At 63.3% G+C, this 53,125-nt stretch carries 66 protein-coding genes and 2 pseudogenes (1 of these 68 cut by a window edge); 29 read left to right on the forward strand and 39 right to left on the reverse strand.

From position 1 onward, the window contains the following. Positions 1 to 34: 34 nt before the first annotated feature. On the reverse strand, positions 35 to 1,234 hold the full coding sequence (gene tyrS, locus H3221_RS11710; RefSeq protein ID WP_196474613.1) for a tyrosine--tRNA ligase: 1,200 nt from the start codon (positions 1,232 to 1,234) through the stop codon (positions 35 to 37). Positions 1,235 to 1,415: 181 nt separating this feature from the next. Between tyrS and H3221_RS11715 the strand changes: the two genes are divergently transcribed. Continuing rightward, the gene (locus H3221_RS11715) at positions 1,416 to 2,843 is read left to right on the forward strand and encodes a peptidoglycan DD-metalloendopeptidase family protein (protein ID WP_196474614.1); all 1,428 of its coding nucleotides are present in this window, start codon (positions 1,416 to 1,418) and stop codon (positions 2,841 to 2,843) included. Between the two features lie 3 nt (positions 2,844 to 2,846). Further along, on the forward strand, positions 2,847 to 3,938 hold the full coding sequence (locus H3221_RS11720; RefSeq protein ID WP_196474615.1) for an anhydro-N-acetylmuramic acid kinase: 1,092 nt from the start codon (positions 2,847 to 2,849) through the stop codon (positions 3,936 to 3,938). 50 nt (positions 3,939 to 3,988) lie between these two features. Here the strand turns inward: H3221_RS11720 and erpA are convergent, their stop codons facing one another. The 4 genes from erpA to argC all read right to left on the reverse strand — a co-directional run bounded on the left by erpA (position 3,989) and on the right by argC (position 6,586). After that, the gene (gene erpA, locus H3221_RS11725) at positions 3,989 to 4,339 is read right to left on the reverse strand and encodes an iron-sulfur cluster insertion protein ErpA (protein ID WP_160019897.1); all 351 of its coding nucleotides are present in this window, start codon (positions 4,337 to 4,339) and stop codon (positions 3,989 to 3,991) included. 72 nt (positions 4,340 to 4,411) lie between these two features. Next, positions 4,412 to 4,822: a bactofilin family protein gene (locus H3221_RS11730; protein ID WP_196474616.1), complete on the reverse strand. Its 411-nt coding sequence runs from the start codon at positions 4,820 to 4,822 to the stop codon at positions 4,412 to 4,414. After that, positions 4,812 to 5,555 (reverse strand): DUF6776 family protein, encoded by a 744-nt coding sequence (locus tag H3221_RS11735; protein ID WP_224490574.1) that lies wholly within the window; start codon positions 5,553 to 5,555, stop codon positions 4,812 to 4,814. Before H3221_RS11735 ends, H3221_RS11730 begins: the two co-directional genes overlap by 11 nt. Then, on the reverse strand, positions 5,552 to 6,586 hold the full coding sequence (gene argC / locus H3221_RS11740; protein WP_196474617.1) for an N-acetyl-gamma-glutamyl-phosphate reductase: 1,035 nt from the start codon (positions 6,584 to 6,586) through the stop codon (positions 5,552 to 5,554). Before argC ends, H3221_RS11735 begins: the two co-directional genes overlap by 4 nt. A gap of 135 nt (positions 6,587 to 6,721) precedes the next feature. Here argC and hemJ point away from each other — a divergent pair, with 135 nt between their 5' ends. The 5 genes from hemJ to H3221_RS11765 all read left to right on the forward strand — a co-directional run bounded on the left by hemJ (position 6,722) and on the right by H3221_RS11765 (position 11,268). Further along, the gene (gene hemJ, locus H3221_RS11745; protein WP_017675639.1) at positions 6,722 to 7,150 is read left to right on the forward strand and encodes a protoporphyrinogen oxidase HemJ; all 429 of its coding nucleotides are present in this window, start codon (positions 6,722 to 6,724) and stop codon (positions 7,148 to 7,150) included. Positions 7,151 to 7,160: 10 nt separating this feature from the next. Continuing rightward, entirely contained in the window at positions 7,161 to 8,123 is a 963-nt protein-coding gene (locus H3221_RS11750; protein ID WP_196474618.1) for an NAD(P)H-dependent flavin oxidoreductase, read from the forward strand. Beyond that, a complete protein-coding gene (locus H3221_RS11755) occupies positions 8,120 to 9,382 on the forward strand; it encodes an alanine racemase (RefSeq protein WP_196474619.1) in 1,263 nt (420 codons plus the stop codon). Before H3221_RS11750 ends, H3221_RS11755 begins: the two co-directional genes overlap by 4 nt. A gap of 125 nt (positions 9,383 to 9,507) precedes the next feature. Further along, positions 9,508 to 10,470 (forward strand): DUF805 domain-containing protein, encoded by a 963-nt coding sequence (locus H3221_RS11760; RefSeq protein ID WP_196474620.1) that lies wholly within the window; start codon positions 9,508 to 9,510, stop codon positions 10,468 to 10,470. A gap of 9 nt (positions 10,471 to 10,479) precedes the next feature. Further along, entirely contained in the window at positions 10,480 to 11,268 is a 789-nt protein-coding gene (locus H3221_RS11765) for an SDR family NAD(P)-dependent oxidoreductase (RefSeq protein ID WP_196474621.1), read from the forward strand. An 8-nt stretch (positions 11,269 to 11,276) separates the two neighbouring features. Here H3221_RS11765 and H3221_RS11770 read toward each other — a convergent pair. From H3221_RS11770 to H3221_RS11925, 33 genes and pseudogenes are all read right to left on the reverse strand, one after another. Then, positions 11,277 to 11,720 (reverse strand): annotated as a pseudogene (locus tag H3221_RS11770) (AAA family ATPase); the annotation flags it as partial. An 87-nt stretch (positions 11,721 to 11,807) separates the two neighbouring features. Next, a complete protein-coding gene (locus H3221_RS11775) occupies positions 11,808 to 14,597 on the reverse strand; it encodes a phage tail protein (RefSeq protein WP_196474622.1) in 2,790 nt (929 codons plus the stop codon). Beyond that, positions 14,587 to 14,826 (reverse strand): hypothetical protein, encoded by a 240-nt coding sequence (locus tag H3221_RS11780; protein ID WP_224490576.1) that lies wholly within the window; start codon positions 14,824 to 14,826, stop codon positions 14,587 to 14,589. Before H3221_RS11780 ends, H3221_RS11775 begins: the two co-directional genes overlap by 11 nt. After that, a complete protein-coding gene (locus H3221_RS11785) occupies positions 14,823 to 15,065 on the reverse strand; it encodes a hypothetical protein (protein ID WP_099481865.1) in 243 nt (80 codons plus the stop codon). The genes H3221_RS11780 and H3221_RS11785 overlap by 4 nt, the downstream gene beginning before the upstream one ends. Before the next feature lie 9 nt (positions 15,066 to 15,074). Then, positions 15,075 to 15,896, reverse strand: a complete 822-nt coding sequence (locus H3221_RS11790) for a phage BR0599 family protein (protein WP_196474623.1) — start codon at positions 15,894 to 15,896, stop codon at positions 15,075 to 15,077. Beyond that, entirely contained in the window at positions 15,886 to 17,592 is a 1,707-nt protein-coding gene (locus tag H3221_RS11795; protein WP_196474624.1) for a hypothetical protein, read from the reverse strand. The genes H3221_RS11790 and H3221_RS11795 overlap by 11 nt, the downstream gene beginning before the upstream one ends. A gap of 3 nt (positions 17,593 to 17,595) precedes the next feature. After that, positions 17,596 to 18,564: a hypothetical protein gene (locus H3221_RS11800; protein ID WP_196474625.1), complete on the reverse strand. Its 969-nt coding sequence runs from the start codon at positions 18,562 to 18,564 to the stop codon at positions 17,596 to 17,598. Then, complete coding sequence (locus H3221_RS11805) at positions 18,564 to 19,415, reverse strand: hypothetical protein (RefSeq protein WP_196474626.1); 852 nt, start codon at positions 19,413 to 19,415, stop codon at positions 18,564 to 18,566. The genes H3221_RS11800 and H3221_RS11805 overlap by 1 nt, the downstream gene beginning before the upstream one ends. Beyond that, a complete protein-coding gene (locus H3221_RS11810) occupies positions 19,415 to 23,074 on the reverse strand; it encodes a phage tail length tape measure family protein (protein ID WP_196474627.1) in 3,660 nt (1,219 codons plus the stop codon). Before H3221_RS11810 ends, H3221_RS11805 begins: the two co-directional genes overlap by 1 nt. A 160-nt stretch (positions 23,075 to 23,234) precedes the next feature. Next, positions 23,235 to 23,402 (reverse strand): hypothetical protein, encoded by a 168-nt coding sequence (locus H3221_RS11815; protein ID WP_196474628.1) that lies wholly within the window; start codon positions 23,400 to 23,402, stop codon positions 23,235 to 23,237. A 65-nt stretch (positions 23,403 to 23,467) separates the two neighbouring features. After that, positions 23,468 to 23,593, reverse strand: a complete 126-nt coding sequence (locus tag H3221_RS25615) for a hypothetical protein (protein WP_263482761.1) — start codon at positions 23,591 to 23,593, stop codon at positions 23,468 to 23,470. 32 nt (positions 23,594 to 23,625) lie between these two features. Continuing rightward, the gene (locus H3221_RS11820; protein ID WP_196474629.1) at positions 23,626 to 24,132 is read right to left on the reverse strand and encodes a DUF6631 family protein; all 507 of its coding nucleotides are present in this window, start codon (positions 24,130 to 24,132) and stop codon (positions 23,626 to 23,628) included. Between the two features lie 2 nt (positions 24,133 to 24,134). Next, positions 24,135 to 24,908: a phage tail tube protein gene (locus H3221_RS11825; protein WP_196474630.1), complete on the reverse strand. Its 774-nt coding sequence runs from the start codon at positions 24,906 to 24,908 to the stop codon at positions 24,135 to 24,137. Positions 24,909 to 24,919: 11 nt separating this feature from the next. Next, a complete protein-coding gene (locus H3221_RS11830) occupies positions 24,920 to 25,129 on the reverse strand; it encodes a DUF7210 family protein (RefSeq protein ID WP_196474631.1) in 210 nt (69 codons plus the stop codon). Next, entirely contained in the window at positions 25,126 to 25,566 is a 441-nt protein-coding gene (locus tag H3221_RS11835; protein ID WP_196474632.1) for a phage tail terminator protein, read from the reverse strand. The genes H3221_RS11830 and H3221_RS11835 overlap by 4 nt, the downstream gene beginning before the upstream one ends. Then, positions 25,566 to 26,081, reverse strand: coding sequence for a gp436 family protein (locus H3221_RS11840; protein WP_196474633.1), 516 nt, complete (start codon positions 26,079 to 26,081; stop codon positions 25,566 to 25,568). Before H3221_RS11840 ends, H3221_RS11835 begins: the two co-directional genes overlap by 1 nt. A 3-nt stretch (positions 26,082 to 26,084) precedes the next feature. Further along, complete coding sequence (locus H3221_RS11845; RefSeq protein WP_196474634.1) at positions 26,085 to 26,918, reverse strand: HI1506-related protein; 834 nt, start codon at positions 26,916 to 26,918, stop codon at positions 26,085 to 26,087. Between the two features lie 12 nt (positions 26,919 to 26,930). Next, positions 26,931 to 27,824, reverse strand: coding sequence for a Mu-like prophage major head subunit gpT family protein (locus tag H3221_RS11850; RefSeq protein ID WP_196474635.1), 894 nt, complete (start codon positions 27,822 to 27,824; stop codon positions 26,931 to 26,933). Between the two features lie 14 nt (positions 27,825 to 27,838). Continuing rightward, entirely contained in the window at positions 27,839 to 28,246 is a 408-nt protein-coding gene (locus tag H3221_RS11855; RefSeq protein ID WP_196474636.1) for a hypothetical protein, read from the reverse strand. Positions 28,247 to 28,249: 3 nt separating this feature from the next. Beyond that, positions 28,250 to 29,353, reverse strand: coding sequence for a phage protease (locus H3221_RS11860; protein WP_196474637.1), 1,104 nt, complete (start codon positions 29,351 to 29,353; stop codon positions 28,250 to 28,252). A 218-nt stretch (positions 29,354 to 29,571) separates the two neighbouring features. Then, positions 29,572 to 30,135 (reverse strand): phage virion morphogenesis protein, encoded by a 564-nt coding sequence (locus tag H3221_RS11865; RefSeq protein ID WP_196474638.1) that lies wholly within the window; start codon positions 30,133 to 30,135, stop codon positions 29,572 to 29,574. A 2-nt stretch (positions 30,136 to 30,137) separates the two neighbouring features. Next, the gene (locus H3221_RS11870) at positions 30,138 to 31,367 is read right to left on the reverse strand and encodes a PBECR2 nuclease fold domain-containing protein (RefSeq protein WP_196474639.1); all 1,230 of its coding nucleotides are present in this window, start codon (positions 31,365 to 31,367) and stop codon (positions 30,138 to 30,140) included. After that, the gene (locus H3221_RS11875) at positions 31,357 to 32,928 is read right to left on the reverse strand and encodes a DUF935 domain-containing protein (protein ID WP_196474640.1); all 1,572 of its coding nucleotides are present in this window, start codon (positions 32,926 to 32,928) and stop codon (positions 31,357 to 31,359) included. The genes H3221_RS11870 and H3221_RS11875 overlap by 11 nt, the downstream gene beginning before the upstream one ends. Then, the gene (locus H3221_RS11880) at positions 32,922 to 34,598 is read right to left on the reverse strand and encodes a hypothetical protein (protein WP_196474641.1); all 1,677 of its coding nucleotides are present in this window, start codon (positions 34,596 to 34,598) and stop codon (positions 32,922 to 32,924) included. Before H3221_RS11880 ends, H3221_RS11875 begins: the two co-directional genes overlap by 7 nt. Beyond that, positions 34,598 to 35,146 (reverse strand): phage protein Gp27 family protein, encoded by a 549-nt coding sequence (locus tag H3221_RS11885; protein ID WP_196474642.1) that lies wholly within the window; start codon positions 35,144 to 35,146, stop codon positions 34,598 to 34,600. Before H3221_RS11885 ends, H3221_RS11880 begins: the two co-directional genes overlap by 1 nt. Before the next feature lie 2 nt (positions 35,147 to 35,148). After that, positions 35,149 to 35,445 carry a VpaChn25_0724 family phage protein gene (locus H3221_RS11890; protein ID WP_196474643.1) on the reverse strand — a complete coding sequence of 99 codons (297 nt, stop codon included), beginning with the start codon at positions 35,443 to 35,445 and terminating at the stop codon, positions 35,149 to 35,151. Between the two features lie 7 nt (positions 35,446 to 35,452). After that, positions 35,453 to 35,788, reverse strand: a complete 336-nt coding sequence (locus tag H3221_RS11895; RefSeq protein ID WP_196474644.1) for a DUF2730 family protein — start codon at positions 35,786 to 35,788, stop codon at positions 35,453 to 35,455. Further along, positions 35,788 to 36,411 (reverse strand): lysis protein, encoded by a 624-nt coding sequence (locus H3221_RS11900; protein ID WP_196474645.1) that lies wholly within the window; start codon positions 36,409 to 36,411, stop codon positions 35,788 to 35,790. The genes H3221_RS11895 and H3221_RS11900 overlap by 1 nt, the downstream gene beginning before the upstream one ends. A gap of 9 nt (positions 36,412 to 36,420) precedes the next feature. After that, the gene (locus tag H3221_RS11905; protein WP_224490578.1) at positions 36,421 to 37,326 is read right to left on the reverse strand and encodes a transglycosylase SLT domain-containing protein; all 906 of its coding nucleotides are present in this window, start codon (positions 37,324 to 37,326) and stop codon (positions 36,421 to 36,423) included. A 2-nt stretch (positions 37,327 to 37,328) separates the two neighbouring features. Then, positions 37,329 to 37,634: a putative holin gene (locus H3221_RS11910; RefSeq protein ID WP_224490580.1), complete on the reverse strand. Its 306-nt coding sequence runs from the start codon at positions 37,632 to 37,634 to the stop codon at positions 37,329 to 37,331. A 395-nt stretch (positions 37,635 to 38,029) separates the two neighbouring features. Continuing rightward, positions 38,030 to 38,305, reverse strand: coding sequence for a hypothetical protein (locus H3221_RS11915; RefSeq protein ID WP_196474646.1), 276 nt, complete (start codon positions 38,303 to 38,305; stop codon positions 38,030 to 38,032). A 12-nt stretch (positions 38,306 to 38,317) separates the two neighbouring features. Further along, positions 38,318 to 38,764, reverse strand: coding sequence for a hypothetical protein (locus H3221_RS11920; protein ID WP_196474647.1), 447 nt, complete (start codon positions 38,762 to 38,764; stop codon positions 38,318 to 38,320). A gap of 188 nt (positions 38,765 to 38,952) precedes the next feature. Further along, positions 38,953 to 39,396 carry a helix-turn-helix domain-containing protein gene (locus H3221_RS11925; protein ID WP_196474648.1) on the reverse strand — a complete coding sequence of 148 codons (444 nt, stop codon included), beginning with the start codon at positions 39,394 to 39,396 and terminating at the stop codon, positions 38,953 to 38,955. An 89-nt stretch (positions 39,397 to 39,485) separates the two neighbouring features. Here H3221_RS11925 and H3221_RS11930 point away from each other — a divergent pair, with 89 nt between their 5' ends. The 21 genes from H3221_RS11930 (at position 39,486) to H3221_RS12030 (ending at position 51,281) form a co-directional block, all read left to right on the forward strand. Beyond that, positions 39,486 to 39,704 carry a DNA-binding protein gene (locus tag H3221_RS11930; protein WP_196474649.1) on the forward strand — a complete coding sequence of 73 codons (219 nt, stop codon included), beginning with the start codon at positions 39,486 to 39,488 and terminating at the stop codon, positions 39,702 to 39,704. A gap of 35 nt (positions 39,705 to 39,739) precedes the next feature. Continuing rightward, on the forward strand, positions 39,740 to 40,549 hold the full coding sequence (locus tag H3221_RS11935) for a hypothetical protein (RefSeq protein WP_196474650.1): 810 nt from the start codon (positions 39,740 to 39,742) through the stop codon (positions 40,547 to 40,549). A 119-nt stretch (positions 40,550 to 40,668) separates the two neighbouring features. Next, positions 40,669 to 41,157 carry a hypothetical protein gene (locus H3221_RS11940; protein WP_196474651.1) on the forward strand — a complete coding sequence of 163 codons (489 nt, stop codon included), beginning with the start codon at positions 40,669 to 40,671 and terminating at the stop codon, positions 41,155 to 41,157. Continuing rightward, on the forward strand, positions 41,150 to 41,410 hold the full coding sequence (locus H3221_RS11945) for a hypothetical protein (RefSeq protein WP_196474652.1): 261 nt from the start codon (positions 41,150 to 41,152) through the stop codon (positions 41,408 to 41,410). Before H3221_RS11940 ends, H3221_RS11945 begins: the two co-directional genes overlap by 8 nt. Beyond that, on the forward strand, positions 41,407 to 41,706 hold the full coding sequence (locus H3221_RS11950) for a helix-turn-helix domain-containing protein (protein ID WP_196474653.1): 300 nt from the start codon (positions 41,407 to 41,409) through the stop codon (positions 41,704 to 41,706). The genes H3221_RS11945 and H3221_RS11950 overlap by 4 nt, the downstream gene beginning before the upstream one ends. A gap of 15 nt (positions 41,707 to 41,721) precedes the next feature. Further along, positions 41,722 to 42,000 (forward strand): hypothetical protein, encoded by a 279-nt coding sequence (locus H3221_RS11955; RefSeq protein WP_196474654.1) that lies wholly within the window; start codon positions 41,722 to 41,724, stop codon positions 41,998 to 42,000. After that, complete coding sequence (locus tag H3221_RS11960) at positions 42,000 to 42,956, forward strand: hypothetical protein (protein WP_196474655.1); 957 nt, start codon at positions 42,000 to 42,002, stop codon at positions 42,954 to 42,956. The genes H3221_RS11955 and H3221_RS11960 overlap by 1 nt, the downstream gene beginning before the upstream one ends. Before the next feature lie 16 nt (positions 42,957 to 42,972). After that, a complete protein-coding gene (locus H3221_RS11965; RefSeq protein WP_318011452.1) occupies positions 42,973 to 44,730 on the forward strand; it encodes a DDE-type integrase/transposase/recombinase in 1,758 nt (585 codons plus the stop codon). After that, a complete protein-coding gene (locus H3221_RS11970) occupies positions 44,730 to 45,899 on the forward strand; it encodes an ExeA family protein (RefSeq protein WP_196474657.1) in 1,170 nt (389 codons plus the stop codon). The genes H3221_RS11965 and H3221_RS11970 overlap by 1 nt, the downstream gene beginning before the upstream one ends. Before the next feature lie 3 nt (positions 45,900 to 45,902). Then, positions 45,903 to 46,328 (forward strand): host nuclease inhibitor protein, encoded by a 426-nt coding sequence (locus H3221_RS11975; protein WP_196474658.1) that lies wholly within the window; start codon positions 45,903 to 45,905, stop codon positions 46,326 to 46,328. A 2-nt stretch (positions 46,329 to 46,330) separates the two neighbouring features. Next, on the forward strand, positions 46,331 to 46,681 hold the full coding sequence (locus H3221_RS11980; protein ID WP_196474659.1) for a hypothetical protein: 351 nt from the start codon (positions 46,331 to 46,333) through the stop codon (positions 46,679 to 46,681). Next, on the forward strand, positions 46,678 to 47,328 hold the full coding sequence (locus H3221_RS11985) for a hypothetical protein (RefSeq protein ID WP_196474660.1): 651 nt from the start codon (positions 46,678 to 46,680) through the stop codon (positions 47,326 to 47,328). Before H3221_RS11980 ends, H3221_RS11985 begins: the two co-directional genes overlap by 4 nt. Positions 47,329 to 47,336: 8 nt before the next feature. Next, the gene (locus H3221_RS11990) at positions 47,337 to 47,540 is read left to right on the forward strand and encodes a hypothetical protein (protein WP_196474661.1); all 204 of its coding nucleotides are present in this window, start codon (positions 47,337 to 47,339) and stop codon (positions 47,538 to 47,540) included. Continuing rightward, positions 47,533 to 48,153 (forward strand): DUF3164 family protein, encoded by a 621-nt coding sequence (locus H3221_RS11995; RefSeq protein ID WP_196474662.1) that lies wholly within the window; start codon positions 47,533 to 47,535, stop codon positions 48,151 to 48,153. Before H3221_RS11990 ends, H3221_RS11995 begins: the two co-directional genes overlap by 8 nt. A gap of 2 nt (positions 48,154 to 48,155) precedes the next feature. Continuing rightward, positions 48,156 to 48,845: a DUF2786 domain-containing protein gene (locus H3221_RS12000; protein WP_196474663.1), complete on the forward strand. Its 690-nt coding sequence runs from the start codon at positions 48,156 to 48,158 to the stop codon at positions 48,843 to 48,845. A 1-nt stretch (position 48,846) separates the two neighbouring features. Then, complete coding sequence (locus tag H3221_RS12005) at positions 48,847 to 49,080, forward strand: hypothetical protein (protein ID WP_196474664.1); 234 nt, start codon at positions 48,847 to 48,849, stop codon at positions 49,078 to 49,080. Then, positions 49,077 to 49,472, forward strand: a complete 396-nt coding sequence (locus tag H3221_RS12010) for a hypothetical protein (protein WP_196474665.1) — start codon at positions 49,077 to 49,079, stop codon at positions 49,470 to 49,472. Before H3221_RS12005 ends, H3221_RS12010 begins: the two co-directional genes overlap by 4 nt. Further along, on the forward strand, positions 49,469 to 50,035 hold the full coding sequence (locus H3221_RS12015) for a gp16 family protein (RefSeq protein ID WP_196461186.1): 567 nt from the start codon (positions 49,469 to 49,471) through the stop codon (positions 50,033 to 50,035). Before H3221_RS12010 ends, H3221_RS12015 begins: the two co-directional genes overlap by 4 nt. Then, positions 50,035 to 50,583: a hypothetical protein gene (locus H3221_RS12020; RefSeq protein WP_196474666.1), complete on the forward strand. Its 549-nt coding sequence runs from the start codon at positions 50,035 to 50,037 to the stop codon at positions 50,581 to 50,583. Before H3221_RS12015 ends, H3221_RS12020 begins: the two co-directional genes overlap by 1 nt. Next, on the forward strand, positions 50,580 to 50,942 hold the full coding sequence (locus H3221_RS12025; RefSeq protein ID WP_224490582.1) for a Mor transcription activator family protein: 363 nt from the start codon (positions 50,580 to 50,582) through the stop codon (positions 50,940 to 50,942). Before H3221_RS12020 ends, H3221_RS12025 begins: the two co-directional genes overlap by 4 nt. A gap of 21 nt (positions 50,943 to 50,963) precedes the next feature. Then, complete coding sequence (locus tag H3221_RS12030) at positions 50,964 to 51,281, forward strand: phage protein Gp27 family protein (protein ID WP_196474667.1); 318 nt, start codon at positions 50,964 to 50,966, stop codon at positions 51,279 to 51,281. A gap of 104 nt (positions 51,282 to 51,385) precedes the next feature. Here H3221_RS12030 and H3221_RS12035 read toward each other — a convergent pair. Beyond that, a pseudogene (locus tag H3221_RS12035) lies at positions 51,386 to 52,438 on the reverse strand (AAA family ATPase); the annotation flags it as partial. A 123-nt stretch (positions 52,439 to 52,561) separates the two neighbouring features. On the opposite strand from H3221_RS12035, the gene H3221_RS12040 reads away from it, so the two are divergent. After that, on the forward strand, positions 52,562 to 53,125 hold the 5' portion of the coding sequence (locus tag H3221_RS12040; protein WP_196474668.1) for a formylglycine-generating enzyme family protein. The gene runs 270 nt beyond the window's last position; only the first 564 of its 834 coding nucleotides appear in the window; it begins with the start codon at positions 52,562 to 52,564; the stop codon falls past the right edge of the window.

A 53,125-nucleotide genomic window follows, 5' to 3' on the forward strand; every position in this document is an offset into this window, starting at 1 on the left:
GCAGAATGCACGTCAAGCAGAAATTGCAGTTTTATTACTCGGACTTGAGGGCGATGCGCGCAAAGGCCTTTTTGCCTGCCTGGCAGACGTGAACCGCCCCCAGCTTGAACAGGAAGGTGCGATCAACCACCTCACCATCGACGCGCACACCGCCCGAACCCAACAGGTCACGAGCAACCGCGGCATTCTTCACCAGGCCTGCCTTATTAAGGACGGACGAGATCGGCATATCTTCAGTCGAGCGCAACTCGATCTCTGGCAGATCTTCCGGCAGTTCGCCATCCTTCATGCGGTTACCTGCGGAGCGATGCGCATTGGCAGCAGCTTCTGCACCATGGAAACGCGCAACGAGCTCTTCAGCCAGCTTGATCTTGATGTCACGCGGGTTCGCCCCCTGCTCGACATCACGCTTGAACTGCTCGATCTCCTCCATGGAGCGGAAGCTGAGCAGCTCGAAGTAACGCCACATCAGCGCATCGGGCATGGAGACGAGCTTGCTGTACATCACACCCGGCGCTTCCTGGATGCCGACGTAGTTGCCTAGCGACTTGGACATCTTCTTCACGCCATCGAGACCTTCCAGCAACGGCATGGTGACGATGCACTGCGATTCCTGACCATAGGCGCGCTGCAACTCGCGCCCCATCAGCAAGTTGAACTTCTGATCGGTACCGCCCAGCTCGACATCAGCCTTGAGCGCCACGGAGTCGTAGCCCTGAACCAGCGGGTAGAGAAACTCGTGAATGGCGATCGGCTGGTTGCTGCTATAACGCTTGTCGAAGTCATCACGCTCGAGCATGCGCGCTACGGTGTACTGCGACGTCAGACGAATGAAATCGGCAGGCCCCATCCGATCCATCCAGGTGGAGTTGAAGGCCACCTCGGTCTTGGCCGGGTCGAGAATTTTGAAAACCTGCTGTTTATAGGTCTCGGCGTTATCCAGAACCTGCTCACGTGTCAGCGGCGGACGGGTAGCGCTCTTGCCGCTGGGGTCACCGATCATTCCGGTGAAGTCGCCGATCAGGAAGATCACCTGATGACCGAGCTCCTGAAACTGACGCAGCTTATTAATAAGGACGGTGTGACCGAGATGCAGATCCGGCGCGGTAGGGTCAAAACCCGCCTTGACCCGCAGCGGCTGACCACGCTTGAGCTTTTCGACCAGCTCAGCCTCAACCAGAACCTCTTCTGCACCGCGCTTGATCAGCGCCAGCTGCTCTTCGACCGACTTCATGACAGAACCCGCAACCACTGGAAATTGAAAGGGAACCAACCATACAAGATCGCGGACTAATTACAAGTTTTGCCCAGGGTAAGCGCCCTGAGCGTCCGTTCGGCATGTCAAGGGTTGCCCCAAGCCGATTTTGGTTATATTTTATACAGTTAATGCATATTCCAAGAAAACGCCTCACGCCATGACGCAAAATATCCCCAAAGCCCCGCCCTACCCTAAAAGCCATATCCTGGCTGCTAGCGGTGTAGCTGCGCTGCTGAGCCTGGCTCTGCTGGTGTTTCCTTCGCGTGAAGTCGAAGCGCAGAAAACCTTTCTCGACCTAGACCTCGGTAACGATACCGAGCAGGTGCTGCAGGAAAAGGACGACCTCCGAGCGGGACAGCCAGTGCCTGGCGCCGCTTCGCCCTTCGCCAAGATCGAGCAAAGCGCGAACACCGTAGAGAACAGCGCAGAAGACGCTGACAAAGACCGCCTAGAAACAGCTGACACCACTCCTCCTTCCGACCCCAACCACCACAACATCACGGTCAGCAATGGCGATACGCTTTCTACTGTATTCGCCAAGGTTGGTCTGAACGCCAATGATCTGCACGAAGCCCTCAATAGCAGCAAGGACGCCAAGCAGTTCAGCCGTCTCAAAGTGGGCCAGGTGCTGGACTTCGAGCTGAACGAAGATGGCAAGCTGAAGAGTCTGCAGAGCAAGCTCAACGATCTGGAAACCATTCGCCTCAGCCGTACCGATAAAGGCTTCGACTTCGAGCGTGATCAGATCAAGCCTGAGGTGGTCACCGCATACAGCCGCGGCGTGATCAACAGCTCGCTGTTCCTCTCCGCCAAGCGTGCCGGCCTGTCGCACAGCCTGACCATGGACCTGGCCAACGTGTTTGGCTACGACATCGACTTCGCCATGGATATCCGCGAAGGTGACGAGTTCGAGGTGATTTACGAAGAGAAGGTGGTGAACGGCAAGCCCGTAGGCACCGGCAATATCCTTTCGGCGCGCTTCACCAATCGCGGCAAGACCTACACCGCCGTGCGTTACACCAGCAAACAAGGCACTACCAGCTACTACAACGCCAATGGCGAAAGCATGCGCAAGGCGTTCATCCGCACTCCGGTGGACTTCGCTCGCATCAGCTCGCGCTTCTCCACGGGTCGCAAGCATCCGATCCTGAACAAGATCCGTGCACACAAGGGCGTCGACTATGCCGCGCCACGAGGCACGCCAATCAAGGCTGCCGGTGACGGTCGCGTAGCACTGGCAGGCCGTAACGGTGGCTACGGCAATACCGTGATCATCCAGCACGGCCAGCGCTATCGCACCCTTTACGCACACATGCAGGGTTTTGCCAAAGGTGTTCGCAACGGTGCGAACGTCAAACAAGGCCAGATTATCGGCTATATCGGTACTACCGGCCTCTCCACCGGCCCTCACCTGCACTATGAGTTCCAGGTAAACGGTGTACACGTCGATCCACTCAGCCAGAAGCTGCCGATGGCAGACCCCATTGCAGCGAGCGAGAAACAGCGCTTCATGCAACTGAGCAAACCGCTGATGGCACGCATGGACCAGGAAAAGGCCACCATGCTAGCCGCCAACCAGCAGTAAGCCGTGCCCCTCTATATTGGCGTGATGTCCGGCACCAGCCTGGACGGACTGGACATCGCGCTGATCGATCAGGATCAGCGTCCTCACCTTCTCGCCACGCTCTACCGCCCCATGCCAGAACAACTGCGTAGCGACCTGCTGGCGCTGTGCACCTCTGGACATGATGAACTGGCACGCGCAGCCATTGCAGAACAACACTGGGTCGAACTGGCCGCTGCCGCTGTCAACGAACTCCTGCAGCAACAGAACCTGACCGCGCAGCAGATTCGCGCCATCGGCAGCCATGGCCAGACGGTGCGCCATGAACCGGCGCGCGGCTTCACCATCCAGATCGGCAACCCTGCGCTGCTGGCCGAGCTTACGGGCATTTGCGTGGTTGCAGACTTCCGCCGGCGCGATGTTGCCGCTGGCGGTCAAGGGGCTCCTCTGGTCCCAGCCTTCCACCATGACCTGTTCGGCAATAGCCAGCGGCAGGTTGCCGTGCTCAATGTCGGCGGTTTCAGCAATCTCAGCCTCCTTTCACCCGGCCAGGAGGTTCTGGGATTTGACAGCGGCCCTGGCAACGTTCTGCTCGATGCCTGGATTCAGCATTGCCAGGGCCTGGCCTATGACCGTGACGGTGCCTGGGCATCCAGCGGCAAGGTAGACAGCGCACTGCTGTCGCGACTACTGAGCGATCCCTTCTTCGCCACCCAGGGACCGAAGAGTACCGGTCGTGAACTGTTCAACCTCGACTGGCTGCTTGGCCATCTGCAAGCATCGTCGCGACTGGCCAGCGAAGACGTTCAGGCCACCCTGGTAGAACTCACCGCATGCAGTATCGTCAGCGCCCTACGCAACGCGCAGGCTCACACGGATGCTCTGCTGGTGTGTGGAGGTGGCGCGCACAACGCTTGTCTGATGAAGCGCCTGGACGAGATGCTGGCTGGAACCGAGGTGAGCAGCACCGCAACCGAGGGCGTAGATCCGGACTGGGTCGAAGCCATGGCCTTTGCCTGGCTGGCACATTGCGCACTTGAAGGCATTGCTGGTAATCGCCCGAGCGTGACCGGGGCCAAAGGCCTGCGCGTGCTCGGCGCCATCTACCCGGCCTGAAAACGAAAACGCCGCGCATCGAGCGCGGCGTCTGTCATCAGGCGATGCATTCAGATCGAGAAGGACGACCCACAACCACAGGTGGTGGTGGCATTGGGGTTCTTGATCACGAAACGCGAACCTTCCAGCCCTTCCTGATAGTCGACCTCGGAGCCAGCCAGATACTGGAAGCTCATGGCATCGACCACCAGGCTCACGCCTTCGCGCTCGACGATGGTGTCATCCTCGGCCACGTCCTCATCGAAGGTAAAACCGTACTGAAAGCCCGAGCAGCCACCGCCCGTGACGAACACGCGCAGCTTCAGGCGCGGATTACCCTCTTCATCGACCAGGTTCTTCACCTTGCTGGCCGCGCCTTGGGTAAAGTGCATGGGGGCAGGGGTGAAGGTTTCGACGCTCATTCTGGACTCCCGGCGCCATGCGCCATACTGCTTTGGGCGTGCATTATCCGCTTGCCCTACAAAATTGGTCAACTATTGCTCGATTTCCAGCATAGCGGGAAGCTCGAGTGGCCGCTCACCATCCTTGATATGACAGAGACGCCCCTCGATCTGCGCCCCCATGGCCATCTCCATCAGGCCGTAATGCAGGTTGCCGCGAACCCGAGAGCGTGAACCCAGCTCAAGATGGCCACTGGCAAACACATCACCATTCACCTCTCCGTCGATGACTATATGGGGTGCCCGTATCTCACCTTCAACCAGACCGCCTGCACTGACGCGCACCAGCCCTTCGGTAGCCAGTAGATTACCGGTGACCCGACCATCCACTTGCACCGCACCCTGAAAGCGCATGTCGCCTACCAGCTCGGCGCCAGCAGCAATCAGGCTGGTCTTGCCGCTGAAGCGCTGCAAGTCGGGTTTGGTCTTGTCTTTACTCCACATGGGTGGCTATCGCTCCTGATTCTATCCATTCAAATGTACGGCTCAGCGGCTTGTCGCCCTCAACCTCCGCCTGAACCTTGACCTGATGTGGCTCGAAGCCCTCAGGTAGCTGTAGCTCGCCGAAACGACCCGCTCCAGGGAAGGACTGGAAGTGCTTGAAGGAGAACGCAATGCTGTTCTCGCTCACTTCGTCGGACAGCGCCGCCAGCTCCAACGTGGCCGGCTTACCGTCCTGCAGCCCTTCGACAGTAATACGCAAATGCCCCTGCAAGGCCTTATCACTGGTACCGACTCGACTCAGCAGCAACTTGTAGCGGAATCGCTGCGACACGTCCGTGGCTTGCAGCTCAAAGGCGCGAATTCGAATACCTTCACGACGACTGGCAGGTGCCAGCACGCCTTTATAGAAGGCCAGATCCTGCTGCTGCTTGAAGATCTGCTCTTCCAGCAGCTTGATGGTGCGACGATTCTGCTCCATGGCCTGCTGCGTGACCTTGTCGCTACTGCCGACCACGGCCAGGCGCTGGCGCAGCAACTCCAGCTCCTGCTCCTGTTCGGCAAGGCGAGTCAGCAGCGCCTGCGTATCCGCGGGCGCCTGCTGAGGCTGTGCCTGCGGCCAGTACCATCCCAGGGCAAAAGCCGCTGGCAGGGCAAGCACCAGCAGCAGTTGCAGCCAACGACGCCTGCGCTCGCGACGGGGATCGCTGAGGCGGACCTCCCAGCCCGGTATCACGGCAGCAGGGCCGCATGCGACAAGCCGAGACGCTCGTCGAGACCGAAGAGGATATTCATGTTCTGCACCGCCTGGCCGGAGGCTCCCTTGACCAGGTTGTCGATCACCGACAGCACCACCACCAGGTCGCCGCCCTGCGGACGGTGCACGGCGATACGGCAAACGTTGCCTCCGCGCACGCTTCGGGTTTCCGGATGGCTACCAGCCGGCATCACATCGACGAAGGGCTCGCCGGCGTAACGCTTCTCGAACAGCGCCTGAAGATCGACCGAGGTATCGGCCACGCGTGCATAGAGGGTCGCGTGAATGCCACGAATCATCGGCGTCAGGTGTGGGACGAAGGTCAGGCCGATGTCACGGCCTGCAGCCTGACGCAGCCCCTGACGAATTTCCGGGAGGTGACGGTGGCCCTTGACCGAGTAGGCCTTCATGCTCTCGCCGGCCTCACAGAACAGCGAGCCGACGCTGGCGCCACGGCCGGCACCACTGACACCGCTCTTGCAGTCGGCGATCAGGCTACCGGTTTCAGCCAGTCCGGCTTCGAGCAGTGGAATCAGCCCCAGCTGGGTAGCGGTCGGGTAGCAGCCGGGTACGGCGATCAGGCGCGCATTCTTGATCGCCTCGCGATTGACCTCGGGCAGACCGTACACCGCCTCTTTCAGCAGCTCAGGGGCGCCGTGCGGCTGGCCGTACCACTTGGCCCACTCATCGGCGTCCTGCAAACGGAAGTCAGCGGAGAGGTCGATTACTCGCGTACCAGCAGCGAGCAACTCACCAGCCAGCGCATGTGCCACGCCGTGCGGGGTGGCGAAGAACACCACGTCACAGGCGCCCAGGGTGGCGACATCCGGCACACTGAACGCGAGTTCAGGGTAGTGGCCGCGCAGATTGGGGTACATCTCGTCGACACGAAGGCCGGCCTCGGAACGGGAAGTGATCACGGTCACCTCTGCCTGCGGGTGTTGCGCCAGCAGACGCAGCAGTTCGACACCGGTGTAGCCCGTGCCGCCGACGATACCGACCTTGATCATCACATGCCCCTTTGCAAAAGCCATTGGAAAGTTGCCGATGATAAAGCCGCATCGGCCAAGCTCCAACCGCAGAGGTGACGCAGACCGTCAGCTGCCTCTACTATCGAAGCCATTTTTTCAGCGCGGGAAGCGAAAATGCTCTATCTCTGGCTAAAAGCTCTGCACATCATCGCCATGGTCTGCTGGTTCGCCGGCCTGTTCTATCTGCCGCGTCTGTTCGTTTATCACGCCATGAGCAGCGACGCCGCCAGTCACGAACGTTTCTGCATCATGGAGCGCAAGCTGTATCGCGGCATCATGATCCCCTCGATGATCGCCACACTGGGCCTGGGCATCTGGTTGCTCAGCCTCAACTCGGCGTACTACTTCACGCAAGGCTGGATGCACGCCAAACTCACGCTGGTGGTGGCTCTGGTGATCTATCACCACCTCTGCGGCGCCCAGCTCAAGCGCTTTGCCCGCGGAGAGAACAGCCGCAGTCACGTGTTCTATCGTTGGTTCAATGAAGCGCCGGTTCTGGCCCTGCTGGGCATCGTCATTCTGGTCGTCGTCCGCCCCTTCTGAGGAGTTCGCCATGTCTCTGCCTGCCCTGCTCGAACAACGCCTGCGTCTGCCCCTGGTCGCTGCGCCGATGTTTCTGGTCTCCAACCCGGCGCTGGTCAGTGCCTGCTGCAACAGCGGCATCGTCGGCAGCTTTCCGGCGCTGAACCAGCGCGAGAGCGCCGGTTTCGCCGCCTGGCTCGACGAGATCGAAGCCAGCCTTGCAACTGACGCCGCACCCTTCGCCGTCAATTTGATCGTACACAACAGTAATCCGCGCCTGCAGGCGGATCTGGCCATCTGCGTCGAACGCCGCGTGCCCATCGTCATCACCAGCCTGGGCGCGGTGAAGGAAGTGGTCGATGCCGTGCACAGCTATGGCGGCCTGGTGTTCCATGACGTGACCACTCGCCGCCACGCCGAGAAAGCTGCCGAGGCTGGCGTGGATGGCCTGATCGCCGTGGCAGCCGGAGCTGGCGGCCATGCCGGTACCTGGAGTCCCTTCGCCCTGCTGGCCGAGATTCGTCAGTTCTTCGACAAGACCGTGCTGCTGTCCGGCTGCCTCAATCACGGCCATGAAATTCTCGCCGCGCAGCTGCTCGGCGCCGACCTGGCCTATATGGGCACCCGTTTCATCGCCACGACCGAGAACAACGCGTCGGCCGATTACAAAGCGATGATTCTCGGCGCACAGGCCGCCGACATCATTCACACGCCCGCTGTGTCCGGTGTGCCGGCCAGCTTCATGCGCCAGAGCCTGGAGCAGGCCGGCTACGACCTGAAACAGCTGCAGAACAAGGGCGATATCAACTACGGCGAGAAACTCAAGCCGATGGATGAAGAAGCCAAGGCCTGGAAAACCGTCTGGTCGGCCGGCCAGGGCGTTGGCGGCATCGACGACCTGCCTTCGGTGCAGGAGCTGGTAACGCGACTCGACCACGAATATCGCGCCGCACTGACACGGAGCCAACAGCTGGGGCAACGCTGGCCGCAATGAAACGTCGCCACCTGCTGGGGCTGGGCGCGCTCGGCCTGCTCGGCGGCTGGGCGCTGCGTCCGAACGATCACAGCCGCGAGCATGACGCCTACTTCGCCGAGCTCAACCGGCAACTGCAGCGCGATGGCGAGGGCATCCCCATCCTGCTGCTCGATCTCGATCGGCTCGACGCCAACGCCGACCTGCTGGCAGCACGGCTAGGTAGCCGCCTCCAGCTGCGCCTGGTCGCCAAGTCGTTGGCCAGCACCGGTCTGTTGGAATACCTGGCCAAGCGTCTGCAGACCCAGCGTTTCATGGTCTTTCATCAGCCGCAACTGAATCGCCTGGCCAGGAGCTTTCCCCAGGCCGACCTGCTGCTTGGCAAACCCATGCCGGTCGCCGCCGCGCTGAACTTCTATCGCCAGCTTGCGCACCACCTGGATTTCGACCCCGACCGCCAGGTGACCTGGCTGATCGACAGCGAGCAGCGCCTGATGGAGTACGCCGAACTGGCCAAGGCACTGGGGCGACCGCTGCGCATCGCACTGGAAATCGACGTCGGCCTGGAACGCGGCGGTTTCGCCACCCCGCAGGCGCTGGCTCAGGTACTGCAGCAGCTTCGCCAGCAGCCGACACTGCAACTACAGGGGCTGATGGGTTATGACGCGCATGTCGCGCACAGCCCGCCCTGGCAGAGTCAGCGGCGAGCATTCAGCGAGACCGATGCGCGTTATCGACAATTCATCAGCAACGCTGAGGGGTTCAGCGATCTTTGGCCAGCAAAGCCGCTGCTCAACGGTGCAGGCAGTCTGACCTACCTGCTGCACAGCCAGCAGGAGACTTCGCTCAATGAAGTCGCCGTCGGTTCCGCCCTGCTCAAACCCGCAGAGTTCGACACGCCACTGCTGGAGGAACATCAGCCAGCCTTGTGGATCGCCAGCCCCGTACTCAAGGTGGTCGACGGCGCCCTGCCCTACCTGCAACCGCTCCAGCCCCTGATCAGCGCCTGGAACCCCAACCGACGGAACGCCTACTACCTCTACGGCGGTCGTTGGCCGGCGCAGCCCGTCTCGCCGGCCGGGCTCGACTATGACGAATTCTATGGCCGTAGCGCCAATAAGGAGCGCCTGATCGGCGGTGAAGGCACACAACTGACGAGCAACGAGTGGGTATTTCTGCGCCCAGCGACCAGCGAAGGTGTGCTGGGCGATTTCAGCGAAATACGTCTACTACGCCGCGGCCAACTGGTCGGCCGCTGGAGCACAATAGGCAGCGCCTGAAAAATAGCCATGAGTGGCGCGTCAGGCCGCTTGTATATTGGCCTCGCGGCACTCTAGGCTTATGCCCGCCCGCTGCTCAACGGGCGTTTCGCTCACCTCTACTTCCCGCCGACAAGGAAGCTCGCATGAATCAACCGCGCTACAAGATCGTGTTCGACGGTCAACTGATGCCCGAGGCATCGTTGGAAATGGTCAAGACAAACCTGGCCCGCCTGTTCAAGAGCGACCTTGCTCGTATCGACAGTCTGTTCAGCGGAGCGCCGGTGGCGCTCAAGCGTGATCTGGGCGAAGGCGAGGCGGAGCAGTACCTCAACGCGCTGCAAAAGGCGGGCGCCAAGGTGCGCAAGGAGCTGGATCAGGCCGCCAGCCTTAGCCTGGTGCCGACCGAAGCCGAAACCGAGCAGGCTGTGGAGGCCGCTACATCGGACATGACCTGCCCCAAATGCGGCCATGAGCAAGCCAAGGCGAGCGAGTGCTCCGCCTGCGGCATCATCATCGACAAATACCTTGCCCGCCAGGCACAACTGGCCGAAGCCGCTCCTGCCCCAGCCCCCGTCGCAGTGACTGCATCGCCCTATGCACCGCCACAGGCAAATGTCGCCGAGCAATTGCCGCAGTACTCCGAGCTCAAGGTCCTCGGCGTCAGCGGCCGCATCGGCCGCGTGCGTTACCTGGGCTGGCTGATGGCAATGACGCTGTGTTTCATCCCGATCATGTTGGTCGGTACCGGCCTCGCCGCGATGTCGTCGACCCTGGCCATGTTGGCGCTGGGCATCGTCAGTATTGCCGCGGTCGTGATCGGCATCTTCATCGGCGTGCAGCGTCTGCATGACATCGGTTGGTCCGGATGGCTGCTGCTGGTGCACCTGATCCCGGTCGCCGGCAGCGTATTTGCCCTGCTGCTGCTGATCATCCCCGGCACCCAAGGCGTCAACCGCTACGGCCCACCACCGCCCCCCAACAGCACTGCAGTCAAGGTGCTGGCCTGGTTGTTCCTGCTGGTACCAGTGACCGGTATCGTCGCCGCCATCGCCATTCCCCAGTATCAGGGCTATGTCGAGCGTGCCGCCGAATATCAGGAGCAGTAATTCCCGACCATGCGCAGCTATGCATTGATCACCGGAGCGTCCAGCGGCATTGGCCTGGCCTTGGCCGAAGCGCTGGCACGCCGCGGGCGCAACCTGATTTTGGTAGCGCGCCGTCGTGATGCCCTGGAAAGCATCGCCTGCGAGTTGGCCCAGCGCTTCGGCGTCGACGTGCTGTTTCGTCTCTGCGACCTGAGCGAGCCGCTACAATTGTCCGGCCTGCTGCTGGAGCTGGAAGAAGGCCAGTGGCATGTCGATCTGCTGGTGAACAACGCCGGCCTCGGCTGCGCCGGTCCATTCCTGGAGCAGGACTGGAGTCGCGAGCTGGAGCAGTTGGAAGTCAACGTGCTGGCGCTGACCCGCCTGTGTCACACACTTGGTCAGCGCATGGCCGAGCACGGCAGCGGGCAGATTCTCAACGTCGCCTCGGTCGCGGCCTTCCAGCCCGGCCCCTGGATGAGCAGCTACTACGCCAGCAAGGCCTATGTGCTGAACTTTTCCGAGGGTTTGCGCGAAGAGCTGAGAAGCCGCGGCGTGCGTGTGTCAGTACTCTGCCCCGGCCCGACCCGCAGCGCCTTTTTCCGTGCAGCACAGATGGACGTCACGCGGATTGCCGGCAGCAAGCTGATGATGAGCGCCGAGGAAGTGGCGCTGATCACCGTTCGCGCACTGGAAAAGAACCGCGCCATCATCATTCCCGGCTGGCGCAACCGCCTGCTGGCCCTGAGTCCACGCCTCGCGCCGCGCTGGCTGGTACGCAAACTCAGTGGTCGCCTGACCCGCCCCTTCACCGGCGCCTGACCGGGTGCTCAGCCGGCATTGACCGTGCGCCCATCGGCCCACTCCCGCAACGCCGTCAAGCGCTCGGCCATTACCACCGACAGCGGCGCCGTGCTCTGCAGCGCACGCAGCAGCAACCCCTGATCGACCGCCTGCTGCTGCGCCTGACCTGCGTACAACGCGCTGACCACTGCCTGCTCGATCTCAGCGCCAGAGTAGCCCTCGCTGGCAGCAGCCAGTTGCGCAAGATCGAAGCCGCCTGGCTCCAGTTCACGGCGTTGCAGGTGGATACGGAAGATGTCGGCACGAACCTCGGCACTGGGCAGGTCGACGAAGAACAACTCGTCGAAGCGCCCCTTGCGTACCAGTTCCGGCGGCAGACGGTCGATGGCATTGGCCGTGGCCACCACAAACACCGGTGCCTTGCGCTCGGCCATCCAGGTCAGCAGGGTGCCGAGCACACGCTGGCTCACGCTGTAGCGCCGCGCGAAAAATCACCGCGATGTGCGCGATAAACCTAGATCAAGCCACGTTACCAATACGGCAAAGGAATTGCCAAATCACGCTGGCTTGATCGCAATGGTCGCCGCCACCCACTCCTCACTCGCCGCCATGGTGAACGTCGCCGGATCGATGTTCGCCACCCTCAACGCCAGAACACACGAAGCAGCCGAGCACGTGGTCGTGCCGGTACCGCTCGGCGTGTAGGTCTGCCCTTCAATCCATGGCCACCCTGTGGTCGCATCATCGTCATCCGCCCCATAGGCCGCGATCCAGTAGGTATCTGCCTCACCCCAGCTCGGCGCCAGGTTGGGCGGGTTCGGGGACACGCTCGCGCCGGTGGCCACAGCGATCGCGGGTGCGACTGCAGCATCGAAGGTACCGGCCTGAAAGCGATGAACCTGGGCCGCAGCGTGCTCTGCAGTACTGGTGACCATGTCAACGGTGGTTCCATCCTCGGTGCCGGCGGCCAACTTCCAGTACCAGCTAGAGCGCACCTGGGTGCCGCTGAGTGTGGTGTTGAGCAGCGTCCAGCCTGCGGGCGTGACCACTGTTGCGTTGCCATCGTTGACGAAGTGCATCAGCAGCAAGTCGCCAGGCTCTACCACTGCTGGCATGGCAACCAGGTGCGCGGTCGTATCAGCACCAAAGGCAGTTGGTGTGACGCTCAAGCGGATAGGCGGTGCAGTGACCAGGCCGAGGCGCGCGACAGTAATGTCGTGCGCCTGCAGGCTGTACACACCGCCCCGCACAGAATCAACGACCACGCGCAGCGGGTTGAAGGGGCCACCGTCACTGATCTCGGTACCCAGGAGATAGGTGTACGAAGTGCCGGGCTGCTGAACCGTGCGGCGCAGCGTAGTGCCGCTGTAGAAGCGGAACCGGTACTCAGTGCCAGCCTCCGGGCCGATATCGCCCTGCAGCGTGTCGATCAGCTGATCGGCCTGCAGGAGTCGGTCACGGTGCGAAACGCTGACGGTAACCTCGCCGGTGACCTCGGTCGGGTAGCTCGCGCCGTTAAGGCGAAGATTGCCGGGCGGATACGGCAAGGCCTGGCGGCCAACCAGGGCCAGCGTGTCGGTACCGGCCAACTCGGGAGCCAACGTGCCCGAGCTGGTGACGGTGCGTAGCCGGACCTGGACGCTCACCCCGGAGGAGTACTCGGTGGGGTCTTCACCCACGTAGTCCTCAAAGAACCATACCCGTGCCCCGGCGCTATGGGCAGCCGGTACGGTATCCACACAGCCACGGGCGATAGTCACGATGAGCGTTTCCAGATTGATCGCGTCGACCCGCACGATCTCATTGTCGAGCAGCGCCGCGCTGCCCACCTCAACCAAGTCCAGGTTGTCAGGGGCACTGAGCTGGATGCTTGTGGCCGTAGACGAGATGCCGGCGACCAGCAGCCCGGTTGGGCAAAAGTCCCCAGGGCCAACACGAACATACGCGGCCGAGCCCACTCGCGATTCGACCGCAAACCCCAGCGACAGGGATGTTGGCTTGATGGCCAGGGCGGCGATAAAGGCCGTGGTCTGGTCGACCAGGTTGAGGTTGGCCGCGTCGATGGTCTGCACCAGGTCGCGCCAGGTGACCTCTGTCAGCCTGCGAATTGCCACTGGTGCCGGGGCAGTATCTGGCGGTACCCAGCCGCCAGGCTGGGGCGGCGTCATGCTGGTGGCTGGCAGGCCGAACACGTCCTGCACGGCCGTGATAGTGATCTTGCCATCAGCCAGGGTGCCGTCCTCGAAGCGCCCGGCCCTGACCACCATCACCTCGATGCCCCGGCTCAGGCTGCGGATACGGAACGGCGCCCCGGGCTTGATGTTGCGCCCGCGCCTGTCTAGCTGGACCTTGAAGCGCTTCAGGCCGATCGACCGCGATCGGAGATCGCGCACCGCCACCCGGCCCGCCAGCTCAGCAGTGGGAATACCGGGGTACTCGATGGTGACAGACAGCTGCTGGCCGGCGGCCTGGATAGCAGCCAGGCTGCGCTCACGCTTCTGCCGGTTGGAGTTGTCGATCGGATTACGCCACTTGATGATGACTTCGTTGGCGGCGCCGGCCGTGGCCGAGTTGTCGTCTTCGGTAATCGAAAGCAGGCCGCTGTCCTCGTCGAACAGCGGCAGCGACTCGGGATCGTAGTCGTCACGCACCAGGGTCAGCTCAAACTCGCCGGTCTGGCGGCTGACGAACAGGTTGCCGCCGATGTGATCGAGCACGTGGCTGACGAACGTCGAGAGGCTGTCCTGACGCACCCAGCGCAGGCACAGGCCGAAGCCTTCAGCGTGCAGCACGTCGGCGGCCGCCCGAAACGACGCATCATTGAGGCGGCTGCGATCCATGGCGCCCCCCCAGTCACGGTTTGTCAGGCACTCATAGATGATGTGCGCCGGGTTCATCGCCTTGATCGCACCGGACGCCATCTCGATGATGCAGCGCTCGGGGTACCAGACCGCGCCGTCCCAGCCCTTCAATGCACGCCGAACGCGCATCTTCCAGGCCTTCGGGTACGGGTTCATGCTGGTGACCAGGCCGTCATAGAACAGCGTGCAAACGCCACGGAAAGCCGGTACCAGGCCACCAAGCATCGCAGCCAATGAGGCGTTAACCGGCTGATCCGCCGCGCCCATCATCACGTCAAGGGAGCCACTGATGCCGCCTTCACCATCGTCACCGCCGAACAGCTCGGGCGCGTTGATGCTGATGCGCTGGTTGCTGGTGACGCTGCCGGTCCAAGCGCGCTTGCCGCCAACCTCGATCGCAACCAGCTCGTCGATCGCCTTGCCGATACCCATGTGGATGCCGAACAAATAGCGATAGCCAACCTTGATGGGTTTCTTACTGCCCATTACCCACCTCCTGACGCGCGAACTCGACCAGGTGCAATGCCATGGCATCCCCGGTGGCAACCAACTTGCTGGCGGCAATGCCGCCATCGCGCACAATCTGCGCCCAGTCCAAGCCGTACTTGGCCGCCAGGGCGCGCCCGCCCTTATGACAGAAACCTGGCCGGCTGCCGTAACCCGGCACGCTGTGCATGTGCTCGAGCGTCACAAACAGCTCATCGTCGCTAATCACTTCTTACCACCCTTGGTCTTGATGGGCTGGGTGCGGTAGTTGCCAACGCCGAGCACCATCCAATCCGGTGTCCAGTTGTCGCCGAAGAACACGCACTGCGAAGTGCCCTCTTCGGCCTGCGGGAAGCTGAAGTCCTCGAACGCCACCGGCTTTGGGGCCGTAGTCTTGGGGCGGTTCTTGTACGAGACGTAGGCACTGATCGCCATGATGGCGATATACGCCCAGGTATACGGGTCCATGACTATCTCCTAGAAAACCGGGTCGCCATCGAACGGCGAACGGCCTGGTTGGTGCAGGAAGCCGCCATAGTTGAGGCGGTTGTCGTATCGCCCATTACAGATCGGCATGGTTTGGTCGCAACCGGGGTAAACCCGCAGCGTCTGGCCAGGCTGCAGGCCGGCTGTACCGCCCAGCAGCACCAGGTTGCTGCCGCTGTGCCGCTCGATGCTGCGCATGTCGTACTCGCCGGAGCCGACCGGCCACTCGACCCATCCGGCAGTGAAGTAGCCATCGGGATAGCCAGCGAAGGCGCCGTTGATGATCGCCGCACCGGTGATGCCCTGGATCAAGGCCGAGATGCGGTAGAGGTCACGATTGACGCCGCACGCCACGCTGTAGAGAGCGTGGTGACAGGGTCGCTCCCAGCCTTGCCGCAGCCCCTGCATCGTCATGCGTGCGGAGAGCGGCTGGCAGACCAGTTGTGCCTGGTCACGCTTGGGCCAAGAGACGCTCTGAATGCTGCCGACCCAACTCACTACCTGCTCGGATTCGCCTTCGTGCCGGTCGAAGATGGTCAGCGCAATCTCGCTGGAAGGCGGCACACCACGAAACAAGCTGGCGACCTCCAGATCGGCCGGCGCGGTGATCTTCAGCAGCTCGACGCTAGCCTCACCTGTCTGCCGGATGCCGTCATCCGCTATACCGCCACGCACGCTGCGGAAAATCTGAGTGCCAACGGCGCGGTCCCGATCGCTACTGGTGTACAGCCAGCGCAGCACGCCACGGGCAAACTGATAGTTGCGATACGGCGCGCCGTCATCCAGCGAGAACTCGCGGCTATCAAAACTCATCGTCACGCTCCTCGCGAAAAGCCGTTGCCCAGGCAGCAACGCCTTCGCTGTCTGTCATGTGCTCGATATTCTGGGTATCGCTCTCGAAGCGCATCAGGTTCATCCAGCTGATTCGAGCGACGTCTGCAGGCTGCAGATCGCTGCCCAGCGCAGCATCCAGCGCCAGGCGCTCGGTCTGGCCATCCAGCTCGGTGGCGCCGATGATCCGGCGCATCAGCACCGTGCCATCCCAGCGCTCAATGCGGATGTCGCGGCGCCCTGGCTTGCCGTTGCTGAAGCGCGTGTAACCGATGTTGGCGACGTCGATGGTGGTGGCCACCGCCGTGGCAGGCGCCAGCAGCGTCAGGTCATCCATATGGGTCGGTACCCACACCACCTTTTGCCGGCCGTCCATGCCGTAGATGAACGAGCGCACCAGGGCGCGGGCCTCCCGGCCGAGGTCAAGATGGCGCTGGCCGAGCACCTGCAGGGCGCGTCTGGCGGTATCGGTGATCAACGGCTGGGCAAAACCGCTGTCCAGCGTCGAGCGCAGGCGCTGCGCAGCATGGGTGAGATTCTCGCTATCGTCCGGCCGGCGATCCCAGACCGGGCGCCCTCTATATAAGGTGGCGGGCAACCACTTCGGCCAGTCGCAGACCTCGACCACCAGGAAACGAACCTCGGCCTCGAATAGCCGGTCGGTCAGCTTGTTGAGCGATGGCTCCTCGAGCAGCTGAGCCGAGCGAGCGGGATACAGGCGCGACCCGGCCGGCCAGGCCAGCTGGGTGTTGCGCTTGAGCTGCAGGCCTTCGGGAAGTACTTCGAGGATCTCCAGCGTCTCCGAAGTGAAGGCATCCTCGCCACGCAGCATAGCCAGGCCGCCGTTGCGGAAGTCGAGCCATTGGGTGCTGCAGGGGATGAAGTCGACCTCTGCGGCAATGCCGGCATCGAGCAGTTGGATGTCGGGCCAGATCGGAATCGACCAGATGCGATCGCTCCAGCCAAACAGCGCGAGATCGAGCAGCTGACGCTCACGACCCTCGGCATACATTGCGCCATTGAACTCACGACGCGGCGAGCCGCGCAGCTTGCGGCGCTGGCTGACACCGGACTCACTCTGCAGGATATCAGTGGCGGCCGTGAGCCCCTCGACGATGCCGTCGCCCCAGTCCGGCACGAAGGTCCACGCGATGATGCGGTTGGCGGTGATGCGTAGGCCAGCCTCGCGACCGTTGTCGAACTCCCAGGTAACGACGGTATCGAGCACCGGCTGGCCATCCGGGGTGACGGTGAGCTGCCAGGTCAGTTCCTTAAGAGCCGGAAACAGCAGTGGCGGGCTGGGCTGGCCACTGACCAGCACGCCTTCGTCCGTGCCGTCGATATCGACCAGTGTGCGGGGCTCCAGGAATGCATTCCACAGGAAAACGTCCTGAGTCTGTGCGGAGACGACGTTACCCAGGTCCAGCTGCTGTGGGCTGATATGGATGCGGTGATAGAAGTCAGCGCTATAGCAGTTGACGCTGATCGCACTGATGGCCTGCCTGTTGGCCTCTACCGGCCAACTGGTGATGAGCTGGGCCCGAGCGCAATCGGCCACTGCGGACTGCCCACCGGGCCAGCCGACAATTCCATCGAGCTGCTCCAGGTCAGCGCTCAACATCGGGTTGTGTGAGGGATTCAGCGGTGCCTGACTAGAAAACGCGCTAATGACAGCCATGACTTAGGGCCCGTCATAGCGGATGGCGATTCCAAACGTGCCCGAGTGCGCAATGCCGTATGTTGCCCCATCGCGCTCTTCACTGTTTTTCTGGGCGAATGGGTAAATCTTCCATTGATCAGGACCGATGCTGATTATTTGCTCAGGTTCATAGTTATCGATGCGCACGTACCGGGCATGCCCCAGATCCGCAACAAGCGAGCATTTATTTGAGGCGCGCCATATATGTGGCTGTATAGGGATCAGAATCGACTCACCATTCCACGGGCTTGGGGAATAGGTGATTAGATTAAAAACTGGGTAAATAGCATTGAATCCTTGGATTCCGCTCCCACCCCCAGTTTGGCCGGACCAGCCTTCGCCATCGATGTTAGCGTGGATACAATCCTGGCGAGCGGTAAAATTTGATGCCCGATCTGAGACCCAAAACAGCCCCGGCGAGCAGCGCGCGCTACTGGAGTTGTTGATACCGGTACCGCCACCTGAATCTGGACGAATACTGAAGCCACCCAAGTCGCCGCTGGACATGTAGCCACGGCGTGCACACGCCGCAAGCCAAAGACCAGTTCCTGGCAAGCCAGGCACACTCGATACACCAAACGCGAGCCAGCTAAAGCGATCAACGCTGTAGCGTATGAACAGATAAACCTCGTCTGGACTATCAAAGACGTGGATGCTGTAGGCCACAGGGAACGAAATATCGACCATCGCTGCCGTCGCTCCTGCACGACCTAAGCGAGGAATCACGCCTGACGCTCCAGTCAACGCACCACCACTCTTTCCCGTACCGCCTTGAATCAGTAGTCCAAGCCCCTCGGATGTGGTGTTCGCAGCGGACGTGTATGGCCTGATATAGGCCGCCCCCTTGCTGAGAATGCCATCAGCCCAAACCCAGCCCTCTGTTGCGCAAGCACTAGCCAACGCGGTGAGTAGGTCCTCAAAACTACTAGCTGAGCCGCTGTAGAAAGCCATCAGTCCATCCTCAATGCGTAGTAGTCGTTGAAGCCATTGCGGCTCACGTCTTGGAAAACAACCCAGTCCGAACCATCTATTACCAGGGTGTTCTCGACTGCATTGTTGAAGCCACTGATATGACGGATGCCCTCCAGCTCACCGTAGACGCCTTGGGTGTCACAAAGCACCACCGAGTTACCGGGATAGTAGGCACCGGTATCACGCTGCTGGGTCTGCACTCCAGAGCCAGTACCGGTTAGATAAATGTTGTTCCACGGCCAGCATTCCGGCTGCCGCCAGACGCCATCGTTGAAGCGCATACGCATGTTTGCACGGGCGCCCTTGTAGGGCATCGAATGCGTGGTATCGCTGAAACGCGTCGCAGGTGTTCCGATGAGCATGCCGGCGCCGATCACCGGGTACGGGTACTGGCTCGGCCTTGCATATGGCAAGAACTTGCCGACGTAGCAGCTCTCGTACACTGGCGTGCCCACTTTCATCGCCATCGCAATGCGCTGGGGGGTGAGAGTTAGCCAGTAGTCGATTCGATTGTTGTGTGCGGGCACGCCGGAAAGCATGGCGCCGGGCTGAGTATCGAAGCTATTGCCCGGCACGTATCCAGTGAAGGCGGCCGCAACTAGGTTGTAGTAGTCAGCGCTGGCGTCCTGGTACGTGCGAAAGCCGACGAAGATCTCCTCTTCGCCGGTGTAGCCCACGCCTTTGAGGATCAACTCGCGGTTGGCCGGGGCGGTGTCGTATCGCAGAACCGTCCAGCCGTTCGCCGAGGCGAAGTCGCGGATGGTCTCCAGCATCTTGTAGTGGGCGAGCACGCCGCCCGAGTTGTCGACGAAGCCGATTTGATGAGGCATCAGGGGTTCAGTCCTAGGATTTGGCGGTACTTGCCTGGCTCGCGGGAGATGGCCACCGCGATCGCCTCATTGCCGATCGGGCCGGACATCACGTCGCCGATCCGGTTCGGGTCGTCGACCAGGTAGAAGTTCTGCTTGTTGTTGAGGGTCGCGCCTGCAGCCTTCGCCGGCTCGGCCAAGCGGGTGTTTGCCAGCCCAGGGGATGGCAAAGCCGGTGCCGGCACGTTGGCCAGGCCGCCAGTTGAGTGACGCGCTGCGCCATGCCACACCAGGTCATCGATTGCCGCCCAGCCACGGGCATTGATGTCGCTGAGCAGATCGAGCATGCCCGGTTGCTGCACTACGGCGCCCCGAGTAATGAACTCGGTGTCGCTCACCCATATGGGGATGCTGTCGCTGGTTGGTGTTCCCGGCCCGCGTACCTGGCCGCCAGGCCAGCCACCCTCGGCGAAGCCAAACGCGCCGGTATAGGTGCTGGCTCCTGCCGCACTACCAGCACCGCCACCGAAGTACGCACTGCCCGCCGAAGCAAGGAGCCCCAACCAGCCGGAACCACCCGACGAGCCTGAGCCGGTGGCACCGCTGACGCCATTGGCGGCGGCAAGGCTGGCAGCAGCGGTCTGAATAGCAGCAGCACCAGTCATCAGCGTGGCGCCTGCAGCGCTGAGCGCGCCGGCCGAAGTCGTTACAGCTGCCGCCCCGGTGGTGAGGCCAGCTCCATCCTGACCACCACCGCCAAACAGCCCCATCACGCCACCGGTGATGGACTGCGCCAGGTTCTCGGCCGCCATGCGGGTAAGCGCATCGAGCACGCTCTGGCCGAGTGCGCTGACGGCCTCGCGCAGGGTCATGGTGCCGCGTGCCAGGCCTGTGAGGGCTTCGGTCAGGCCAGTGGTCAGGCCATCGCGCAGCGTCTCCTGCAGGAGCGTGGTGGTGGCCATCAGGCGCTGGGCTTGAGCGTCGAGTGCGTACAGGGCCTGGGAGGCCGCCTCGCCGACTGCACCAGGTTGCGCGGCGAGTTCGGCCAGCACCGGGCGGATCTGCTCCAGCTGGGCGTAGGTCTGGCGGTGAATTTCCAGGATGCGCTCGCGCGCCTGCAGCTCGGTTATCAGGCCGGCATCCTGCTGCACGTTGACCGACTGCTCCTGACGCTGCTGCTCGGCCAGGATGCGGTCCATCTCGCGCTGCACGTCATCGACGCGCACCTTGGCCTCGGCTACAGGGATCAGCTTGTCGAGCCAGGCTAGGCCGGCTTCGTTGCCGGCCTTCTCGAACTCGGTACGCATGCCGGCGAACTTGGCGCGGATCTCCAGCAGCGCAGCATCGGTCTCTCGCCCTGCAGCACGCAGGAACTCGGCCTCAAGGCCGACATTGGTGCGGGCGTTGGCGTCGGCTTGGCGCTGTGCCTCGGCGGCATCGATCAGAGCCAGGGCGGCATCGGCCCGCGCACGCATGGCGCCGGCCAGGCCTTTCTCGGCAAGCTCGTACTGGCGCACTTCGGCAGCGGTCAGGCCGATCTTGGCGGCCTGATCCTCCAGGCCCTGGACGTAACTGAGTTGCTGGCGAACGCTCTGCTCGGTTGCACGCAGCGCGGCCTGGGCGGCGCGTTCTTGCTCGCGCAGGGCGGCAGTGGCCTTGCGCTGCTCTTCGGTGGCCGCACGCTTGGCATCGGCTTCGGCCTGGTTGGCCTCGCGCTGCTTATCGGTGGCTTCAGCCGCCTCCAGCATGCGCTTGCCCAGTTCGCTGGTGGCCTCGATGTTCTGTTCCTGCATCACCCGCTGTGCGCGCTCTACGCTGGTCAGGTTCTGCAGGCTCTGTAGCTGGGCCTCGGCACTCTTGACGAATGCATCACCGGCCTTGGTGCGCTCCTTCGATGCTTCGATGGCTTCACGCTCAGCAGCGGCAGCCTCTCCCTTCTGCTTGGCCTGTTCGGCTTCAAGCGCTATTTGCCGGCGAATACCTTCTTCTTCTGCGGCCAGCCTGGCTTCGAGAGCAGGATCGATGCCAGCAGCCACTCGATCACCGCGCACACCAAACTGAGCGGCCTGACGCTGACGCTGAATAGCCGCTAGCTGGTCATCCAGAGTCTCTTCTCGCCCAATACCGAGCATGGCATCCCACGCAACAGCGGCGACGTTTGTAATCCCCTTCCAGGCGGACTCAATCAAACCCAGCTTTTCAGCAATCTCCTCTGATCGGCTTTGCATCGCCTCGGCCAGAGCTTCCATCGCCAACTGTGTGGCGCCGGCCTGATCGCCCTGGGCTTCCAGTGCGGCGATCTGCTCGTAGACCGCAAGGGTCAGGTAGTTGTACTGGACGTTGAGCTTGGCGGATGCCTCGGCTGGCTCCTCGGCCAGCTTCTTGAACTCGTCCACCGTGGCGCTGACAGCGCGGCCGATGCTGTTCTCCATCACCACAGCAGTCGTCGCGATGAGCTGGATCTGATCGGCAGTGAACTTGCCTGCAGCGGTTACTTCAGCCAGCGCGGCTGCAGCTTGGCGCTGGGTACCGGATACCGCATCAATCTGGCGGGCCATTGCCGCCAACTGGTCAGCCGAGACGCCCGCTGAGTTTCCCGTCAGGGCAATGGCCTTTTCATACTCGTAAGTCTCGGCCGCGCCCTGAACGGCCGCGATCACCGTCGCACCAATCGCAGCAGTGACGGCAGCAATAGCGAGCGTCAATGGGTTCAACCCCAGCCCCATGCTTGCCAGCGAGCTGCCTGCTGTGTGCGCCGCATCATTTAAGTTGTTAGCCGCCTCCGCTGTATCGCTCAGCGATTGCTGCGCCTCATCTGCGGCGCCCGATAGGCCGCTATCACCTCCAATTAGCTCAATGGCCTCGCCCATGCCAAATAACGACTGAAAACGCCTAGTCAGCAGGTCTATTGCATTCCCAACGCCACCGAAGCTATCCGCTATCTGCCCACCCTGCTGTATAGCCACCAGCCAGATGGGCATGCCGCTGGCCAGGCTGGTGGTGATGTCGGTGATCTGCATCGGCAGCTGACGCATGGCCTGCTGGTACTGCCCGGCGGTGATGCCGGCGACGCGCATCGCGTCCGTGGTACCGCCCAGGCGCTGACGCTGCTCCTGCAGCTTGGTATTGAAGTCGTCGAAGGTGTCGAGGTCGATCTGGCCGGAGGCGCGCGCGCGGCGCAGTTGCTGCTCCATGTTGTCCAGCTCGTCGAGCTTGCGGATAACCGGATCGATCTTGCCGAGCAGCTGCTGCAGCTCCTGGGCCTCTTTCTCGGTAGCCGCTGCGGCCTGAGCGGCGGCCTCGGCAGCACGCAGATCGGCCTGGGCCTTCTCCTGGGCGGCGCGCTCGGCAGCGTGGTAGGCACGCATCGACTCGTTCTGAGCCGCTGCGTTTTCCTGCCAGTTGGCGCCCGCCAGGCGCGTGGCATTGGCGCTTTCCATCATGCTCGCCGCAGCAGCGTCGGCGGCGACCTTTTGCTGTACCGCCGCCTCGGCAATACCACGCAGGCGAGCCGCCGCCTGGTCTGCGGTCTCGCCCAGGTGATTGAGTTCAGCGCTTGATGTTGCTGCGCCGGCACCGACGCCCTCAACGGTCTGAGCAAGCCCCTGCAGCTCGCGCTGGCCTTGTTCAAGCTCAGTGCGAAGCCGTAGGGCAAACTCGATATCACCGCGATTGTTCATCGGTCAGCATCCAGATGGGTGGGATGCCGACATGCTCGCGCGCGCGGGGCAGGATGTAATTTTGACGAGGCAAAAGCATGCACAGCCAGGCGCATCTAACGATATAGATGCACCTTGCTGTGTCGATGGCGGCTAGTTACCCGCCGCCAGGGTTCGGGTGTTACAGCTCGGGAGAGTCGCCTTTCAACTGCTCGATCGCCTCACGGCATTCCTGCGAGGTGGTGCGCTGCAGCTCGGCCTGGGCGGTATCGCCTTCAGCTTCGCTGTAGGGCTGGTTATGTTCGGCAATCTCTGCAGTACGTTGCAGCTCGGCAATGGCCTGTTTCATGGTGCCTCCTACAAGGCGGTTGGAATACGGCGGGCGGGGTCAGATCCCATGGTTTTCTCCTGGCTTCACTTCTGGAGCAGTCTGTAGTGCTCCTCGGCATCCTTCACACATGCACCGGCCCTGTTCAGGTCGATGAAGTTTTCGGCTCGCTCAAGGCGCCTGCGCCTTTTCTCAGCCTCGAACAGCAGCATGATCTGCCGCTCGGTGTATCGGCCTATTCGCTCTACGTCGCCGTAGCCGGCGCGGATGAGACAGGCATAGACGTCTGCCCAGCGCGCTGCTTTTCCGCCTCGGCCGCCCGGTAACGCTCGGCCAGAATCCGGCTTAGGGCGCGCCGATAGAAAAAAGGGCCGTTGGCTGTCCACCACTTGAAGAGCAGGGCATCGCCTTCGTCCTGGTTCTTCAGCGTGCGCAGCTCATCGACCTCGATGTCGGCCGAGGTGGCCACCGCCTGCAGGACGTCGCCCAGATGCGCAACGACCAGCTCCATGATCTTTTCCAGGGGCGGCACCGATTCGGCCTTGATCAGCTCGTACAGCCCCTCAAGGAACGGCTTGAGCTGCTGGCGAACCTGCAGGCCCTCGACGAAGCCGTACTCGCGCACGACGACGATGCGGCCGTTCAGCTTCGCCTCCAGGTTTGGGTGAAGTTTCTGCAGGTCATCCGCGCCCTCGGCCGCTGGGGCCTCGGGCGCGATAATGATGCCTTGCTTCTTCTTGCGCTGAGCCATGGTCAGGAAGCCATTTCAACGAAGCGGCCAAACTGACCAAGGTCGCCCGAGGCAGGCTTACTGGAATCCAGGAGCGTGGTGAAGGTAACCGGCGAGCCGGCCAACTGGTTGCCACTGGTGATCAGCGAGAGTTGCTGCAGCAGGCCGGCGCTGGTCTTGTACAGCTCGACCAGGACCGGCGCGCCGTTCTCGGCCAGGTTCTTGCCCTTGAATTTCAGGGCGTAGTTCTTGTCGGTGCCGGCCAGGAACGCGGCCTGCTTGGTTGCGCCATGGCTGTATGCGGCCAGCAGTGGAAAAGTCGGCGCGGGGCTGGTCGGCAGGGTGAGGATCTCGACATCACCAAAAATGTCGTAGTCGTAGTGAGTACCACGCACCAGCGTCGCCGGGGTCGGCGTGAGGCTGTCGGTGATCACCAGGTCGGTCACGTTCATGTAGTCGAGCGTGATCAGTTCACCATCCTCCACTGGGTTGGGCAGTTGCTCACCGGTCACGGTGCCGGCGATCTGCGCGCTCATGCGGGAGCGGGTGAAGCGGCCGACGTTGTCGGTGTCGAGCTGGTGCATGGTGGCGTTCCAGGTCATCCCAGCCTCTTTGCCAAAGTCACGCACCATTGCGTTAACGCCGCTGAACGACTCACGGTGTTGAACGCGGGTTTCGTTGCCCTGACCGGTCAGCTCGGACACATCACCCAACCATACCCAGTCGCCCAGGACACCGCCTGCGCCGATCTCAGCAATCCACAGCTTGCCTTGGCCGAAGTAGTAAGACTCAGACATTGTGCACCTCGTTATTCGGCAGCCGGAGCGGCGGCGTCGGTAGTTTCAGGGGTTGCGATCACACCCACGCGGATCAGAAAGTCGCGCTCGGGGGCGGTCACGTTGATGGTCGCGCCTTTGGGGTGATCCTCGCCGGCATGCTTGTGCGGCTTGGCCAGTTTCACCTTGTGCAGCTCGGGCTTGGCGGCCGGTTTGGCTGCGGTTTCGGTTTGCTTGCTCACGGGTTGCCTCCTAGTACGTGGGTGGTGGTGTAAATGTCGATCCAGAGCACACGGTCGCTGTCGCTATCGAGCACCTGGCCCTTGAGCCAGATGCAATCCTTCCAGCCGGCCGGGGCCCAGCCGATAAGTGCCTCTCGGGACTTTCCGACAAAAGTCATCACTTCATCCTTGGCCGCGTCCGCATGTAGGTCGCGGTAGTTCCTGGCGCAGATCACCACGCCGAACACAGCAGCGGCTGCAGCCTTGCGCCGAGGCTGGCCGCCATCAGCTGCCGGGTTGCTCTCGGCTGCCAGCACCACCCAGCAGTCGCCGGTGCGGAAGTCCTGCAGGCCCTTGAGCGTGTGATACGCGGCGGCGCCGTTGACCTCGCCGAAGTCCGTCACCTGGTCGCGCAGGCGGTTCTCGACGAGCGTGGTATCCAGGGGCGCGAAGTTCATCAGTACGCCCGCCTATCTTTGCGATTGAACACGCTCGGCGCGGACTCGAAGCGCACATCGAGCAGATCCGGGTTGCTGGCGATCGGGTCTTCAGCGCCCAGGTTGAACTTGCCCTCGGCGACCAGGCCCAGGAACTTCAGCGCATCCTTGTAGTTGCGCACGATCGGGTCAGAATCCTCTTTGCCGCCACGGTCCTTGTGCAGCAGGTAGCGGGCGATATCGCGCGCCCAGCCGGTGACCAGCTTCGGTACCGGGCTGAGCGGCAGCGGGTAGCTGCGCTTGGCCAGGTAGCCGTCGATCAGGCTTTCAGCTTCGGTGACGGCGTCCTGGATGCGCTGTAGGGCATCATCCGCAACGGCGACCAGGTCAGCCGCCCAGGCGCTGCGGTCAGCGCCGCGCAGGGTGGCCTCCATCAGATCGGTGGCCACCGCGCGCACGCCTTCCTTGGTGGCCACCTGGGCCAGCTCGCGTGCGCCTGGGCGTTCGGCCAGGTCGTCGAGGGTGATGTAGTTCATGGGTCAGTACACGCGCTCGCCGACACGGCCAGAGAAGATGCCGCGCTCAACCTTGAGGTTGGGCTCGTTCTCCAGCTGCTCGATCTGCTCTTCCGTCAGCGCATCCAGGGCGATGCCGAAACCCTCGCGGGTGAAGCGAAAGCCGCAGCGGCGGAAGCCCTGCTCGGGAATCGCCACCACCCACAGACCTTCGATATCGCCGTCATCGTCCAGGCCATCAACAGCATCAGTGGCACTGCCACCTGCAGGCGATGCCGCTGCCTGCGCCTCCGCACCTGGTTGAGACACCACGGCATCGCCCACAGACGCCTGGGGCGCGGCAGATGCCGTTTGGCTGGTTGCGGCCGCCGTATCAGGCGCGGCCGGGGCGGTATCAGGGTCGCCAGTGGACGGCGCAGGCGTAACCGCTGCTCCGATACCCACCTTGGCCTCGATCTGGATAGCCAGTTGCTCAGGCGGCAAATCAGAAAAACCCTCGATCTCGACGAACTGGCCGAGCAGGCGCAGATCCGCTTCGGTCAACTCGGAGAGCGGAAGCACTTCTGCGCCTCCCGCTTTCAAGGCCTCGACGTATTCACCAGCCCGGACGCCATCAAGAATCAGAAATGTCGGGGCTTCCTGCCCCTTGGTACCAGCCTCCAGACTGGGTGCATCGCTCGCGGGTTGTTCGGTGCTGGCCGGCTCGGTCAGCTGAGCCGGTGCAGCGTTCTCGGTAGATGCCGCCGGCTGGTTGTCCAGCTGTTCGGCGGCCGCAGGGGCAGCCGCTGGGGCTACCTTTGCTGCGCTCTTGGTAGGCGCCTTTGCAGGCGCCTTGGTGGTGGACCCTTTACCAGCCATGGATCACCTCCATCAGGCCAGCCACGGGGTGACGAGCACGTCGACCACGTCGCGGTTGATGTTGGTGGCGCCGGCCGCGTTGCGCTCGGCCTTGACCACTTCCAGGGCAGTAGCACGCATGCTTGGCGGCACTACCAGCAGCTTCGGACGGATACCCAGCGGGCGTGCGTTGTCGCCCTTGAGTTCCTGCATGGCGGCATAGGCCGCGTTGAAGCTGTCGGCATCCAGTGCTTCCTTGGAGGCGTAGGCCAGCTGCCACAGGCCATAACCGACGTTCAGGCGTGCATCCACGCCCCACACGAACTCCTTGCGGTCGAACACGTTGGAGTCGGTCTCGCCGGTCTTGGAAACGAACTGATAGTTCTTGCGCTTCTGCAGGATGATCGGCCGCATCATGCGAGTGACGTCCAGCAGGAACCACGGCGTACCGCTACCACCCTGGAAGTTGCTCACCGACGTTTCCTGGCCGTTGGCGCCGATCACCGGGTGGTCGGTGTCGAAGAAGAACTGGCTGTCGTAGCACTTGCCAGTGAAACCATTCTTCAGATGGGCATACACCAGCTCGGCCGGGTGCTCCTTGGCGTCCTGGCCCAGTTGCGCCATCAGGGTGTTGTAGGTGCCGTACTGATCGTCCTCGATCGCCTCGCGGGGCACGCCCACGGTGTTCTCGAAGGTCTTGTTCTTGATGCTGTAGTCATGCAGCGCCAGGTTCTGGATCACGCGGTCGCCCAGCCACTCACGGAAGCGGGTGGTAGCGCCCAGCCAGCCGTAGGTTTCGATGGCGGTGCCGGACTGCACTTCCATCACGATCTGGTCATAGTCGATCACTGCGCCCTGAAATGCGCCTTGAAACGACGCCTTATAGCCGGTGTGCAGGATGGAGAGGTTTTGCTTGTTGATGATCATCTGAGTCTTGCTCCTTAGATCTCGACCCAGACGCCATCGCTATCCACATCGCGGATAACGCCGGCAACCGAGCGGGTGTTGGTGGCGGAGGTCTTGGCGACCGTCTGGTCGTCGACGATGTAGGCCGTGGCGCCGATATCGGCGCGGGTGATCTCGTCGGCCGAGGCGCTGTTGACGAACGGGAACACGCCACGGCGGGTTTCCACGCGCAGATCACCGGCGGCACCGGCAGAGTTGTCGACGTACTCCTGTGCAACCCCACGGGCTTTCAGGGTGGCGGAGGTGCTGCCCGGTACGGCAAAACCCGAGGCGTTGATGCACACCAGAGCACCAGCGAAAACCTTGGTGCTGGCGGCTACCGGGTCGGAGTACTGCACGCCATCACGGCGCTTGGTGTTGCGGTCTTTGGTCAGCGCGGTCATGGCTTATTGCTCCTCGGCCTTGGCGGCCTTGAACTGTTCGGGTGTCAGGTTCATGCGCGAGCACACAGCCAGCTCTTCCTGAGTCAGCCCGGTTTTCTCGTCCGCCACCGGAGGCTCACCGCCGGTCTGGCTGCGGCTCAGCGCAGCAATCGGCTTCGCCTTGTCCAGGTAGGCAGTCAGCGCAGCGCGGTTGCTCTTGCCGAGGTCGCGTGCCCACTCTTCCATCGGTTTGGCCAGGCGGCCGTCTTCCAGGGCGGCGGTGATCTGGCTGTCGAGATCCTTGTCATCACGCTCACCCAGGCGAGCGGTCAGCGCGGCGATCTCGGCTTGCATGCCCTCGATAGCCGACACCGGTACGAACTTGGCGGGGTCAACAGAGGTAGCGGCCTTGGCCTTGAGGCCGGTGCAGGCTGCCAGCATGGCTTCGCCACCGGCCTTTTCATCCAGGCCCAGCAGCTTGCGCAGGTTGGTGGTGTGGGCGGAGAGCGCGGCGACTGCCTGCTCTTCGGTGGTGTTCTCGGCCAGGCCGAGGGCGGCGATCAGCGCCAGCAGCAATTGGTTCACGGGGTTTTCCTCTGGGGAGTCATCGAAACAGCCGAACGACGCGGCGGCGCGCAGGCTGAGTTCCTGCATGCCGTCGATTGCCGGGGCATTGGTGAGCGCGCCCATCTGCACGTCCAGGACGTCGCCGGTGGTCGGGTGGTAAAGGAACACGGGGGAGAAATACTGGTACTCGCCCTCGGCGATGTACTGCGCGGCGCGGGCAGTCAGTTGCACCTGGGCAAACAGGCCTTCGCCCTCACGCCACTCCAGGGCCTGGTACCAACCTGCAGCTGGAGCGGGCTGGCCGTTCTCTTCCTTGAGCAGGGTCTGGTGTTCGTAGTCGACCACACGCTTGTTCTTGCGAGCGTGGAAGCGCTCGATGACCTTGGTGGCCACTGCCTGGTTGATGTGCCAGGACGGCACCTTGATCTCGCGGCCATCTGCCGGCAGGAAATGGCCAGCCGGGGTCACCTGAACCCAGATGGTGTTGTCGGCAGCCGGCGCCCCCAGTACGAAACTGCAGGCGGCGAGTGCAACGGCGAGAGGGAGGCGTTTTGTCTTCATGCCGGCAGCTTGGCGCGGCAGGCCGGGCAAGTAATTTTGACGGGGCAAAAATCTTTCGGTGGGGTGTTTTGCGGCGGTAGGCGCAAAGGTGAGTCACTGCCACCCCGCCTACCGTGTTTATAAACGCCCAAACAGCCCCGGAAATGGCCAGAGGCAGCCCGACGCGTACAACGGCAGCCCCCAAACGCCTCCAGGGGCCTTCCTGGCGCGTTTTGGCGTTATGCGGAATTTGGCATCAGGTAACGGGTGGCGATGCCGGCAATCCCGTAGCCGTCATCGTCGCTGATACCCAGCCAAGGGCGCGCCGGGATCTGGATGGTGTAGGCACCGATGGTGACCCACTGGGCGAAGTTGCTCTTGCGCTTGCTGACGAACTGGTTGCCCACGTCGCCGGTCTTGCCGTCCTGGCGGAAGTAGGCCTGCTGGCTGCGGGCGGCGACGTCGATGCTGCCGCCGAAGTGCATCATCGCGCCATAGATGCGGTTGGTGCCGAACAGCAGCTCGTTGTTGTTCACCTGGTACCGCAGGGTGTTCTTCAGGAAACCATCGAGCACCAAGATCTTGTCGCGGTTCTTCTTCTTGCGCTTCAGGTAGGCCGGCGACAGCGCCTGCCAGGGCGTACCGTCTGGCGAGGCCTGGCTGGCGAAGCGCTGGTCGTGGGCGATCAGCAGGTACTCGCCGATATCACGCAGCATCGGTGCCGGGTCGGCCAGCGCGGCGGCGGCCTCATTGACAACCGCCAGTGCGGCAACCGCATCGAACTCAAGCGTAACGCCGGCCATGGTCAGTCCTCGCGCCGGTACAGGCGCACGCCCTGGCGCAGCAGCTCGGCCAGGCCTTCGCGGTCTGCCTCGATATCCCAGCTCCAGGCGTTGCCTGCCAGCTCGATGACCACCAGCTGCGTCAGCTGCTGGCCCAGGTTGAAGCGGCCGAGGTAGCGGCGCAGCACCTGCGATTTGCGCAGCGGTTCGGAGTACTCCAGCCGCGTCCAGATCTCGTCTGGCTGTAACAGCGTTTCCGCCAGCAGCGGCAGCAGCTCGCCCTGGCCCTGCACGGCCGGGGCGCCAGTTGGCTCCTGGAACATGCTCGGGCCAACGGCGATGCGCTCGCCCAGGACGTCGGTGAGCAGCTCGGCGGCATCTAGCTGGGCGCCGAAGGCATCGAGCGCGCGGCGGGCGTATTCGGCATCGCTCATGCCTGCAGGCGGCAAGGTCTCGGGGTCGATCGCGCGCGGTACCGGCAGCGCATCCGGCGCCGGGCGATTGGGCAGGCCAGGCGCGGCGGATGGGATCAGTTCCTCACCCAGGCGCGGTACCGGCACCTGGCTCTCCAGCCGCGACTGGCCAGGGATGTGCTCGAAGCCAGGGTCAATGCCCACCGGCACCGTCACCGTGCGCGGGCCTTGCGGGCTGCGCTGGCCGATGGTGCGTTGCTCGAAGACGATCGGCGGCGCCGTGTCCGGCCCGGTCTTGCCCATGCGTACCAGGTCGTCATAGCTCAGCGCCCGCACGCCGCACTGGCAGCCCCAGGCGTTGACCGGGAAGTGGTACTGCCACCACGGGTCATCCCAGCGCAGCACCATGCCGTTCCAGGCTTCGTGCTCCTCGCGCGGGTACTCGACCGCGTCGCTGTGCAGGTACTGCCAGTAAGGGCGCTCCTCGCGCACGGCCAGCAGCTGCTCATAGCGGCCGGCCATGTAGCTGCTGCGCATGTTGGTTTCGTAGATCACCCGCGAGCGCCAGTTGCGGCCGCCGTTGTAGCTCCAGCCGTACTTGGCAACGATACGGTCGAAGTCCTGGCGGAACGCCTCCAGGGTGGTGCCGCCCTCGATGGCGCGCTGTACCGCCTGGTGGAAGTCGGCCACCAGGTCGTTGCGGTTGGCACCGGCCACCACGAACGCATAGTCGTTCTCGCGGCCGTACACGTCCGTCCAGCCGTTGGTGGGCAGGTTCAGCTTGCGGCGCAGGAACTCGTTCTGCTCGCGGAACGGCAGCGACGTGGCGCTAACGGCCATTGGCGGCCTCCTGGACGATGTCCAGGCGCCCCTGCAGCGCAGCAGCGGCCAGCGCCTGCGCCATGGCCTCGGCGTACTGCTCCAGGGTCATGTCCGGCAGCAGCTCGGCCAGGCCGTCGCGGATCTGCTCCAGGCTCTCGGCCTGCTCGACGAGCTGGCGAATGCGCACGATCCACTGGCCGGTGATGGGCTGCAGGTCATCGTCCAGGCGCTGCGCGGCGGTGGTGGCCGGCTTCTGTTGTGCGGTGGCCACCGCAACGCCTGCAGGTTGCTCGGGCCCGGTCGGCGCCGATGGCTCGGCCTGCAGCTGCAGCACGTCCTCTTTCTCGGCCGGCTCGGGGATGCCCACTTTCTCCTGGGCCCACTGGCGGCTGATCCTGAAGCCCATCTTGACCAGCTGCGGCAGCGATTGAGCGTAGGCCTGCAGATCCTCCGGTTCATCGGTGGGGAACACCAGGCGCGGGCAGCGCTTCCAGTTGTCGGCCAGGCCGTTGAGTACGGCGATCGGGAACACCAGGTCACGGCTGATCGTAGCGGCCAGCTGCTTGGCGTCGGAGTCGCGCAGGTCCAGGCGTACCTCGTTGTGCACGTTGCCAAGGGCGTTGGTGTTGGTGCCATCGCCGGTACCGCTGGTGAGCGTGCCGCCCAGGATGGCCTTGCTCTGGGTGCGCTCGCACCAGTCGATCATCAGCTTGAACGCAGCCGGGTCACCTTCTGCGGCGTTGAGGAAGTCCATCTCCATGCCGATCGGAATGATGCCAGCGGCGCTGTGGCCGAGCTGGGCCAGGGCACGCAGCAGGGTCAGTTTCTCCTTCTCGGTGGCGCCGCCTGGGTACTTGCCCACGCGCATCGGGATGCCGTAGATCTCCAGGAACTCGGCCAGGTCACCCACGCTGTAGTTCTTGAACAGGTACGGCCACACCAGCACGCGGAACAGCGCACTGCGCTCCAGGTAGCCGCTCTTGGACTTATGCACGTGGGTGATCCAGCCGAACGGCTGCAGCGCCTCACCACCCATCGAGCCGCGCAGGCGGATCTCCTGGCGGCGCTCGCCACGGGTGAGCTGGAACCAGGTCTGCGGCCGGTGATCGATCGCGCGCGGCAGCCAGTCACCGTCTACGCGGTGCCAGCCGTCGAACTCCAGGCAGGCAAAGCCTTTGCCGATGGCGTCGGTCACGTCGAACAGCATCAGCTCGAAGTCATCCAGCCCGGCCAGCAGCGACTGCAGGGCAGCGGCGGCTTCCTTCTCCTTCGCGGTGGGGTTATCCGGCGGCACGATCTGCCATTCGAGCTGGGCGACTGCGCGACGGCGCTTGTCCATCTCGGCGAACACGTGGCCGTCCTTCTCCTCGATGTCCTCGAACAGCTCGTATTGGGCGATCACGTCGCCTTGCTCGGCCTGATCGAGGATCTGCGCCAGCTTGCTCGGCGTCAGGCCGCGCGAGGGGTGGTTGCCCACTTCGTGGTGCAGGCTGGTGATGTGGGCGGTCTGCGGCTCGCGGATCTCGGCCAGGCGGATCGGCTGGCCATCGGGGCCCAGGATGCGGGATGTGGTCACCATGATGTGGTTTGCTCCGGTAACTGGATGTCGTCGTCTTCGTTGGCCACGTTGTCGAAGCCGCGACTATGGCGAGGCAGCATGGTCGCCTCGATGATGCCGCCCTGCATGAAGCTGGCCCGCACGGCCATAGCCAGGGAGATGGCCGAGTCGCCGTGGCGCTTGGCCTTCGAGCTGGTGCTCTCCAGATCCTTGGTGCGGCCCTTGTCGATGGTCGGGATGCCTTTCTCGACCTTGATTGAAAGCAGGTCATCGAGCGTGGTCTGGTGCCGGGGCAGCTGCAGGTTGAACGCCTCGAACTCGCCCTTGAGCTTGGGCATCCACTCGCCGTACCAGGCCAGCGACAGCGCCACCTGGTCGACCATGGTGCTGCCGTACTTCAGCGCGGCCTGTTCGGCCAGGTACCCACCGTTGCCGGTGGCGTCGAACGCTAGGCCGGTCAGGCGCGGCAGGCGATCGCAGATGTAGAACATGATCTGTTCCTGCGCGCCGTAGGTGAGGTTGCGCAGCTCCACCTGGAACGGCACACGCTTGCGCAGCAGCGGGTCGATCTGCAGCGGGGTGAACACGGTGAGGTCGCCACGGCGGGCAAAGTCTTCACCGAAGGTGTGGCGGTTGCGGTCACTCAGGCGGGCCAGCTCGGGCTGCAGGTTCTCCTCACACCAGGCGCGCACCTCGGCCTCGCGGTGCTCGGGTGTCCACTCCTCGAAGCCCTGCGGGGCTTCATAGCGGTAGATACGGATCGACCGGTCGGCGACCATCGCCGCCTCGATCAGTACGCGGCTCAGGTAGGCGCCGCCGCTCTTCTTCGGTACGCAGCCGTACTCTTCCTCGGCCGACTCGATGTTGGGGGCGTTCTTGTACAGGCCATCGCGCCAGGCCTTCTCGGCCTCGGGGGACCACTCTTGGCCGGTGACGTAGCAGATGCGCTTGTACAGGCCCTCGGCGATCGCATCATCCAGGGTGATGCGGTGGATGCTGTAATCCTTGCGCCCCTCACGGGCGTCCTGGATGTAGGTGTTGAACGGGTTATCGACGCCATTGTGGGTGCTGATCAGGCGCACCTTGTTGCCCCACATTGTCAGCGCCAGGGCGGCTTTCAACAGCTCTTCCAGGGACTCATGGAATGCCGCCTCGTCGATCACCACATCGCCCTGCAGGCCGCGCAGGTTGCTCGGACGGCTGCTCAGCGCCTGGATCTTCCGCCCCGTTTTCGGGAAGCGGATCATGTAGGTAAGGATCTCTTCCTTTTTGCCTTCGTCCCAGAACGTCTGCTCGTAGACGTCCGCCTCGGCCAGCTCGTTGAAGGCCTTGGCGAACAGCGCGCAGGCGGCGATGTACTCCAGCGCCATCTCCTGTTTGCTGCCCACGTAGAAGGTGTTGCAGCCGCCGCGCGAGCGCGGTTTGGCGGCGTTGATCACGTTGCGCCCGGCCTCGGCCCAAGTGAGGCCGGTACGGCGCGACTTCTCCGCAATCATGATCTGCGACTGATCCTCGAACCAGCGCTGCTGGTACGGGAGGAACACCGCCTGGTTGGTCGGTTGGGCCTGGGCGATCTCTTGCGGCACGTCGACGCCGAGCAGCTCCATCTCCTCGGCGAGATTGATCTTGCGCGGCGCGCTGGTGGCGGTGAGTTTCTTGCCCAGGTTGGCGGTGGTGGTTTGCATGGCCATCAGGCTTTCCCCAGCAGAATGCCCAGGATGCGGTTTTCAAGCTGCTCGCTCATACCGTCGCTGCCGCGCATCGCCTCCAGGCGTTCTTGCTGCTCAGCCAGCAGCGCCTCGCGGGCTTCACGCTCGATTGCCTTGCGCTCCTCACGGCTGGCCTTGCTGGCCTGCAGCACGTCCTTCGCGGCGCGGGCGAGCTTGCGCACGTCGTCGATGGTGGTTTCGTCGTCGATCTGCGCGCCCAGGGCCGCGTGCGTGGTCAGGGTCTGGATCGACTGCACCATCAGCGCGCCGGCCTTGTCGTTCGGGTTCTCGCCCAGCTCCTCGACCAGCAGGCTGGCCATGGCCTGCTGCTCGCGCAGCCGCTTGGCCATCTCGTCGAAGCTGACCTTGTAGCGGCCTATCGCCGAGCGGCTGGGCTTGTCCGCGCTGGGGAAGTGCTCATGCAGATCCTCGATCAGCTCATCCAGGGTGAGGCGCCGCTCGCGCAGGCGCTTCTCGATGTGGGTACGAACTGCCGGCTCTAGCCGGTCGATGCTGGACTTGCGCCCCATGGTCAGGGCCTCGGCTTGCTGACGCCCGGTACCGAGGCGCGGCCAGCAGCCACGTCGCCACCACGCTCGGTCAGGGTCACGACCAGGACGGAGCCGATGTCGTCGATCGACACCAGGCCCTGTTCGCCAAGCCAAACCAGATCACCCTTAACCTGGTCGCGGCTCGGGTGGTGTCCGAACTGGCCAAGCAGGTTGGCGATCACCGAGGAGTTGGAGCGGTACTGCGGCAGCTCAGAGAGGATGCGCAGCATCACCAGGCGCTGATCCTGGCGCAGAAAGTCAGCATATTGAGTGCTCATTGCAGCCTCACTTGTTGTTCAACAGGTATTCGTTCATGCGCTCAACGGCGCGTGCTAAAGGGTCGAGCGCTTTGGTTACCCCCGCGATCTCGACCTTGATCGCCTTCATGTCTCCAGCCAGCTCGGCCAGCTCGCCGGCCAGTTCGGTGAACTGGTCACTGGTGGGCAGGTGCTTCATCTGCTGCTCCAGCACCGTCAGCCGGTTGTCCTGCCCGGCCAGGCGCTGGGCCAGGGCTTCGGCCTCGACCTTCGATGAGGCCCGGCGTGCGGCCATCAGCGAAAACAGACCCACCACCACGGTGAACAGGAACTGGCCGAGGCGCAGCAGGTAGTCGAAATCCATCAGGGCTTGTCCTTGTTGTGTAGGTCGATCAACGCGTTCAGCTGCGCAAGGTTGGCGAGCGCCCAAGCGCCGTAGTCACGCGCATGGGCCAGGATGTCCGCTGCGGTAACGCCGCTTTCCAGTAGTTCGGCGTCAGAGCTGGGGGCGGGCCAGGCCGTTTCTTGAGAGCCGGCGTAGGCTCGGCAGCTGGCTGGAGCTGGGGCAGTGGCTCCAAGCGCTGCGTTGAAGTCGCGCAGCCAGCCACAAGTAATAACGATGCGAGGAGCGGCAACAGCCGCGCCGCCACGAACTGGCGTGTATTGATTCGAGACACGGTTGATGCGCTCCTGTGTGAGTTGCTGCTTGAGCCGGCCGATCTCGTCCTGGGCATCCAGGAACACCAGCTCGGCCTGGTTGGCGCGCTCTACCTGCTGGCGGTAAAGCACCAGGTTCTGTTCGGCGCCGTCGGCGCGCAGCTTCTGGTGCTCCTCGCGCAGATCGGCCAGGGCCTTGTCGCCCTCGGCCTGAGCGGTCTTATGCCCGAGGTCGTACTGGTTCTGGCCGTGAGCCCACATCTGCATCAGCAGAGCGAGGAAAATCCCTACGTACCAGTGTTCAACGAACCATCCGATGACCTTTCTCATCACCGCCCCTTACGCTTCAGCCGGCGCCGCAACCAGCGCGGTATGGGTGGTCGTTTGTCCGCGCGTTCGGGCGGCCAGAGTTGGGCCGGTCGAACGCGGGGCGGTAGCGATACGTTCAGGTCTGCGGCAGCCAGCCAGTTCCGGGAGCAAGCGGCAGGCGAACTGGTGGTCAACGTGGCGAGCAGAAACAGCGTTGGGATCTTCATGGCGGCTATACCTGTCGGCGCACACGCCAGGCCCCCAGCCGGCAGCCGCATACATGGGCTCCCAGCGCAGCAGGATGGCGCGCGGGTAATGGCGGTTCTCGCGGAAGTTGGCAGCCGAGCGGCCAGCGTTATGCCGCTCGACGGAATCGAACCAAGCCAGCGGATCGGCGCCCTTTGCCGATGCCAGACGTCGATCACGATTCACCCAGCCATTGCCGCCGTTGTAACCGGCCAGCACGAAGGCCCAGCGGTCACACTCGCTAACGGCCTGGTTTCGCTCATAGAGCCAGCGGTCGAATGCGACCATGGCCCGCAGCGCCCAGCCTGGGTTGTACGGCTGCGCCGGGCCCAGGCTGCGCGGGTAGATCTCTGCCATCCAGTCGGCAGTGGCCGGCATGAACTGCGCCAGGCCCTCGGCGCCGACCGGCGAGCGGGCATTCGAGCGCCAGGCGCTCTCTTGATGCACCTGGGCGGCGAAGGTGGCCACAGGCGCGCCCAGGCCCCACTCAGCATGGGCGGCGCGCACCAGGGTGCGGCGGTGTTGCTCGGCAGCGGCCGGAATGCTGGCGGCATCGGCCTTGGGCACGATGAACGCACCCAGCAAGCAGATCAGCAGGATCAAAGGCCAAAGGAACAGGCGCGGTTCGATCATCCAGATGATCGCCAGATCATTGCGGGCCTCGGCCAGCCAACGCTTGAGGCGGTTCACGGCTACAGCCCCAGCGTCATGCCGAGCACACAGCCCAGCACGATCAGTGCCCGGCGGATCCACGCGCCGACGATATGGATGCCACCGATGCACTGGTGGGGCCGAGCCTCGACCAGGAACACCGCGCGGTCGATGTAGTAGCCCAGCACGGCGCCGATGGTGATGAGGCTGGCTTTGTACAGCACCACCTGCAACTGCTCAGGACGCACGAACCAGATCGCGACCAGCAGCAGGATGGAGATAACAGCGAAAACGGTCATGCGCGGCAGGAGGCGGCGCTTGGGCTTGTTCTGGCAAGTGGTGGCCATGGGTTGCGCTCCGAGGTTGGCCAATCCCTGGCCGTTGCTGTGCTCATACCGGCAGTCCGACCGGGGGAGAGATCACAGCTTCGCCTCGCGCGCGCGCGGAGTAATTTGGACGCGGCAAAAATACATTGCCCATGCAAGGGCGCAGGATCGGCAGCCAAATCAGCAGAGGGCAACCGACATGCAGACGAACGACGCCGACCGCCTGGCGATACTTCGCCAGATCATCGACTACAGCATTGCGAATGGTGAAAGCCTGGCGACCTTCAGGTCACGGGCCGAATCGATATTGCGCGACTTCGATCAACCGCGCATGAGCCTACTGGAGCGGGCTCTTGAGTTACAGCGCGCCGCGCCTGCCAGGCGTGCTTCCGTCGAGGCAGGGGCGCAGCGCAGGCTCAGCCAGGCTTCTTCCCAGGAATCAGCCGAGGCGTCCAGCGAGGCGGCGGGGGCGGCTCCTTACCCTTCACAACCTCAAGCATCCGCGAAAGGGGGATTTGTGTGCCAACCCGCAAATCGTCCCTGGCTAGCGCGGCTTCAAGCCTGGCTTGCAGGCCTGCTCGATCAAGCGCGCCGGTATGTAAAAGGCTCATAGCCAGGTATTCCTGGGCCTGCATCACCCCTTCGAACATCGTGAACAGCAGGTCCAGGTCTCCCTCCCCGTAGTCGCTCATACAGCCTCCGTGCTATTGCCCCATGATCAGCCTGTACCGCCGCTGGTACTCCTCGTAGCTCAGCCCCTGCGTATTCTGCAGCTCCTGCAGCTGCTGCTCTTTGCTGCCCCCCTGCGTAGCAGCTGGCTGTGAAGAGGGCTCCCGCGTTGGGACTGCCTGCCACTTCGCAGGGGTTGGCGCACCAGGGCCGAGTGCCGACAGAATGCGCTCCTCGACCACGCCCTTTGAGTTGCACTCTACCCTTGTGCTTGAGTAGTCCAGCGAGTTGAATCGAGTCTCTACGAACCGACTATTCACTGTGACCTTCTGCGCACTACCTTGCGGCCGCACCAGGATGTTGATGCTGGCATACCGGGCAATGGGTTTGAGCAAGCCGGGTGAGCCGCAATCGGCCTGGCCTTCGTCAAAGGTGACCGCCTCAGCGAAGATCACGCCGCTATCCTTGGCGAAGCTCTTCAAGGGGATATTCCGCTCGGCCAGGTAGCTAATCAGCCCAGACCAAACCGTTTCATAGCTCTGGTTAACCAGCCTGCTCCGCTCAACATCGTACTGCCTAGGTGCCGTACCACATCCAGTGATCAACCCCGCAGCAAGCAGGGTAGCTACAGATAAGCGCATCATTCCATTATCCCCACGCACGTTAGTCATCATTCGCCGCCTTGGCGTCCTTTCTTCTTCGCACCGTCCCTGTGCGCCAGAGCACTCGCTGTGCTCTCCATGGCTCGTCGACCTTCCTCGTCCGAGCCTCGGTAGTTCTCCAGTAGCGCCTTCTCGCGCCGGTTTAGCCGGTATTCGCCCAGCGGCTCAGCCGCCACGGAATGCGTGACCGGATTTGCGTTTTCGGTCATATGTCTCGACGTCGAGACATATGACTGATCAGTCACGATTGGCGAGCGCTGCCCCGTAAGCACGTAGAGCACGTCCACTCCCGCAGCCGCGACGGCTGCCAGGTATTCGGCATCCGGGTGCCTTTTCCCCTTCTCGTAGTTGATCTGCGCCAGCTTTTTAACGCCGCCGATCTCACCTAGAGCCTCCTGACTAAGACATAGGCGCTCGCGCTCCATGCGCAACCTATCGCCAAAGGTATCCAAATGAATATTTCTCCTTGACAGGTATTCATTCGAATACCATCATCAGCACCACAAACCAAATTCATCTTTGCATCACAGGAGCCACCGCCATGGCCACTGCAACCAAAGCCCTAACCGCCGAGCAAGTGAAGCAACGCTTCAAAGCGCGCGGCAAAACCTTCACCGAATGGGCTGAACAACACGGCTACACCCGCAACGAGGTGTACCGCGTGCTCAACGGCCAGGCCAAAGCCAACTACGGCAAGGCCCACGAGATCGCCGTAAAGCTCGGCATGAAGCTCGAAGACGAAGAAGCCTTCGCCGCCTAACCCACCTCCAACCATCCGCAGCGAGGGTCACTGCCATGACCGACAAGCCGCAACTCATGACCGAGGAGATCGAATTGATCCCCCATCCTATGGACGCCTGGCGCGCCGCGCTCAACGCGCTGATCGCCTGCGCACCTGGTGACAGTGCCGCCATCGCCGTACACCTGGCCGAAGCCCGCCAGCAGGCCCTGGTGTTCGTCGATCGCACTCCCGCCACAGAAGGCACCCGCAAACTGGTCGACCGCCTGATGCTCATCGGCGCCGGCCGCATCGTCGGTGATCGCCTGCAGGTTCAAGCCGCGCCAGCAACCGTTGCCGACATCCTGGAAGCTGCCACCCGCGCCAACGGCAAGCGCCTGCTGACTGACCGCGAGGCTGAAATCATCAGTCAGGATCTCCTGGCAGGCGTTCGCCAACACCGCGTAGAACCTCAGTCATCCTCACCGGCAACCGTCGCGGCAATCAACCGCCGTGTCACCGCACGCCTGACCGTAGTGGTCAACGGCACTGACTACGACGTATCCGGCATGCCCGGCGTGATGGTGGGCGACGTGGTCCGCGTCGACCCCAACAACATGCCGCCGTTGGCTACTGGAAACGTTATCGGCCTTGGCTTTCAAGGAAGGCTTGATCCATTCGCTCCCATTCAGCCGCCAAGCCCTGCATCGCCTGGTACGCCTGCTCAGCTAGCGGATGCTCGCCCCATTGAAACGTCCGTAGATCCTGCATCAGCGCCTCTGTATCCAGCCCCAGCGGTGCCAAGCGGCGAACCAGTAGTGCCCATGCATACGTCGTCGCAGCCAGACGCACCTGCAGCTCATCAGTGTTCAGACGATCCCGCATAACCCGTTCCTCGTTGGTGAATGTACCCCAACAGAGTGGCCATTTGGTAACGGCATTGCCAAGGGCAAAACAGAGTTTTTGATTGGAAGCCGCCGCAGACGGCCCGAAGGAGCCCCATCCAATGACCCGCCGAAATTGGAAACACTGGGTACCACGCTCGCCCGCCGAGGCTATGGATGGCTGCGCGCAGCTGGCACTCAAACGCCACAACCGTGGCATCGAGCGCTTGGCCTGCGACCACTTGGGCCAGAACAACGCCAGCACGCTTTACAAGTGGATGGGCAACGGCAAGCTGCCGCTGAGCCTGATCCTGCCGCTGGAGCACGCCTGCGGCCTGCCACTGATTACCCGCTACCTGGCCGCCGCCCACGGCAAGTTGTTGGTGGACATCCCCGTCGGCAAGGCCTGCAACGCTAGCGACCTGCAGCAGCTGCAGGGCGTGCTGCACAACACCACCGGCGCGCTGATGGCCTTCTACGACGGCAAGCAAACCGCCGAGCAGACCCTGGACGCCATTCGCGCCGGCCTCGAATCCCTCGCCTGGCACCACGGCAACGTCGCCCAGGCGCAAACCCCTCAACTCGACTTTGGAGTGGCTGACGATGAGTAAGGCCATTGAGATCCGCACGCTGCTGGCCAGCCTGGACGAACAGGCCCTGGAGCAGCTCTGCCAGGAGGTCGTGCGCCTGGACGAAGAGAACGCCCGCCTGCGCGCCGACCTGGCCCGCATGGAGGAGAACGCCGAAGGCTGGCGTGACGAGGCCATGAGCCTGCACGAGCAGCTGGCAACCGCCCTGGGTGGTCAGCCCGGCATCAACCAATCCGGCGCCCTGGTCGTCGTGCCGATGGAGCGCTGCGCATGACCACCAAACGCACCAACGACAGCGCCCGTCGCGTGCTGCGCGCGCTTAACGCCCTGCGCGGCCACACCCTCACGGGGCTGAGCAACACCGAGCTGGCCAAGGGCCTGGGCGAGAGCCCGGCCAACATCACCCGCTACATGGACACCCTGATCGAAGCCGGCTTCGCCACGCGCCTCGACAGCGGGCGCTTCGCCCCGAGCATCGCGTTTCTGAAGTACGCCATGGCCACTGCTGAAGAGCTGCAGCGCGGCCAGGCCCGTATCACCGAGATTCAGGCGCGCATCAGCGCCCACTAACCGAGGAGCACACTCATGGACTACCAAAAACTGGCTGCCCGTCTGCTACGCGGCGGCGACCGCCACAGCAGCATCTACGTCGAGGGGCTGTGCGCCGCGCTCAAACTGCGCATTGAAGGCGAGCCGAGCACCGTCAACTACCCGCAAGGGTCGCTGGAGTATGACGCTTACTACTACGGCTGCCGCCGTGGCGCCGACGAGTTCCGCAATGCCCTGATCGAGGCCAACGGCGACCGCGCCGTTGCCATCGAGACACTGCGCCGCCTGGCCTCAGTAGAGCGGAGGGTTGCCTGATGCCGCGCAAACCCGCCACCACCATTGAGCTGGCCGAAGACGACCTGCAGCACGGCCAGGCCTTGCTCGCTCAGCAACACCAGGTTGCAACGCTCAGCACCGAACATGACACCCAGGTGCGCGCCGTCGCTGCGCAGCTGGGCTACCAGCTGCCGGCAGACTGCACCGACCCGGACCTGATCCAGCGCGATATCGCCGCCAACATGCGCCGCAGCGTCGAGGCCTGCCTCGAAGTCGGGCGCGGCCTGCAGGTGCTGAAGCTGGCGTGCCCCCATGGCGAGTTTGTGGAGCGCCTGGATGCTCTGGGCCTCGATAGAAAGGTGGCCGTCAAGTTCATGACCTCCGCCGCCAAGTTCGCCAGCCTGGGCAGTAATGCCGCCCTGACCAAAGCCCTGGGCAATCAATCGAAGCTCTTCGAAATGCTCGTCTTGGACGACGAAGAGATCCAGGAGCTGGAACTCACCGGCCAGACCGGCGAGCTGCACCTGGACGACGTTGCCACCATGTCCGTTAAAGAGCTGCGCGCCGCCCTGCGCGAAACCCGCGAGGACAAAAAGGCCTTGGCCAAGGTCAACGCCGACAAAACGGTGAAGATCGAAGAGCTGTCCGTCGCCCTGGCCAAAAAGCCGCTGGTAGTGGTGGTGCCGATGGACGAGCAGCTTGCCGAGCGCCGCGAAGAGCTGGCCAACAAGGCCACCGCCGCCGAGGCCGCTATCGCCGGCGCCCTGCACCCGGCCGTGCACCTGCTGGTCGAGAAGGGCGAAGAGTCCGGCCTCGATCAGCGCCCGGTCATCGCCGGCATGCTCGCCCAGGTCGAGCGCGCGCTGCTGCAGATCCGCGCTGAATACAACATCCCGGCCGAGCCGACCGCCAGCGTCACGCCCAGTTGGCTGAAAGACGAAGACGAGCAAGCCGTCAAGGCCGCCATTGCTGCGGCCCAAGGCCAAGGTGCGTAAGCCCATGAGCGCCGTGATGACACAACGCCTCGTTGCCCTGGCGCACGAACTGGAACGCTCCACAGCGAGCCGTACAGAGCTGTGCCAGGCGGCAGCGGACGATCTGCGCATCTCCCTGGCGACTCTGTACCGGAAACTCAAGGAGGTCACCGTGACCCAACCCCGTAAGCAACGGGCCGACGCCGGCAACTCAGCGCTCACCCGCGACGAGGCCGAGATGCTCAGCACCACGATGATTCGCTCGATCCGTGACAACGACAAGCAGCTCAGCACCCTGGAGCGTGCCGTCGAGCGCCTGCGCAACAACGGCAAAATCATCGCCGGCACCGTCAACCCGGATACCGGCGAAATCACCCCCATGTCGCTCAGCGCCATCGGCCGCGCCCTGCGTGGCTATGGCCTGCACCCTGAGCAGCTGCTGCGCCCCACGCCAGCCGTCGAGCTGGTCAGCAAGCACCCCAACCACGTCTGGCAGATCGACGCCTCGATCTCTACCCAGTTCTACCTGGCCGACGACGGCGCCCGCGCCATGAATAAAGCCGAGTTCTACGACGGCAAGCCCGAGAACCTCAAACGCATCGAGAAGCAGCGCCTGTGGCGCTACGTCATCACCGACCACACCAGCGGCACCCTCTACGTGCACTACGTGCTCGGCGCCGAGAGCGCGGAGAACCTCTGCCACGTACTGATCAGCGCCATGGTCAAGCGCGGCGACACCGACCCCTTCCACGGCGTGCCCTTCATGATCATGACCGACCCCGGTGCGGCGATGACCTCCTCGATGTTCCGCAACCTCTGCCGCGCCCTGGGCATCGAGCTGATCATCAACAAGGTCGGCAACGCCCGCGCCAAGGGCCAGGTCGAGCAGGCGCACAACATCGTCGAGCGTGAGTTCGAAAGCGGCCTGCAGCTGATGAAGAAGCCCAGCACCCTGGACGAGATCAACGGCCTGGCCGGGCGCTGGATGCGGCACTACAACGCCACCGCCATCCACACCCGCCACCACCGCGCCCGCTATGCCCTGTGGATGACCATCAAGCCCGAGCAACTGCGCATCGCGCCGCCGGCGGAAATGATGCGCGAGCTGGCCATTGCCGCACCGGAGACGCGCAAGGTATCCGCCAAGCTGCGCGTGCCATTCCGTGGCGCCGAATACGACGTCGGCAGCATCGAGCACCTGCAGGTCGGCGACTCGGTGCTGATCACCCGCAACCCGTTCCGCGATGCCGACAGCGCCCAGCTGGTACTGCGCGGCGAAGACGGTCGCGAGCACTACCAGGTGGTCGAACGCATCGAGCGCGACGACAACGGCTTCGCCGCCAATGGCGCCACCCGCCGCGTGATCGGTGAAGGCCACCAGGCCCTGCCGGAAACCACCGCACAGAAGGACCGCAAGCAGCTCGACCAGCTGGCCACCGGCACCAGCACCGTGACCGAGGCCGAGCAGGCCATCAAAGCCCGCGCCGTGCCCTTCAATGGCGAGATCGACCCCTTCAAGGAACAGGCCAACACCGTCCTGCCGACCTACCTGCCCAAGCGCGGTACCGAGCTGGAAACCCGCGTCACCGTGGCCACGGTCGAGATCAAGCCGCTCACCGTCATCGAAGCCGCCAAAGCGCTGCGCGCCCGCATGGGCAGCAGCTGGAACGCCGAGCACCTGGCCACGCTCAAGGCCGACTACCCGAACGGCGTACCCGAGGCAGAGCTGGACGCCATCCACACGCGCCTGACCGCGCCCGCACGCCCAGGCCTGCGCCTGGTTGGGGGTGATTGATGAAACGCCTCAAGCAAGTGCTGGCCAGCGTAGGCAAGGGCCAGGCAGACCTGGCCAGGGCGGTGAAGCTCAGCCCGGCAGCCATCGCGCAATTGATCAACCACGGCCAGTGGCCCAAGAGCATCCCGATGAACCAGCTGGCCTGGGGCATCACTGAGTACCTGATGCAACAAGGCGCGGAGTTCGACGCAGTGCGCGCCGCGTTTGAAGAGATGGAGCCTGCGCGCGCCAACGCGCAGGCCCCTGCAACCCCGGAAAACAATCACGAAACCCAGGAGTGCCCCGACATGCTAATGGCTAAACAAGTGCTACGACCAGATACCAAGCGGGCGTTCAACCTGCACCGCGACCCCTTCGACGACCTCAAGTCGGCCGATGAGATGTACCTGAGCCCCGATATCCGCTACATCCGCGAGTCCATGTACCAGACGGCGCGCCATGACGGCTTCCTGGCCGTGGTGGGCGAGTCCGGCGCTGGCAAAAGCACCTTGCGCCGCGATCTCGCACACCGCCTGCGCAATGAGCCCGTCATCGTTATCGAACCCTACGTGCTGGGCATGGAGGACAACGACACCAGGGGCAAGACCCTCAAGGCCACCCACATCGCCGAGTCCGTGATGGCTGCCGTGGCGCCGCTGGAGAAGGCCAAATCCAGCCCCGAGGCCCGCTTCGCGCAGATGCACGCCACGCTCAAAGCCAGCCACGGCGCAGGCTTCCGCCACGTGCTGATCATCGAAGAGGCGCATTCGCTGCCCATCCCCACGCTCAAGCACCTCAAGCGCATGCGTGACCAGCTCGAACACGGCTTCGACAAGCTGCTGTCCATCATCCTGATCGGCCAGCCCGAGCTGCTGATCAAACTCAGCCCGCGCAACGGCGACGTGCGCGAGGTGGCCCAGCGCATCGAGATCGCGCAACTGCAACCCATCACCGTCGGTGACCTGGACGCGCACCTGGCATTCCGCTGCAAGCACGCTGGCAAGCAGCTCGACGAGCTGATCGACGCCAGCGGCGTACAGGCCATCATCGAACGCCTCGGCAGCTCGGGTAAGGACGGTGCCAGCCAGCTCTACCCGCTGGCCATCGGCAACCTGTTCAACGCCGCCCTCAACCTCGCCGCCGAGATCGGCGAAAGCCGCATCACCGCTGATGTTGTGAAGGGGGTGTGAGCCATGGCCATCACCATCGAACAAATCATGGATCAGGCCCAGGTTTACGCCTCGGCCTGGAGCCTGGTCGGCGGGCAGTTCGACCAGGGGAACCTGCTGGAGCAGGCCAACCTGGAGAAGCAGGTACTGCTGGAAATGGTCATTGCCTTCGAAGACCAAGCCCACACCGCTGGGGCCCAGGAAGCGCAGATCGACCTGGCCAAGCCGCTGATCCAGTGGCACCAGCGCCGCATTGGCAACCTCGGCACGTTGTCGCAGGCAGTAGAAGGCACTCAGATCTGCCTCGGCGTGGACGATGCCAATCCCATCGTCCTAGAGGGCGCGATGCTCAAAGGTTGGCGCTTTGCACTGGCGATCGCCGAGCAGCAGTTCGAGAAGTTCCCGCTGTCCATCGAACGCACCGCCCCGGCCAGCGACGAGGAGGAATGACCATGCGCGCTCCCAACGTCATCCCGCTCAGCGCCAAGATCGCCGCCGAGATCTCCATCCAGCACGCGCTGCCCATGTGCACCGTGCTGACCCCTGACCTGGCCGACAAGCTCCGCGCCCTCAACGACATGACCCGCCGCCTGCGCGCGGTGGGCGTGCGCATCGAGGCCGCATCGCCGCTCGACGGCAAGATCTTCATCAACGCCGAAGACTCCGACCAGCTCGCCGCATCGTTCAGCAGTGAGTGGCGCGGCGTGAGCTGGAGCACTAAAGGCGTCCACACCATCAACAGCGTCCGCCTCGGCGGCTGCTACGTCTGCTGGCTGACGCCGGCAAAGGGGCAAGAACAATGATTACCAAAACCCTCGCAATCGCACTGGTTATCGGCATTGCTCTCGCCGGAGCAGTGCTTCAAATGGCCGAACTTCCTCCTTATAGCCTGCTGGCTGTGGGTGCCATCGGCGTCACGGTTGTTATCGCCCTGACGTTCCTAGCTCCGCATGTCACTCGACAGAAATCCAAGGGGGAAACCGTAACCGTCCTTGAAGCCTGGGAAGCCATCGGCCACGACATCGGCGTCAATCCGTCGAAGTGGGAACTGCTGCAGTCTCTGCAGCACATGGCGCACTTGGTGACGATCCTCAGCGAGGCCACCAATCCTGCAGTTAACCGTGTACTGACTGAGCGCATCCGCCAGATTCAACAGCACGGCTACGACAGCGACCATGACGATGACCACGCCTGCGAAGAGATCGCAGCACTGGCCACGTACTACGCGATGCCACCGTCTGCCCGTTTCTGGGATGCAACCAGCACCGGCTATGGCGGCACCCTGGGCGAAGCAATCCTGCCGGAAGGCTGGACTGCCAAGCCATGGGATGGGGAAGAAGCCGGCCGCATCCGTGAGCTGGCGAAGGCGGGTGCGCTGATCATCGCCGAGCTGGAGCGCCTGCACCGCGCCGAACAACGTGCCGCCGAGCCGGCCGAGGCGGTGCATTGATGAACAGCATGACCAAGTCCGCCGTACAGCTAACCGTCGAACGCCGCCTGCGCGAAGCCCTGGAGCTGCTCAAACGCAGCGCCGGCTACGCCTCGGCCTATCCGACCATCGGTGGCCACAAGCTCAACGACGAGATCTGCCGCTTCCGCGAGGCGGTACAGGCCGAACTCGAAATCAATACCCAACAAGCCGAGGAAGAAACCCATGGCTGAGCAAATCCAAGTCCCCGAAGGCTTCCGCCTCGACGCCCAGGGCCGTCACGTACCCGAGTCCATGATCAAGCCGCTCGACCTGATGCGCGACGAGCTGGTGATGGCCATCGTCGGCAAGACCCAGGAACTCAACCAGGCGCTGGTCGACTTCAAGGCCAAGGTGTTTGGTGAGGTTGACGCCCTGGTGGCTGTTGCCGCCGATGAGTACGGCGCCAAGCTGGGCGGCGCCAAGGGCAACGTCACGCTGTTCAGCTACGACGGCCGCTTCAAGGTGGTGCGGGCCAAGGCGGACAACATCCGCTTCGATGAACGCCTGCAGGGCGCCAAGGCGTTGATCGACGAGTGCCTGCAGGAGTGGGTGAAAGGCTCGCGCCCCGAGATCATTACCCTGATCAACGACGCCTTCAAAGTCGACCAGGCCGGCAACATTCGCACCGGCAGCGTCCTGGCGCTGCGCCGCCTGGAAATCACCGACGAGCGCTGGATTCGCGCCATGCAGGCCATCAGCGACGCCGTCACCGTCGTCACCACCAGCTCCTACGTCCGAGTGTACGAGCGCGTCGGCGACACCGACCGGTACGAGCCCATCAGCCTCGACATTGCGAAGGTGTGACCATGGACCAGGACCGCATCCTCGAAAAGATCAAGAAGTGCCTGGAGATGGCCAAGGGCAAGGGCTCCAACCCTAACGAAGCCCAGATTGCCATGCGCCAGGCTCAGAAGATGATGGAGGCCTACAAGCTGGAGATGGGCGACGTCTTGCCCAGCATGGCGGGCGAAGCCAAGGTCCCAGCCGGCTCCGATGGCGAGCCACCGGCCTGGCGCACCCGCCTGGCCGGCGTCTGCGCCGATGCATTCGGCACTCACCTGATCATCACCACCCACTGGTTGGAACCGGCCGGCTTCAAGTTCATCGGCTGCGGCGCCGCCCCGGAGCTGTCCGGCTACGCCTACCAGGTGCTGGAGCGCCAGCTACAGAAAGCCCGCAAGGAGTTCCTCGGCACGCAGAAGCGCTGCAAACGCTCGACCAAGGTAGCGCGGGGCGATGCCTTCGCCCATGGCTGGATCGATGCGGTGTACCTCAAGGTTCAGGAGTTCGCCGGGGTCGAGGACAACATCGCCGAGGCCATCCAGGCGTACATGGCCAAGCATTATCCGAACCTGGGTCAGGCCAAGATGAAGCGCCGCAAACTCAAGGCCCGCGACGAGGTGGCCAGCGAGGCGGGCTATCACCAGGGCAAGAAGGCTCAACTGCATCAGGGCCTTGGTCATAAGCCTTTGGCCCGTTTGACTCAGGGGGTGTGAGATGGCGACTAACACCACAGTAGAGGTCTTCGTACATCTGGATCACTCCGGCTACAGGACCAAAACCATCAAGGGTAAGAAGGCATCCTGCACCTATGACGCCAAGCTGGCTGTCGAGCGCCTGGCAGACAAGCTCTTCCCCGACTTCCATAAAACCATCGAGCGTCAGCCGTGCTCGCCTGTCGGTCGGCTGCACAGAAAATGGTTGATCGTTCCAGGGGAGGCCATCCGATGAGCCACCCAATATTCAGGGACGCACCGTCCACCGACATGACCAAGCCCCAGGAGCGTCAGGACGAGCTGAATGCGCAGATTGCTGAGTTTCTGGCCAAGGGTGGCGAGATCAAGGCCTTCGACAACTTCCGCCGTCCTATCGAGAGTGGGCCCTGGCGCTCGAAGTCGATCAACCCGGAGCAGCAGAAGCCAGCCCAGGCTGCGCCCATCAAGGCGAAACCGGCAAAGCCCGCCGCTCCTGTGAAGGCAAAGCCGGTACCGGAGGTGCCAGCCGAACCGGTGGTAGTGGCTACTATCGACCTCAGTGCCGAGCTGCGCGCCTTGCGCAAGCAGACTGCAGCCATCAACCGCCGCCTTAATCGCCTGAGCTGCTCTATGGGTGGTCGCGCATGAGTATCTCGAAAGGCGTACTCGGCAAGATCCACATCGCCAAGGGCCAACTGGGCATGGATGACGACAGCTATCGCGCACTGCTGCGCCGCGTGGCCGGAGTCGAGTCTGCAAAAGACCTCAACACCCGCCAGGCCGGCCGGCTGATGGTCGAGCTGGAGCGCCTGGGCTTCAAACCGAAGCCCAGCAGCAAGGCGAAGGGCAAGCCGCACAACTTCGCCCAGCTGTCCGGCGAGATCGAGGTGATCGAGGCTCAGCTCACTAACATGGGCCTGCCCTGGAGCTATGCCGATGCAATCGCCAAGCGCCAGTTCGGCGTGGAGAAGGTCGCATGGCTGAAAACACCCAAGCAGCTAACGGCGGTGTTGGCGGCGTTGCACGTCGAGCAGGAGAAGCGCGAGCTGCTCCACCAGGTGGAAGAGCTGTGTAAGGCATTGGGCGTTAGCGATCCAGAACGCATTGACGGTTTGGAAGCCCTGCCGAAGGGGTGGAAGCGCCAGCGTCCAATCCTCAAGGCCCTGGTGGATGCCCTCAATAACCTGGTCATCGCGCGGAGGGGCGACTGATGCAGCTGCAATGCCCTTGCTGCGGCGAGCAGTTTCCGATCGAGGCCGGCTTCGCAGACGCGGACGGCAAGAAGCTGGCGGCAATGCTTGCCGGCCTCGATCCGAAGCTCGGCCGGGCGGTGCTCAACTACCTGCGCCTGTTCAGCCCGGCCAAGCGCAGCCTGCGCATGACCCGCGCCATCCGGCTGCTGGAGGAGCTGCTCGACTTGGTCAACGCCGGCACGGTGCAGAAGGACGCCCGCACCAACGATTCCAAGCCGGCGCCGCCCAGGATCTGGACGGCCGGCATCGAGCAGATGCTGATTGCCCGCGATCGCCTGTCGCTGCCACTCGATAACCACAACTACCTGCGCACGGTGGTCTACGGCATCGCCAGCGACCCCGTCCAAGTGCAAGCCGCCGCGCCGGCCAAGCCGGCACGCGCAGTGGCCACCACGCAACAGATCCTGCAGGACGCCCTCGGCCGCATCGAAGCCGATCGCCGCCTGGGCCTTATTAATGAAGAGGAAGCCGAACGCCGCATCGCAGCGGCAAGGGGGAACGCATGAGCGCAAGGCCAACAGCGATGGCGGAGAAGCGCCACGAACTACTCAGCGATATCGCCGACCACGTTGCGGCTGTGGTTTCGGAGCACGGTGTGGACGCGAAGATCGCCGAGCAGGCCGGCGCTGCGGTGGTCGAGCATCTGTCGAACACCTGGGCCGGTAGCTGTGTGACGTTTCCCAAGGATTTCCGGTGGAGGATCACCCAACGCGATCTGGAGATCCTGGGCAAATTCAACGGCCGCAACCACCACGCGCTGGCCGTTGAGTACGACATGACAGAGAATGCGATCTACAAGCTGCTCAAGAGAACGCAGGACAGGAAGTTCGACCGCGACCAGCACACCCTCGACCTCGGCGACTAGCCACTGCTCAGGAGCCAACTGATGGCCCGGAAATTCGCCATTAACAGTCTGCCAGCTGATGTTCGTGCCGAGCTGTCGGAGAATTATCACAAGTACCCGGCATGGACGCTGAACGACCACGTCGACTGGTTGATAGGTCGGGGGTATGCCGTATCGCGCTCTGCGGTGCATCGATACCTGAGCCCTAAAGCTGAGGACTCCGCCAAGCCTGAGCCGCACGCGGAGCAACTCCGCCTTCGCTGCCTGGAGGTCGCCGCCTCTATCTATAAAGGAGAGGATTCTGCAGAGCTGAAAGCCCTGGCTGAGTCCCTAATTGCCTGGGTGAAACTGCCCGATTAGCAATTTCACCCATGGCAAGAGTTTTACAGAATCCCATCCCGATATAGCCCACCCCAGACCACACCATCCCGCATTTATCGCGCTTTCCCTGTATTCTTTTTCTCAAGCCTGCACATCACGCCTCCGTCGTGGTCGCCACTGGCCAACCCCTTCTCCACCTCGTCCATCCACAGCACACAGGGCGCCATCTGTTCGGCCAGACGTAGCGCCTCACGCAGATTACGCTCGGTTTCGCCAAAGAACTTGTTGTACAGGCAGGCAAAATCCAGGCGCAGCAGCGGCAAGCCCCAGAGTCCGGCAACGGCCTTGGCCGCCAGGCTCTTGCCACCGCCCTGTACGCCGACCAGCATCACGCCTTTCGGCGCATCAAGGAGCTTGCCTTCGAGAAAGCCGGCCTGACGTTCGGCCAGCCAGCGTTTGAGGTTGACCAACCCGCCGACTTCGGCGAAGCGCGCGGTGTCGTATTCGAAGCTGAGCACGCCCTCCAGATCCAGCAACTGGAACTTGGTCTTGTTCAGCTCGGGGATATCTTCCTGGGTGATCGCTCCGTCATCGCAGATCACGTTGCGCGCCAGCGCGCGTGCCTCGGCATGACTGAGGCCGCGCAGGTTCTTCACCACCTGCTGCAAGGTGCGGTTGTCGGTGCGCACGCGTGCGCCGCGATTGCCTTCACTCCAACGCGTCGCCTCGTCACGCACGATGCTCAGCAGCTCGTCTTCCGACGGCAGCGCGAGACTGAAACGTGCCGCGAAACGCTGTACTTCGGCAGGCAGCTTGAGCGCATGCGACACCAGCACCAGCGTCGGCTTGTGCGCGGCCTCGCTCATGGCGATTTCCTTGAGCAAGCGCACCAGCCTGGGGTTGTCATCGAGGAAGGGATGCAGGTCGCACATCACGTAGAGGTTCGGCTGCAGATCAGCCTTGATCATGCGCAGAGCCGCTTCGGGCTCAAGGGTCGGCGACTCGTCCACCGCTGCGCCGCCGAAACCAAGACGCTGCAGGCCCTCGGTCACCGACCAGGTGTGCAGGCCGAGACCGCGCTTGATCGCCAGACCGGTCAGGGTTTCCAGCACGCGCAGCTCGTCCCAGGACTCGATCACCACCAGCTTGACCTTGGAATCCAGCACCAGCCCAAGATCATGAATATCGTTCTTCAACACCGACTCCTTGTGAGATTTGGCCAGCCAGGCAAGCAGGGTTACCATCCGCGATTTCACAGAATCGAGAACTTACAGCATGGACCGCCTGAACACGCAGATCGTCGCCGGAGGCATCACCCCGTGCAAGTGCTGAAAGCGCGTTGCGTGACCCTCGCCGCCATTACCATCGCGGCCAGCGCTCTGCTGGTGAACCGACCGGCAGTGGCCTTCGAGACTCTCAGCGATCCGCTGCCCAGCGGCGGCCAGGGGCCCGAAATGGTGGTAATCCCCGCCGGCAAGTTTCGCCTGGGCGATGCTAGCGGTCGCGGCAACGACAACGAGCGCCCGCCGCGCATCATCGTCTTCGACCAGCCCTTTGCCATGGGCCGCCACGAAGTCACCTTCGCCGACTGGCAGAAATTTGCCGAAGCCAACGAGCTGCCCATGCCTGACAACGAGGGCTGGGGCCTTTCCGCACAGCGCCCGGTGATTCACGTGTCCTGGCGTGACGCTCACGCCTATGTCCAGTGGCTGTCACGCGAGACAGGCGCGCGTTATCGCCTGCCCACCGAAGCCGAATGGGAATATGCGGCACGCGGCGGCAGCCAGAGCTACTACTGGTGGGGCGAGCAACTCGACAGCGATGAGCAAGCGCCACGCGCTCACTGCCGCGGTTGCGCCAGCTCGCGTCTGCTGCGCAACAAG

This window comes from Pseudomonas chaetocerotis, assembly GCF_015712105.2.
GTDB lineage: Bacteria > Pseudomonadota > Gammaproteobacteria > Pseudomonadales > Pseudomonadaceae > Aquipseudomonas > Aquipseudomonas chaetocerotis.

What these genes read in the sequence shown, in the direction of transcription:
- H3221_RS11870 (WP_196474639.1), bottom strand. Translation starts at nt 31,367, where the DNA reads ATGGCCGTTAGCGCCACGTCGCTGCCGTTCCGCGAGCAGAACGAGTTC.
- H3221_RS11790 (WP_196474623.1), bottom strand. Translation starts at nt 15,896, where the DNA reads ATGAGTTTTGATAGCCGCGAGTTCTCGCTGGATGACGGCGCGCCGTAT.
- H3221_RS12010 (WP_196474665.1), top strand. Translation starts at nt 49,077, where the DNA reads ATGAGCCACCCAATATTCAGGGACGCACCGTCCACCGACATGACCAAG.
- H3221_RS11835 (WP_196474632.1), bottom strand. Translation starts at nt 25,566, where the DNA reads ATGAACTTCGCGCCCCTGGATACCACGCTCGTCGAGAACCGCCTGCGC.
- hemJ (WP_017675639.1), top strand. Translation starts at nt 6,722, where the DNA reads ATGCTCTATCTCTGGCTAAAAGCTCTGCACATCATCGCCATGGTCTGC.
- H3221_RS11990 (WP_196474661.1), top strand. Translation starts at nt 47,337, where the DNA reads ATGACCAAGTCCGCCGTACAGCTAACCGTCGAACGCCGCCTGCGCGAA.
- H3221_RS11975 (WP_196474658.1), top strand. Translation starts at nt 45,903, where the DNA reads ATGGCCATCACCATCGAACAAATCATGGATCAGGCCCAGGTTTACGCC.
- H3221_RS11865 (WP_196474638.1), bottom strand. Translation starts at nt 30,135, where the DNA reads ATGGCCGGCGTTACGCTTGAGTTCGATGCGGTTGCCGCACTGGCGGTT.
- erpA (WP_160019897.1), bottom strand. Translation starts at nt 4,339, where the DNA reads ATGAGCGTCGAAACCTTCACCCCTGCCCCCATGCACTTTACCCAAGGC.
- H3221_RS12030 (WP_196474667.1), top strand. Translation starts at nt 50,964, where the DNA reads ATGGCCCGGAAATTCGCCATTAACAGTCTGCCAGCTGATGTTCGTGCC.
- H3221_RS11950 (WP_196474653.1), top strand. Translation starts at nt 41,407, where the DNA reads ATGACCACCAAACGCACCAACGACAGCGCCCGTCGCGTGCTGCGCGCG.
- H3221_RS11730 (WP_196474616.1), bottom strand. Translation starts at nt 4,822, where the DNA reads ATGTGGAGTAAAGACAAGACCAAACCCGACTTGCAGCGCTTCAGCGGC.
- H3221_RS12015 (WP_196461186.1), top strand. Translation starts at nt 49,469, where the DNA reads ATGAGTATCTCGAAAGGCGTACTCGGCAAGATCCACATCGCCAAGGGC.
- H3221_RS11795 (WP_196474624.1), bottom strand. Translation starts at nt 17,592, where the DNA reads ATGGCTGTCATTAGCGCGTTTTCTAGTCAGGCACCGCTGAATCCCTCA.
- H3221_RS11755 (WP_196474619.1), top strand. Translation starts at nt 8,120, where the DNA reads ATGAAACGTCGCCACCTGCTGGGGCTGGGCGCGCTCGGCCTGCTCGGC.
- H3221_RS11970 (WP_196474657.1), top strand. Translation starts at nt 44,730, where the DNA reads ATGAAACGCCTCAAGCAAGTGCTGGCCAGCGTAGGCAAGGGCCAGGCA.
- H3221_RS11935 (WP_196474650.1), top strand. Translation starts at nt 39,740, where the DNA reads ATGACCGACAAGCCGCAACTCATGACCGAGGAGATCGAATTGATCCCC.
- H3221_RS25615 (WP_263482761.1), bottom strand. Translation starts at nt 23,593, where the DNA reads ATGCTGCTGTTCGAGGCTGAGAAAAGGCGCAGGCGCCTTGAGCGAGCC.
- H3221_RS11980 (WP_196474659.1), top strand. Translation starts at nt 46,331, where the DNA reads ATGCGCGCTCCCAACGTCATCCCGCTCAGCGCCAAGATCGCCGCCGAG.
- argC (WP_196474617.1), bottom strand. Translation starts at nt 6,586, where the DNA reads ATGATCAAGGTCGGTATCGTCGGCGGCACGGGCTACACCGGTGTCGAA.
- H3221_RS11930 (WP_196474649.1), top strand. Translation starts at nt 39,486, where the DNA reads ATGGCCACTGCAACCAAAGCCCTAACCGCCGAGCAAGTGAAGCAACGC.
- H3221_RS11850 (WP_196474635.1), bottom strand. Translation starts at nt 27,824, where the DNA reads ATGATCATCAACAAGCAAAACCTCTCCATCCTGCACACCGGCTATAAG.
- H3221_RS11995 (WP_196474662.1), top strand. Translation starts at nt 47,533, where the DNA reads ATGGCTGAGCAAATCCAAGTCCCCGAAGGCTTCCGCCTCGACGCCCAG.
- H3221_RS12000 (WP_196474663.1), top strand. Translation starts at nt 48,156, where the DNA reads ATGGACCAGGACCGCATCCTCGAAAAGATCAAGAAGTGCCTGGAGATG.
- H3221_RS11855 (WP_196474636.1), bottom strand. Translation starts at nt 28,246, where the DNA reads ATGACCGCGCTGACCAAAGACCGCAACACCAAGCGCCGTGATGGCGTG.
- H3221_RS11940 (WP_196474651.1), top strand. Translation starts at nt 40,669, where the DNA reads ATGACCCGCCGAAATTGGAAACACTGGGTACCACGCTCGCCCGCCGAG.
- tyrS (WP_196474613.1), bottom strand. Translation starts at nt 1,234, where the DNA reads ATGAAGTCGGTCGAAGAGCAGCTGGCGCTGATCAAGCGCGGTGCAGAA.
- H3221_RS11890 (WP_196474643.1), bottom strand. Translation starts at nt 35,445, where the DNA reads ATGAGCACTCAATATGCTGACTTTCTGCGCCAGGATCAGCGCCTGGTG.
- H3221_RS11760 (WP_196474620.1), top strand. Translation starts at nt 9,508, where the DNA reads ATGAATCAACCGCGCTACAAGATCGTGTTCGACGGTCAACTGATGCCC.
- H3221_RS11875 (WP_196474640.1), bottom strand. Translation starts at nt 32,928, where the DNA reads ATGGTGACCACATCCCGCATCCTGGGCCCCGATGGCCAGCCGATCCGC.
- H3221_RS11775 (WP_196474622.1), bottom strand. Translation starts at nt 14,597, where the DNA reads ATGGGCAGTAAGAAACCCATCAAGGTTGGCTATCGCTATTTGTTCGGC.
- H3221_RS11900 (WP_196474645.1), bottom strand. Translation starts at nt 36,411, where the DNA reads ATGAGAAAGGTCATCGGATGGTTCGTTGAACACTGGTACGTAGGGATT.
- H3221_RS11895 (WP_196474644.1), bottom strand. Translation starts at nt 35,788, where the DNA reads ATGGATTTCGACTACCTGCTGCGCCTCGGCCAGTTCCTGTTCACCGTG.
- H3221_RS12025 (WP_224490582.1), top strand. Translation starts at nt 50,580, where the DNA reads ATGAGCGCAAGGCCAACAGCGATGGCGGAGAAGCGCCACGAACTACTC.
- H3221_RS11805 (WP_196474626.1), bottom strand. Translation starts at nt 19,415, where the DNA reads ATGCCTCATCAAATCGGCTTCGTCGACAACTCGGGCGGCGTGCTCGCC.
- H3221_RS11750 (WP_196474618.1), top strand. Translation starts at nt 7,161, where the DNA reads ATGTCTCTGCCTGCCCTGCTCGAACAACGCCTGCGTCTGCCCCTGGTC.
- H3221_RS11820 (WP_196474629.1), bottom strand. Translation starts at nt 24,132, where the DNA reads ATGGCTCAGCGCAAGAAGAAGCAAGGCATCATTATCGCGCCCGAGGCC.
- H3221_RS11965 (WP_318011452.1), top strand. Translation starts at nt 42,973, where the DNA reads ATGACACAACGCCTCGTTGCCCTGGCGCACGAACTGGAACGCTCCACA.
- H3221_RS11885 (WP_196474642.1), bottom strand. Translation starts at nt 35,146, where the DNA reads ATGGGGCGCAAGTCCAGCATCGACCGGCTAGAGCCGGCAGTTCGTACC.
- H3221_RS11955 (WP_196474654.1), top strand. Translation starts at nt 41,722, where the DNA reads ATGGACTACCAAAAACTGGCTGCCCGTCTGCTACGCGGCGGCGACCGC.
- H3221_RS12020 (WP_196474666.1), top strand. Translation starts at nt 50,035, where the DNA reads ATGCAGCTGCAATGCCCTTGCTGCGGCGAGCAGTTTCCGATCGAGGCC.
- H3221_RS11825 (WP_196474630.1), bottom strand. Translation starts at nt 24,908, where the DNA reads ATGTCTGAGTCTTACTACTTCGGCCAAGGCAAGCTGTGGATTGCTGAG.
- H3221_RS11785 (WP_099481865.1), bottom strand. Translation starts at nt 15,065, where the DNA reads ATGGACCCGTATACCTGGGCGTATATCGCCATCATGGCGATCAGTGCC.
- H3221_RS11910 (WP_224490580.1), bottom strand. Translation starts at nt 37,634, where the DNA reads ATGGCCACCACTTGCCAGAACAAGCCCAAGCGCCGCCTCCTGCCGCGC.
- H3221_RS11815 (WP_196474628.1), bottom strand. Translation starts at nt 23,402, where the DNA reads ATGAAACAGGCCATTGCCGAGCTGCAACGTACTGCAGAGATTGCCGAA.
- H3221_RS11840 (WP_196474633.1), bottom strand. Translation starts at nt 26,081, where the DNA reads ATGAACTACATCACCCTCGACGACCTGGCCGAACGCCCAGGCGCACGC.
- H3221_RS11880 (WP_196474641.1), bottom strand. Translation starts at nt 34,598, where the DNA reads ATGGCCATGCAAACCACCACCGCCAACCTGGGCAAGAAACTCACCGCC.
- H3221_RS11915 (WP_196474646.1), bottom strand. Translation starts at nt 38,305, where the DNA reads ATGAGCGACTACGGGGAGGGAGACCTGGACCTGCTGTTCACGATGTTC.
- H3221_RS11715 (WP_196474614.1), top strand. Translation starts at nt 1,416, where the DNA reads ATGACGCAAAATATCCCCAAAGCCCCGCCCTACCCTAAAAGCCATATC.
- H3221_RS11765 (WP_196474621.1), top strand. Translation starts at nt 10,480, where the DNA reads ATGCGCAGCTATGCATTGATCACCGGAGCGTCCAGCGGCATTGGCCTG.
- H3221_RS11810 (WP_196474627.1), bottom strand. Translation starts at nt 23,074, where the DNA reads ATGAACAATCGCGGTGATATCGAGTTTGCCCTACGGCTTCGCACTGAG.
- H3221_RS11960 (WP_196474655.1), top strand. Translation starts at nt 42,000, where the DNA reads ATGCCGCGCAAACCCGCCACCACCATTGAGCTGGCCGAAGACGACCTG.
- H3221_RS11845 (WP_196474634.1), bottom strand. Translation starts at nt 26,918, where the DNA reads ATGGCTGGTAAAGGGTCCACCACCAAGGCGCCTGCAAAGGCGCCTACC.
- H3221_RS11860 (WP_196474637.1), bottom strand. Translation starts at nt 29,353, where the DNA reads ATGAAGACAAAACGCCTCCCTCTCGCCGTTGCACTCGCCGCCTGCAGT.
- H3221_RS11985 (WP_196474660.1), top strand. Translation starts at nt 46,678, where the DNA reads ATGATTACCAAAACCCTCGCAATCGCACTGGTTATCGGCATTGCTCTC.
- H3221_RS12005 (WP_196474664.1), top strand. Translation starts at nt 48,847, where the DNA reads ATGGCGACTAACACCACAGTAGAGGTCTTCGTACATCTGGATCACTCC.
- H3221_RS11800 (WP_196474625.1), bottom strand. Translation starts at nt 18,564, where the DNA reads ATGGCTTTCTACAGCGGCTCAGCTAGTAGTTTTGAGGACCTACTCACC.
- H3221_RS11945 (WP_196474652.1), top strand. Translation starts at nt 41,150, where the DNA reads ATGAGTAAGGCCATTGAGATCCGCACGCTGCTGGCCAGCCTGGACGAA.